A 57671-nucleotide genomic window follows, 5' to 3' on the forward strand; every position below is an offset into this window, starting at 1 on the left:
ATTGGATTGTAGTGATTTTACCCCGTATTCAGGAGATGTAAACGGTTTGAGGGAAATTCAGGAATAAAGGACCTGAAATACAGGGTTTGGTATGGGAGGAACGAATCGGGTGTTAAGTGAATAGTCCCAGTTTCAGGAATGTCAATTGTGACGAAAATAAGACAAATTGTCTGGGAGAGTAGGTATCATTGCAGCTAACTAACTTGGTACCATAGTCGGTTGTTGTGAGCGGGATGGGGGGAGTTTATACGTGTTTTGGAGGTGAGACAGTGGAACAGCACCAAAAAAGCCATCCAGCGAGCTGGATGGCTTGTGTAACGTTAATCTGGAAATGTAAATGAAAAATGTCAATTTTCCGTAGTTGCCCTAGCTTGGTTTACCGCAATATAGATATCGACCTGAACTTGGGCAGGATCCATACTCCGTTCATCATATAACTCGAAATCACCGGTAAACGTTCGCTCGTTCGGATTGCTCCAGCCCCAAACGACTCCCCATGCTTCACCTACAACTTCTGCCATTGGACCCTTGCGGGAGGTGAATACGGCGTATGTTGCTGGTGGCAACTCGACGGAGTTCATGCCAGCTGGTAACGTTTCATCTGCAGCTACCTCGTGGCCTACGAGGATGGTGTATTCACCGTGTATACCATTGGTATAATCTGTATAGCATCCATATCGGGTTGCTTCCGGTGCAGGGATGTGCCCTGATGAGAAGTACCGGTTCCACAGATCCTGAATGCAGCCTTGGCCGCTCATCTCGATCGCGTTGGTCGTTCTGGCTGATATGCCAGCCAGGCGTTTGCCAGGAAGTGTAACATATCGAACAGGTTGAGTTAAGATGGACTGGTCTTTATCGGTAAAATGAAGTTCGGTGCCATCTGTGGAATTCCTTGCTGCCGATATTGTTTTTCCTTCTGGATTGGAGGGGCTCCATCGTTTCAAAAAGGGAAGCTGATTGCGCAGCATTGCCCACGCTGATTCCTGATCCATACCTTCTTCCATGAGGATCGCGGTGCACATCTCAATCATGCCTTCCATTGTAATGTTGGGCTGTTGGAACATGCCTTCTTTGTAGCAATAGATACAGTAATCACGGGTTGCACTTCCATCTGTTTCCGTTCCGAATTGGGTAGGGGTGGTCAGCGGCATTCCGCAGCTCTGGCATATAGTGACGTTCATTCATCAATTCCTCCTCGTTATGTACAGCTTAAATATAGATGAAGTATAACGAGAGGAACTGGACATCAGTCTGTCAGGTTTGCGGAGGAGCAGCATAATTTTGCACGATTTGTTCTGCAATCCGGCGAATCTCGTCACGTATATGAAGAGGCTCCAATACCTCGGCATCTGCGCCAAAGCCAAGAATGAACCCGTACAGCCAGTTATCTTCCGGAAAAGCCACCTGACTTATATAATATCCCTGGCCGTCTGGGATCACGTTCTCTATGCCAAACCACTCTTCGGCGATATGACGGACACGGGCGTGGAATCTCATCGTCATGGCAACCGTGTTCCCTGGAGTCGCCCATTCCTGCTGCCAGGGCCTGTCCTGCAGGTTGATGGGTTTGCGTTCAAAGCTTCCATGAGCAAGTGTCACGTCCTGCATACGGACCAGTTTGAACATGCGAAACTCATTACGCTCATGACAGAACGCATAGAGGTACCAGGAGTGCTTTTTAAGAACAAGGGTATGAGGATCGACGGTTCTGTGAGTTTTGGCTCCTTCGGCGCTGCAATAGGTAAAGGTGATTGAACGCAGCTGATCCAGTCCCTGTTCAATGATTTGCAGTTTGTCTTGCAGCGCTTCCGGGTGGGTCCACATCGAATAATCCACAATGAAACGATTGGTTTCGGCCTGAAAGTCATCATTTTTGGATTCCGGCACAATGCTGCTTAGTTTCTCCATCAACAACTCCCGCGCTACATTGGTATGCGATGTGGAGACGCTGCGCAGTGCGGTAACAATAGAGGCCAGATCCCGGTCAGTCAATACGTTTCGATCCAGACGATAACCTTCCGCAAGGCCGATGCCACCGCTCATGCCCTGATATGTCACGACAGGAATGCCTGCCTGGCCCAGGGTATCAATGTCACGATAAATGGTGCGGATAGAAACTTCAAACGTGTCTGCCAGATCCTTGGCCTGTACACGGCCACGATTAATTAGTAGTACAACGATGGCTAATAAACGGTCCAATTTCATAAAAAAGGTTTCCTCTCAATGATTTATATGTTGGATTCAGATATGTTATATTGTTGAGCATCACATATAGGAGTGGGATAAGCAATGAAGCGAATTACGATTCTGATTGCGGACGATGAAGTTGAGATCGCTGATCTGGTTGCTTTGCATTTGCAAAAAGAAGGATACCACATCGTCACGGCATACGATGGCAAGTCGGCCCTGCACGCCATTCAGACGCAAGCGATCGATTTGGCAGTCCTGGACATTATGATGCCAGGCATGGACGGCTATGAGGTCACCCGCAAAATCCGGGAACAGCACCACATGCCGATCATTTTCCTGAGTGCCAAAACGTCGGATATGGACAAAATTACGGGTCTCGTGATGGGCGCTGATGATTATATGACCAAGCCGTTCAATCCGATGGAGCTCGTAGCCCGGGTGAACTCCCAGCTTCGTCGTTCCTTGCAATTCAGCCAGTCTGTACCCGTCCAGCGTTCCATTCTGGAGAAGGGCGGACTCGTCATCGCGCCGGATCAGCATAGCGTAACACTCTACGGCAAACCGGTGGAACTAACACCGAAGGAGTTCGACATTCTGTATCTGCTTGCAAGTCACCCCAAGCAGGTGTTCAGCGCGGAAAGCATTTTTGAACAGGTATGGGGAGAGGCCTATTACGAGAGCGGCAATACTGTAATGGTCCATATTCGAACCCTGCGCAAAAAGCTCGGAGAAGATCTGGACAAGAATAAGTTTATCAAAACGATCTGGGGCGTGGGGTATACATTTAATGACTAAACAAAGAAGTTTTCGGACAACCATGATTATGCTGCTGGGTCTGAGCATGCTGGCTTCTGGCGCGATCACCTATGGGATTTACAAGCTTTTGCAGGCTTATTATTCAGGTGTGAGAGCAGAAGATCAGCTTGCCGAATATCGCCATTTTATGAAAAGCATTGGAGATATCTATTTCTTCCTCATTTTATTCATCCCGCTCGCCATTCTGTTTTTCTTCTGGTTTACCAAGCCCTACGTGACCTATTTCAAGGATATTTCCACAGGCATCAGGCATTTGGCAAATGGAGACTTCCAGCATCGAGTCCAGATCTCTTCGAAGGATGAATTGGGTACAATCGCGGAGGATGTGAATTTGGCGAGTGAGAAGCTTAGGGAGGCGGTAGAACGGGGAGATTTTGCCGAAAACAGCAAGGACCAGCTCGTCGTTAATCTGGCACACGATTTGCGAACACCGCTGACTTCTGTGCTTGGGTATTTGGATCTGCTCATGAAGGATGATCAGCTGACAGAGGAACAGGTCAGACACTTTACATCGATTGCCTTTACCAAATCCCAGCGGCTGGAGAAGCTGATTGATAGTTTGTTTGAAATTACCCGGATGAATTATGGCATGCTGCCTATACAGAAAATGCGGCTGGATCTTAGCGAACTGCTGAAACAGATGAATGAAGAATTATATCCTGTATTTGAGAAGAATCGTCTGCTCACCCGATTAACCATCGAGTCGGATTTGACCATCTCCGGTGACGGAGAATTGCTCGCCAGGGTGTTTGAGAACCTGCTGATTAATGCTGCACGCCATGGCAAGGATGGCATCTATGTGGACCTGAAAGGATACCGGGAAGCAGATCAGGTCGTCATCCAGGTTATCAACTATGGAGGGCATATTCACCCGGAGGATTTGCCGCATATTTTCGATATGTATTACACCGGAGATCGTGCACGGACCCCTCAGGAGGGTGGGACAGGCCTCGGCCTGTTTATTGCCCGAAATATTGTGGAACAGCATGACGGGTCCATTTCGGCTCAGAGTGATGTGTTACGGACCTTATTTGAGGTGCGCCTTCCAGCAATGGAATGAGGTTGCCGTCAAATTTAAGAAAAACTTTAAAAATGCCCTGCTTTTTCTTTAACTAGTTTTCTCTATCCTTGATTGTACGAGGCAAAGGAGGAGCAAGGATGAAGAAGTGGGGCTTTTTGATATGCATCATTTTGATCGGATACGTGATGACCAGATCGCCGGCATCTTTTCAGCAGAAGGATGAGATGATCATTGAAATTCAGGATAAGCATGAAAACCATACGGGGTATACGGTATCCATCACCGGTAATATTCAGGATCAAGTACATAAGGGCAACTTGCTGCTTGTTAATACAACCTATCCGGTTCATCCGGAAGGCATAAGAACCGATATTATAAATGTGGCGCAGCAGGACGATCTGGTCCGTGGATACGGATTGTTGGATCAAAACATATTGCTCTCGAGAGAGGTGGCCCAAGCCTTTCAGAAGATGATTGAAGCGGCCGGTGAAGAGGGAGTACGTTATTTTCTCATCAGCAGCGGATATCGGGACTTCGCCAAGCAGGATGAACTTTATCAGGAAAAGGGATCAGACTACGCCCTTCCGGCAGGACACAGTGAGCATAATCTCGGATTATCCATGGATATCGGCTCCACGCTGACCACCATGGATGAAGCGCCAGAGGGTGCCTGGCTCGAGAAAAATGCCTGGAAATATGGATTTATCCTCCGTTATCCGAAGGACAAGGTGAGTCTCACGGGCATTCAATATGAACCCTGGCACTTTCGATATGTGGGACTTCCGCATAGTGCTGTCATGTATAAGAATAACCTGGTGCTGGAAGAGTATCTGGATTTGCTAAAAGAGAAAGATAACATTATGGTTGAAGTGGAGGGTGAGAAGTATCATATCCGCTATTACCGGGCAGCCGGGGATACGACCGTATACATACCTGAGCATGGCCAATATGACATATCGGGAGATAACAGGGATGGAGTCATTGTCACAGTAAAGGAGTAACAAGGCTGCACAAAGGAGGTTCTTCAACATGAGACAGAGAAAAATCAAACATAAAATCCTTTGGATTGCCGCGTTAATCATCTATTTGTATCTGCTAACCAAGCTCATTCTCTTTAAAGGGGGGCCGGTCGACTTTGAAGTTGTCCGGGTCCAGCTTATGGCTTTTCTTCATCAACCGGATTTGATTCATACACGAACCGTCAATCTGACGCCATTTCAGGAGATCTCAAGAGATTGGAACAGCCTGTCACTGCATCGTCCAGGCACTGCAATCCATCTGGTGGGCAATGTGATGGCTTTCATTCCACTGGGGATGTTCATTCCGATGCTGATGGGCAACAAGCTGCTGTCAGGAGCGAACGTATTTCTGTCATCTCTACTTCTAAGTTTAGGCTATGAAGTAACACAGCTGCTCACTGGCATGGGCATATTCGATGTGGACGATCTGATGTTGAATACATTAGGCGGGGTGATTGGATATATTCTGTTTACCATGGCTCTCGGCATGAAACGGTTGTTGATTGGAGGAGAATCCCGAACGGTGAAGAAGGAGTATAATCCTAAAGAGAGTCCTGTGTAAGGAGGGAGATTATGATCCTAGTCACTTTACTATTGATGAGCACCGGTTTGATGTTTCTTGTGTACCCACGAAGTGTAACAGATGGCTCGAGCCGGCAGATCGCGGAACGAGTGATCATGTCGAGATGGGTCGGAGGCTCACTGATCGTTATGTCATGTCTGTTCCTGATCATGGGTACAATCCAGCTGTTGGATGAGGCGTCACATCATATCGGACACTAGGAAGATACTGAGCTTAAGTAAACAGAGCAATCTTACATGCATCATATTAAGCTTTTCATCACGTTCTACTACGGTGGTGGGAAGCTTTTTGTTTTTTGTATTTGACGGATTGTAATATGAAGTGCGACACCCTACTGAAATAAAAAAATGGCTCACAGCCTGATTCGTGTAGAATGAAAGTTACCACACCAGCATTCACACAAGGAGAATCAGTCCATGAGTTATTCACATCTTAGCATAATCGAACGCAGCAAGCTAGAAATCCTCCACAGACAAGGCAAAAGCTCAAGAGCTATTGCAAAAGAACTGGGGAGACATTCGTCCACGATTTGCCGCGAACTAGATCGTGCTAATTCATCGTATCCCTATCAGGCAGAACACGCTCAGAACGCTTATGAGAAGCGTCGTCAATCCTCTGTTTCTTCAGGTAAATGGTCAAGCACCTTAGCTGCTTCACTGGAGGAAAAACTGAAGGCAACGTGGTCTCCGGAACAGATCAATCAACGCTTCCGTACCGAAGGCTTGCCAGCAGTATCCTTCAAAACGATCTATCGCTGGATCTACGCAGGTCGACTGGTTCAAGGCACGTTACAGGTTCTTCGGCACAAAGGAAAGCGTCAGAAACCCGCAGAAACTCGCGGTAAATTTACCATTGGCAGATCCATTTCGGATCGTCCCCAAGAGGTTCGTTCTCGTGAAACGTTTGGGCACTGGGAACTGGATACCGTCGTATCTAGTCGTGGGAAAAGTAAAGGATGCATAGCCACGCTCATTGAACGCAAAAACCGTCTATATACCGCCATTCTCTTGCCTGATCGCACTGCTCTGTCTATGGAAATTGCGCTTGGTGTAGCCATCTCACAGTATCCCACAGGCACTTTCCTCACAGCCACGGCTGACCGGGGAAAGGAGTTTGCATGCTATGCCAATCTGGAAACAAGCCATGACCTGCACGTTTATTTTGCTGATCCATATTCGTCTTGGCAACGCGGTTCCAATGAGAATGCGAATGGATTGCTTCGAGAGTTTTTCCCGAAAGGCACCGATCTCGCTCAGTCGAGGATGAAGATCTTGCCAGTTCACTAGATCTAATAAACCACAGACCACGAAAATGCTTGGGTTGGAGAACCGCTCACGAATCTTTCACAGAGGAACTGTCGCACTTGGTTTGATAATCTGTCGTAAGTATAGTTTAAATTAAATTGTTTATTACATATTTTCAAGCTTTTACTATCGTTATAATAACATATAAGAGAAGTAGTTAATTTACTTCATAAAATTGCAGGGGGATAACAAATGAATGATTTTTTTAGATTTGATACTGATGAAGAACGGCGGGCGTTATTAATCAGAGCAAGGAAAGTCGCTTTATCTGCAATTCGAAAGTATGACGTAGAATGGGATAACATCCAGTTTATTCAACTATCCGGCGATACGATCACGTATAAAATTGAAACCAGTACAGATAACAATTATTTACTTCGCATTCATTCGGACCGATTAAGCAGAGAGGAAATTCGTTCGGAACTCTTACTGTTACAAGCACTGAACAAATCGAAAGATCTAAATGTACCAGAAGGGGTGGCAAATTGTGATGGTATTTATGTATTGGACATCGAAACAGAGACAGGATATAAGCGCCCTTATATAACGATGATGCGATGGATAGAGGGTGAAAAAGCAGCAGGTGAATTTACAGATAGTCAAGCATATAATATGGGTGTATTGATGAGCAGGCTCCATGCAGCAGCAAAGGATTTCAATCCACCTTCTGATTTTGTAAGACCTACTTGGGGAGTAGAAAGTTTTAAACGTGAAATGGCTAAGTTGGAACGTTACTATGAGCGTTTTTTATCCGAAGAGGGATGGAAGCTGTATCAAGATGCAGCTGAGAAGGTTGTATCCCAACTTACCACGATGCATCCAAGTGAACATAACTATGGGCTCATTCATGCTGATTTACATACCGGTAATATGGTTTTTGAGGATAATCAACCCTATCCGATTGATTTTGGAAGATGTGGGTACGGATATTATCTCTACGATATGGCAGGCACCATATTGGAGCTTTGGCCAAAGCATCGATGGATGCTTATCCAAGGTTATGAGAGTATTAGGAAGTTGGAAACCGACTATATTCGGGATCTGGAATGTTTTTTTGTCATGTTCATGATCGAGAACTGCTGCCATCACGCCTCTGATCCAAGAGAAACAACCAGTTTAATCGATGAACAAAAATATGCCCAAGCATACATAAGAGAATATTTAAATGGTAATCCATTTTTATTCGAAGTGATCGAGCCTGTAAATGTGGATTAATACTAACCGATATCGGGCTAAAATAATGATATCTTATGGTGATGATTTACAATAGGTCGCTGTTTAGAGTGTTTGTTCATAACATGCTATGCCAATCTGGAAACAAGCCATGACCTGCACGTTTATTTTGCTGATCCATATTCGTCTTGGCAACGCGGTTCCAATGAGAATGCGAATGGATTGCTTCGAGAGTTTTTCCCGAAAGGCACCGATCTCGCTCAAGTCGAGGATGAAGATCTTGCCAGTTCACTAGATCTAATAAACCACAGACCACGAAAATGCTTGGGTTGGAGAACCGCTCACGAATCTTTCACAGAGGAACTGTCGCACTTGGTTTGACAATCTGTCATTTAAAAGAAAATTCATCAAAAAAAGCTCCCCATCTCGTGCAGAATGCACGTGGCGGGGAGCTTTTCTATGTTAATGCATCAGCTTAATTGTTAATGCAATTAAGCTTTTTTCATCATTTGACGCAATACAGTTTGCAGGATACCACCGTTGTGGTAGTAGTCTACGTCAACCATGCTGTCCAGACGAGCGATAACAGGGAAGTCGAACTTGGTTCCGTCTTCGCGGGTTACCGTAACGGTCAACTCTTGTCCAGGCTTCACATCATTGCTGAGGCCTGTAATGTCATACGTTTCACGTCCGTTCAGACCCAGGCTGGACCAGCCGTGGCCTTCCTGGAATTGCAGTGGCATTACGCCCATGCCCACCAGGTTACTGCGGTGGATACGCTCGAAGCTTTCTGCGATAACGGCTTTAACGCCGAGCAGGAATGTACCTTTAGCCGCCCAGTCACGGGAGCTGCCTGTACCATACTCTTTACCTGCAATAACGATCAGGTTCTGACCTTCGTCTTGATACTTCATGGAAGCATCGTAGATGGACATCTCTTCATCTGTTGGCAGGTACTTCGTAATACCACCTTCCGTACCCGGAGCCACCTGGTTACGAATACGAATGTTGGCAAACGTACCGCGCATCATGACCTCATGGTTACCACGGCGTGAGCCGTAGGAGTTGAAGTCTTTGCGCTCAACGCCATGCTCTTTCAGGTACAATCCGGCTGGACTGGTTGTAGCAATGTTACCCGCTGGAGAGATGTGGTCCGTTGTTACGGAGTCACCAAGCAAGGCCATAACACGTGCAGAGCGGATGTCTGCAATATCAGTCAGCTTATCGCCAAGGTTTTGGAAGAACGGCGGGTTCTGAATGTACGTGGAGTTTGGATCCCACTCATACAGTTCGCCTTCCGGTACAGGAATGTTATTCCAGCGCTCATTGGCTGTAAATACATTCTCGTATTTGTTGCGGAACATCTGAGCATTCAGTGAGCTTGCAATGGCATCCTTGATTTCCTCGGAGCTAGGCCAGAGGTCTTTCAGGAAGACAGGCTCGTTATTCGTATCATAACCGATTGGATCGGTAGCAAAATCAATATTGACCGTTCCCGCGAGAGCGTAAGCTACCACGAGTGGAGGAGAAGCCAAATAGTTGGCTTTTACCTGAGCATGTACACGGCCTTCGAAGTTACGGTTACCGGACAATACAGCCGCTACAGTCATATCGTTTTCGGCAATCGCTTCGCTTACTTCGTCTGGCAGTGGACCGGAGTTACCGATACAAGTTGCACAGCCGTAACCGGCAACGTTAAATCCGAGCTGGTCGAGGTAAACGTTCAGGCCTGATTTTTCGAGATACTCGGTAACAACGAGGGAACCTGGAGTCAAGCTGCTTTTTACGTAGCCTGGTTTGGTCAGACCGCGCTCAACTGCTTTTTTCGCAAGTAGACCCGCTCCGAGCATAACGCTTGGGTTGGATGTGTTGGTGCAGCTAGTGATGGCTGCAATCACAACCGCGCCTGCTTTCAGTTCACTAGTGGAACCGTCAGGGTGCTTCACAGGCACTGTTTCTTCAATCTTCTCATCGCTCAGTCCGTATCCGCCTTTATCGACCGGAGTACGAATGATGCTGTTGAAGCTTTCTTTCATTTGCGTCAGTTCGATGCGGTCCTGTGGACGCTTAGGACCTGCAAGACTCGGTACCACGGAAGCGAGATCCAGCTCAATCACGTCGGTGAATTCTGGATCAACCGTGCTGGAAGTCCGGAACATGCCTTGTGCTTTGTAATAAGCTTCAACCAGATCCACTTGCTCGTCGGAACGTCCTGTACTGCGCATGTAGTTCAATGTCTCGCTATCGACAGGGAAGAAACCAATCGTAGCGCCGTATTCCGGTGCCATGTTGGCAACAGTCGCACGGTCAGCGAGGCTGATGTTGGCAAGGCCTGGACCGTAGAACTCGACAAATTTGCCGACTACGCCTTTTTTACGAAGCATTTGAGTGACAGTGAGTGCCAGATCCGTAGCTGTTGCGCCTTCGCTCAGGCTGCCTGTCAATTTGAAACCGATAACGTCAGGTGTTACAAAATACAGTGGTTGACCAAGCATTCCTGCTTCGGCCTCAATTCCACCAACACCCCAACCAACAACGCCGAGTCCGTTGATCATGGTGGTGTGGGAGTCCGTACCTACGAGGGAATCCGGGAACACGACGGTTTCGCCGTCAACCGTTTTGGTTGCAGCGACAGAAGCCAGGTACTCCAGGTTAACTTGGTGAACGATCCCTGTGGATGGTGGTACAGCACGGAAGTTGTTGAATGCCGTTTGTGCCCAGCGCAGGAAGCGGTAACGCTCTTCGTTACGCTCGAATTCAACCTTGATGTTGTAGTCGAGAGCGTCATTGGTTCCGAATGCGTCAACCATAACGGAGTGGTCGATAACGAGGTCAACCGGCACGAGCGGGTTGATCTGTTTTGGATCGCCGCCAGCCTTTTTCACCGTATCGCGCATCGCAGCAAGATCCACGACAACCGGTACGCCAGTGAAGTCCTGCAGGACGATACGTGCAGGGATAAATGGAATTTCCTTGTTATTGTCACGGCCTTCTGCCCAGCCGGTAAGTTGTTTCACATGTTCTTCGGTAATTGCACGTCCGTCGAACTGACGAACTGCTGCTTCGAGCAGCACTTTAATGGAGAAGGGAAGCTTGGAAAGGTCGCCGTAGCCGCCTTCCTGAAGAGCATCGAGACTGTAGTAGCGGTAAGACTTGCCTCCGACCTCAAGACTGCGGGCTGCGGAGAAATGGTTCTTGGCTGACATACATGTACCTCCTTAAAATGTGTCGGTGAGATGAAGATAAAGTTCATTTAAGTGGAAGAACAGGCCTTCATCGTTCCGTGTCCTTGTTCGTAGTTTCATCAGATGAAACGTAATTTCATAATTGCAACTTTAGTATTAAGTATACCGTTTTCACCTCCGTACGTAAAGGGCTTTTTGCCTGTCCAAACAAGCTTTACGAACAATGAAGGCGTTTTCGTGAATATTGCCTTGTTACGATACTTCCTGCTGCCCAAGTCTCCAATTTTCGGCACTCGAGCCTTGAGCGGAACACATACAACTGGTATACGTCTCATATGAATAGAAGTAGTTTACACAGCTGAATTTTCCAGAGAGAACTTCAAGTGCCAAAGGGGGACACAGGCTTGGAAAGGGAATGGAAGAGTGCCTTATACACCTATGTGAACCAGTACAACCGATGCGAAATCGACTATCGTCCACAGACGAGCGAGCGGATTGTCACGGATTCGGCATTTGTGCTGGAGCGGGGAGAGCGTATGGCCAGACTGGACGATTGGTATCGTAAACGGCGTGCAGTGCCTCTTCGCAGCGAGACCAGTGCCAAGCTTGTGCGAACGGTTACGGAAGGTCCGGAAGAATCGGTGGTGGATATTCAACTTTACAGCAGGCTTTTCTACGAGAAAAGTGGAATCACCCACCGGGAGGATCGGATTGAGAGGGAACGGTTGACCTTTATTAGGCAGGGTGGAACCTGGATGATTGGACGGGTCGAAAGAGAAGTTCCGGAGCGGCGTCCGGCAGGGGAAGGGAGACCCTTTCAGCAAGCGGATTTTGTACAGGCGATTAATCGGCCACTGCTGAACAGGGAAGTGCTTGGCCAGGGAAGAAGTTCAAGGCAGCAATTATACCGGCGGGACCTGGCTGTTGCTTATGCAGATCGGTGGTGGAATGCGGGAAACCCCGCATTTGAGGAATTCGAGGTAGACTGCACCAATTACGTCTCCCAATGTCTCTTTGCAGGGGGAGCACCCATCCACTATACTGGTAGAAGAGAAGCGGGCTGGTGGTACAAAGGTTATGTGAACAGCACTGAAATGTGGAGCTACAGCTGGGCCGTATCCAACAGTCTGGAGCGTTATCTGGGAAGCAGCAGCTGGGGGCTGACAGCAACCGAAGTTGATCGTCCGGAGCAGCTCATGCTCGGAGATGTCATTCTCTACGATTGGGACGGAGACGGCAGGTTTCAGCATAGTACTGTTGTGACTGCCTTCGATGCGGGGGGCATGCCGCTTGTCAATGCACATACGGTCAGCAGTCGCCACCGCTATTGGGATTACCGGGATTCTTACGCTTGGACGGAGCGGACGGTGTACCGGCTTTTTCATATTGCTGATGAGTTCTAATGTAGCAAGATGTACAGGGATTTGGTGACGTGGACATTCAGTTCCATGTAAAATAAGCCCTAGGAATAGAATAAAATTGATGCTGATTATACAGGTATGACGGCATCATGCACAGATAATCGGAGGTTACGCATGAGCATGGATAAATTAACAGTTGGCGTCGTTTACGGCGGAAAATCAGGAGAACACGAAGTATCGCTGCAAACGGCGTTTGCTGTAACGAACGCTTTTGATTATGAAAAATATGAATTGGTTCCTTTCTATATCTCCAAGCAGGGGACATGGAAAAAGGGAGCTGTGATGCACGCGCCATTCGCGCAGATTGAGGATCTGAAGCTGGAGCATGCAGCAGGTGGAACCCAGGAAGCGCTGAACGCGTTGTTTGCACGTCTGTATGGCGGAGAAGATGCACTGGACGTTATGTTCCCGCTGCTGCACGGCACGTTTGGTGAGGATGGTACGATTCAGGGGATGTTCGAGATGGCGGATATGCCTTATGTGGGTGCAGGTGTACTGGCTTCAGCAGGCGGTATGGACAAAGTGGTCATGAAAAAGCTGTTTGCGCAGGCTGGAATCGACCAGTGTGCCTTTACTTATTTTAATGCGACCCAGTGGAAGCAGACCGAGTATGACATGATCCTGCAAGTGGAGGAACAGCTGGGTTACCCGTGCTTCATCAAACCGGCGAACCTCGGCTCCAGCGTAGGGATCTCCAAAGCACGCAACCGGGATGAACTGAAGACAGCCGTCGAATTTGCACTGCGATACGACACGAAGGTTGTTATTGAGGAGTTTGTTGAGGCACGCGAAGTGGAAGTGAGTGTACTTGGCAATGATGAGCCGATGGCCTCGGTGCCAGGAGAAATCGTATCCTCTGGTGAATATTATGACTATGCAGCCAAGTATATTGATGGCCAATCACAGATGCTGATTCCCGCTCCGCTGGATTCCGAAGCCGCTGATCGTATCCGTGAGTCAGCCTTGCAGGCATTCCGTGCGATTGAAGGCAATGGTATTTCCCGGGCAGATTTCTTCATTCGTAAATCGGATGGTGCATTGCTTATTAATGAAGTAAACACAATGCCTGGCTTTACTCCGTACAGCATGTATCCGTTGCTGTGGCGTGAGACGGGTGTATCGTATGCGGAACTGCTGGATCGTATGATTGAGCTGGCATTGGAGCGTTACAACCGCAAGCAAGCGCTGAACTATGAGAACGGCGTGCAGGCTTAAATTTCTAGTGTTCGAATTGTTAGTTACACTTTAACGTAGCAGACTACACAAGGAGGGGTATGGATGGGATTTCAGACTGAATTCAATTCCGTATGCAAATTCAAGAGCGAGCAGGAGCTGTTTGAACTGCTGGAATACGGCCGCGGCAAAATGGTAAAACAGGGCTTTCGGGTCTTTCCGACCGGACAGAAGGTTATTGCCTATACGCCTGATAACGTGGCTGTAGCCATCGTCAAGATCGTTGCTTCCATTGCAGAGATCAACTTCCAAGGACAGGAAGTAACGGAAGTGGAGATGCAGCTTATTCGCAAGTTGAACGAGGAAGAATCCCGTGTTCAGACTGCACTTGCGGACGAAATGTTCTTTGGGGAGCAGGCACAGGGGTAAACCTTACTTCATCTTATGGGACCAATGAACGGAATTGTTAGGCGAGCGATTACGGACTTTCTTTTAGGGTAAAACTTGGTTATATACAGTGACCGGAAAACCTGACGGCAGCAGATGCCAGGCAGGAATTCCGCCCTAATAGAGAGGAAGAACACCATGCTTGTACGTTTTGGTTATGTGGCGATGTCTGTACTGGTCGAGAATGCATCTCCTTCCCGCACGATGACCATGGCCAGCTTCAAGAAAATTGATGACAGGGAGGCAGCCATTCGCAAGCTGGAACGGATTGCAGCCGAGAATTTGCATAATACGTTACGGTTGCTTAGACATAACAAGGGCAGCCATATTCATGTATATCGTTTCTCTTCCAAATTAATTCCGCTGGCGACACATGAGGATCTGATGGATTGGGATCCATTCCCGGCCCTCCAGTCCGATTTTGCTGCCATTGGTGATTTCGTGAAGGAGAACGGAATGCGCGTATCCTTCCATCCCGACCATTTTACCGTTCTAAGTACGCCGCGGGAGGAAGTGCTCCGGAACTCCATGCGTGACCTTCGTCATCATGTGCGGATGCTGGATGCCATGGGACTGAATGCCACTGCCAAAAATAATATACATATTGGTGGTGCATACGGGGACAAGCCTATTGCAGCGCTGCGCTTTGAAGAGAATTTTCTGAAGCTTGATCGGGATATCCAGGAACGGTTGACCCTCGAAAATGATGATAAAACATTCAACGTTTCCGAAACGCTGGCCGTATGTCAGCATCTGGGACTGCCGATGGTGCTGGATATTCATCATCAGTGGGTCAATAATGAAGGCGAACAGCCATGGGATATGTGGTCTGACATATGGAAGACGTGGCAGTCGCCGCTGGCACAGGCGGACTCCCCTGCAGACCGGCCATTACCGCCGAAAATTCACGTATCCAGTCCGAAGAGCGAGAAGGACATCCGCGGACATGCCGATGGCGTTGAAGTAGAGCCTCTGTTATCCTTTTTACGTCATATTGCTGCAGATACGCCGGAACTTGATGTCATGATCGAGGCGAAGCGCAAGGATGAAGCCCTGGTGCAGCTCATGCAGAAGCTGGCCTTCTACCACGAAGAAGGCGTGGAATGGGTGGACGAATCTACAGTCATTATCCATCCCTAGAGCCAAAAGGGGCCTGGGCAGCAAGAAACTTTACAACCGGTGAGGCGTATACTTTTAACAAGTATTTTAACTTTTCGTAGATTGATATAGAAAGTAGAGTGAACGCTTTGAATGAGAAGGAAAAAACACCTTATGTCGTGACGAGCAAAAGCTATACTGCTGTTGCCATTAATGCAGCTTCCAAAGCAGGTGAATGGATCAAGAGCCGTCTCGGAACCATAGGCGAGCCTGGAACCAAATATTCGCCGCAGGATCTTGTTACCGAAGTGGACAAAGGAGCGGAGCAGATGATCCGCCGTCTGATTCTAACCCACTTTCCGGGCCATGCCATTCTCGGTGAAGAGGGTGTTGAACCTGGACCGGAAGCTTCAGCCAAAGCACTGAAAGATGCTCAGGAGGAAGAATTCCTCTGGATCGTGGACCCAGTGGACGGAACAACGAATTTTGTCCATGGATTTCCGTTTTATTCGGTGTCTATCGCCCTGGCTCATCATGGTGAAGTCATTGTAGGGGTCATTTACGATCCTTCCAGAGACGAACTGTTTGTAGCTGAAAAAGGAAAAGGTGCATACGTCCACGGCAACCGAATGGCTGTATCCAATGAACAGAGCCTCGGCCAGAGCCTGGTCGCAGTGGGCTTCCCGGCAGATACTACCTATGCCCTGCCAGTCAACATGGCAGCTGTACAGGCTCTTGCACCGCAAGTACGAAGCCTGCGTGCAGGTGGATCAGCAGCGCTGCATTTGGCATACGTTGCTGCAGGTCGCCTCAGTGCATACACCGAAGTTGGACTGAAACCGTGGGATATCGCTGCAGGTGCCCTGCTCGTTGAGGAATCCGGGGGCAAGGTCACCGATACCATGGGTACACCTTATCAGTTGTCTGTCAGTCATGTGGTTGCCACGAACGGCAAAATTCATGATGCACTGACTGATGTACTCAAGGATGCCAAAGCTACCGGCCTGGAGTGAGTTTATTAATTTCTTAAATGATTTAACAAACTTATATTGTACATGAACGAGGGGCAGAAAAAATCTGGAGAAGCGAAGCGTTCGCCTTTATCCCCGAATTTTTCCCTTTGAAAAGAAAATAAGAAAATTTGGGGATAACAGCGATCGGAAGATTGTTCTGGCCATCGAAGTGTAGTGCAATAGTATTTGCTCGTGCATTATGAACTTAATTAAAGGAGCGATGAACGATGGATGAATCCAAGGAACTGGAACGACGTTTGAGTGAAATGCTGACTGAAGGGGAGATGGAAGAGTCCGGCGACGCGGACAAGCGTGAACGCCAGCTGATTCCTCCCAAATATGAGGTGCGCATTCAGACGGAAACGGACCCAATTGTCCAGGAAACGTTGATGTACCGGAATATGGCACGTGAAGTGGACGATCGCTATGATCGTTATCTGGAACGTTCTGCCGAGAAAAATAACTCCGCAGATACGGAAAAGAAAGACCACTAAACCACCGTTTAAACCACTGCTGTAACAAGCGAAACAAAGCTAGGATCATAGGTTAACAGGCTTCCCGCAGAGGGGAGTCTGTTGTTTTGTGAGCAGGCTGATGTCCGTACGACATCTCTACTTTTTAATGCTAGAATAGAAATATGGTGAACTTCTGCCACCGGAGAAGAATCTGTGTAATAAAGTTCAAGTTATTATCTTATAGATGTGAGAAAAAGGAGTGTTCCCACGAATGAAGCGTACACGTACATGGAATAACACGTCGGCTGCATTGACAGCATGCATGCTGGCTGGATTGCTGTTTGCATCAACGTCATTACCGGCACATGCAGCGGATACAAGCACCAGCACATTACCTGCCGGTACAACAACGGCAGCCGCCAATGTGAAAAAGGATGCTGCAGCTGTAACGAAGGAGTTCAGAATCGTTACTTTGGGAGATTCGATTACGGTAGGATATGAGCCGAATGCTAAGGGCCTCCCTTATGGTTATGTAGAGCGCTTGCAGGAGCAAGGGCTGCTCCATGGCCGTACTCAGGTGGATAACTATGGTATAGCCGGCTTGAAGAGTATTGGATTGAAGAACTTTACTTCTGCAATAAATGAAGGCAAAACATTAACCTCTGAAGCCATTCAGCCGAGTTTGCCAGATCCAAGAGCCGGGCAGATGGGAGCCAACATAGCTGCAATCCGCGAGAGCGTAGCAGGAGCCAATCTCATCGCGATTACCATTGGAGGCAATGATGTATCCGAACTGCTGGGTACAGCGAGTACCCTAAGTGACTCGGAATTGGAAGCTAAGGTGAAGGAGCTGCTGGCAGCGTATACCGCGAATGTCAGCGAGGTAATCAATACAATTCATGTCATTAATCCCGACGCCGAAATTGTCATTGCCGACCAGTACCAGCCTATGCCTGAAGTAGCAGGAAAAGCATTATATGCCAAGCTCATGGAAGCATCCGAAGGTTTTACGGCAACCATTGACGGCATTGCATCCCAATTCACCGCACAGGGGATGGATGTAAAAGTGGCACATGTAGCCAAGGAGTTTGTTGGCGGTGAGGGAACCATGACACATATGATCAAGGATCGTGATTTTCATCCGAATCAGTTTGGTTACGAAGCGATCGCCAAGGTCTTTGCAGAAACGATCTGGGGCGATTATACCAAACTGGCCGTGCCTGCAGCAGGTGAACCGATGAACATCATCGTTAGCGGCAAAACGTTAAACACGCCGTATAAACCCATCATTCGCAATGGGAAAAATTTTGTGGCGATTCAGGACATCGTGAACGCTGTAGGGGCTACCACGGTTTGGGACAATAAAACCTCTACGGCAACCATTACATACGGAGACCGTAAGGTCGCTGTGAAGATTGGTGCAAGTGCGGTTCAGGTAAATGGCGCATCTGTTGCCGTAGATACACCTGCGTTCCTGAACAAGGTGGGCAAGGAGTCCAAAACGTATGTGCCACTGGCCATGATAGCTGAAGGGCTTGGCTTTGATGTGCAATATGTGGCGAAGTTGAAGACTGTATTCGTTAATCCGTAAGCCAATGTGAAGTTATTCTATTCGAGAAGCCGGGTTGATCTAACGATCAATCCGGCTTCTTTTCGAAGTGCCTTTGAATAGGACGCTATATGTTGCATAAATATGACTTGTCATCTGCCCATGGATGTGTAAATATGAAAATAACTTACAGTAGAACGAGACTCTCACACCTGCCTGCACCCTTCGCGGGGCCAAAGGAGCGCTTTGGATGAGAAAAATTAAGAACGCTTTCACATCGCTGCCGATCCATCACAAAACCATTCTTCTCATCGGATTTTTGATGCTGATCAGCTTCACGTTTTATGTTTCTGTCCTAGGATATGTATTCAAAATCTATGATCGTCAAATCTATGAGAAGTCGTCCCAGGTACTGAATATGTCTTCCGTAGGCATCGAGAATCAGCTGCGCGAAATCGCCAACCTTTCCTTCAAGGTCATGTCGGACGAGGCGCTCCAGCAGTATCTTCTGCAGTTGGATAAGGCGGAATCCGGATACGAGAAAAACGGGCTGCTCAAAAAAATAACCAACCGACTTGTCGCATATGCAGGATCAGAGAAGTACATCTATTCCATGATATTTATCGATAATGATCATAATGTTATGGCTGCGGGAAACCGTGAGGGAATATCGGAGTCCATGCAGACGGAACTGATTGCACTCGGACAGCAATATTCAGGATCCAATGCATGGTATACGAGTGGAGATCAGCAAGCCAGGCTGATATCAGTTAGGCAGGTCAAGTCTTTTACAGGTGGGGCCTTTACCTTGGAGAAGCTGGGAACGCTGATTATTCGTGTACGGCTGGATCGTATAGTTCAGGATCAGATGCAGCACCCCGCTGAGGACTCGCAGCTGCTGATTACGGATGGACGAGAGGTGATCTATCCCACGCAGTCATCAGTGACCGATTCCGAGTTGGAATCCGAATTGAAGCGGACCCAGCCTTATGGGATTGCCATGTTTGAACAGGGGAGAAATTTCGTCGCTCGTGCGCATTCGTCCTATACGAATTGGGTGTACCTTTATATGACGCCGTTTGATCAGATGTTTAAGCAAATACAGTTTGTCAAACAATTGGTTACTGTCATTTTCTTTATGATTTTGCTGGTGGCACTTGTGTTTGGAGCCAAGCTGTCACGCAGCATTACACAGCCGATTGCCCAGTTGATCAAGAAGATGCGCAACATTGAAAAGGGGGATCTGGATAAGCTGGAGGAGGCTGCTCTGGGCAATGTTCCGGTATCTTCCCAAAATGAAGTTGGGCTGCTCCATCGTACATTCAAAATGATGCTGCAGCGCATCCGAGAACTGATTGACGAGAATTATGCGAAGCAGCTGGTCATTCGGGAGACAGAGTTGAAAGCGCTTCAGGCACAGATCAATCCTCATTTCCTCTATAACACGCTGGAGTCCATTAACTGGTTGGCCAAAGTGCAGAAGCAGCGGCAAATTTCCGAAATGGTCGAGGCACTCGGATTCCTGCTGCGCAGTTCAGTGAATATGTCGGAGAAGTGGATCACGCTGGAAAGGGAGCTGGATATCGTTCGCAGTTATGTGACCATTCAGCGCACGCGATTTGAGGAAAGGCTTGATTTTGATATGGATATCGCTCCTGAGGTGGGGAGTGCACGACTTCCGAAGCTAACGTTACAGCCTTTGGTGGAGAATGCCATTCACTATGCGCTTGAACCAAGTATACACCCGTGCAAAATTCGGATTCGAGCCAGAGCGGAAGATTACAAGATTATCATCGAAGTAGAGGATGACGGACCGGGCATGACCCCGGAGTTTTTGGAGCAATTGCAGGAAGGGCGCATTCAGACAAGAGGGCAAGGCATAGGTTTATCCAACATCCAGGAACGGATCAGGCTGACCTTCGGTGAGGAGGGCAGCATGGTCATGAGCAGCAATCCCGGTGCCGGGACCGTAGTATCGATCAGAATACCTTGGATCAGAGAGGACGATGACGATGTACAAAGTGATGCTCGTAGATGACGAACGTGTGATTTTGGAGGGGATCTCCCAAGTGGTGGATTGGGCAGCAGCCGGTACTGAATTGGTGGACACCGCCAGGAACGGGATTGAGGCATTGGACAAAATCGGGCATTCCAGACCTGATATTATTATTACCGATATATCCATGCCGGGTTTGGATGGACTGGGACTTATAGAAAAGGCTTCTGAAGCCTACCCTGGGCTCCGGTTTATCATGCTATCCGGGTACAAAGAGTTCGAATATGCCCGCCGGGCCATGCAATATGGCGTGAAGCATTACTTGCTGAAGCCCTGCAATGAAAATCAGATTCATGATGCCCTGTCGGAACTGCTTCAAGAGCATCAGGACGCACAGGTAAAAGAGCATGTGGCTGGGGAAATGAAGCAGCGGCTGCAAAGGGTACTTCCCCATGTAAAAGAACAATTTTTGCTCGAGTTCATGACCAATCGGACATATGGTCCGGTCGACCTGGAGTATTATCAGGAGCTGTTCAATCTGAAACTCGAAGCAAGTCAAGTTCGCTTGTTATTGTTCCATATCTCGGACGAACATGACTACAGTCATTTGTTTGCCATCAAGAACATTGCTAGCGATCTGCTGCCGTATGTCTTGTTAAGCACAACCATTGAAGGAAAGCTGCTGATTCTGCTGGAAGATTCGGCTGATTACGCTGACTTAAGGGAGAGAATTGAGGAAGTTAGAGCGGCTTTTACCAGGCTCTATAAATTACAAGTAACGGCTGCACTTAGCGAAGCGGACCACATGGTCCAGTCACGGCGTCTGTATCGTGAGGCGCTGCAATGTCTGAACCATCGCTTTTTCATTGGAGAAGGCAAATTGATCACGAAGAATGATGTAGCCATTGCCGGGGAATGTGAAGGCGTGCATGCCGAGCAGGATGCCGAACAATTGTGCCAACTGATTAAGTCGGGGAATAGCGAGGAAGCCAGTGCCGAAGTTGATCGCCTGTTTGAGCGCTTAGCCGGACAGCAGCTTGATATTGAGGTCACCCGATCTTATGTTGTTCAGCTCTACTCGGCCATGATTCATGTCTGTCCGCCTGAAGAGGCCACGGAGTTTACACAGCGGATGGCAGAGCTTCCTCACATGGATACCTTGTCCGGACTAAAGTCTTTTATCGCCAACAGCACAGCCAATCTGACATCAGGCTATTATAAAAATCATATAAGCCGCCAGTCTTCTGCCGTGGAAAAGATGATGGATATAGTAGATAAACATTACGGTGAAGCTGATCTTTCACTGAATGGTGTTGCCCATCAAATGCTGTATATGAATCCGGACTACCTGGGCAAAATTTTCAAAAAAGTGACAGGAGAAAACTTCTCCAACTACGTGAATCGCCTGCGCATTGAGCGAGCATGTGAGCACATTCGCCGGGGAGGGGACGTCAAGGTATTCGAGCTTGCGGAGCTGTTTGGCTTCGGAGGCAATTCGCAATATTTCAGTCAGGTGTTCAAAAAGTGGACCGGCATGACACCAACAGAATACCGAAGATCCGGCATATAACAATTAGCTGGCGCTCCTTGATCATTGCAAGAGGAGGACAAACAACACCGTGACGGGTGAATGTGGTCCTCCTCTGTTTTTTGAACCAACAAGACGGATTTGTGTATTCAACTCTGGTCGTACATTTGCGAAAATGACAGTATCAAGTTTGTGAAAGCGTTATCAGAAAGGTGAGGATAACCCGTTCACATAACCATATCCACACAAAAAGGGGAGATTGGCATGGTGAAAAAGGCAATATTCCTGATGATGGCAATGCTGCTGGTATTTACGGCGGCATGCAGCTCAGACGGAGAATCGGGAGGAACATCCGCAGATGGCTCGGTGACGCTGCGTATCGCGTGGTGGGGGTCGGATGCACGTCATGAATACACGCAGAAGGTCATTGACTTGTATAAAGAGAAAAATCCGAACGTCAAAATTGACGTCGAGTATGCCTCGTTTGATGACTACTGGAAGAAGCTCGCTCCACAGGCTGCAGCGAATCAGCTGCCAGACATTGTTCAGATGGATATTTCCTACATCAGCCAATATGCACAAAATGGTCAGCTGGAAGATCTGGCACCATACCTTGGGAATCAGATCAAGGTGGATGATGTATCCGAAAACGTCATCAGTACTGGCGTAATCAACGGCAAGCAGTATGGTGTACCTGCCGGGGTTAACGTATTGGGCTTCCATTATGACCCGGCACTGCTCAAAAAAGCAGGAGTGGATACATTCCCGGAAAATCTGACTTGGGAGTCGTACGAAGCGCTGGGTAAACAAACCGCAGAAAAAGGACTGTACCTGGATGGCGGGGTAGCTCCGGATATTTTCTTCCACTACTTCCTGCGGACCAAAGGCTTGTCACTTTACAATGCTGAAGGTACGGGACTTGGGTATGACGATGATAAACTGTTTGTCGAGTTCTTCGGTTTGATGCGTCGCATGATCGAACAAGGAGCAGCGCCTTCGCCGGACATAGCTAACCAAACGAAGGGGATTATCGAGGAATCCGATCTGGTCAAAGGCAAAGGAATCGGAATCTGGCAATGGTCGAACCAGTTTGTAGCCGTACAGCAAGTTGCTGACCGTCCACTGGAGTTTGCTCCTATGCCTGGACCGGACATGGAGAAGGGTCTCTACATGCAACCAAGTATGTACTGGGCAGTCACTTCGAACTCCAAAGTGAAGGAAGAAGCGGCCAAATTCATCGATTTCTGGGTGAACGACGTGGAAGCCAACAAACTGATCAAGGGCGAGCGCGGTGTGCCGATCTCAGGTGCAATCAAAGATGCCATTGCACCTGAACTGAGTGAGCCAACGAAGCAGGTATTTGACTTTGTAGCGGCCATGGAGCCAAAAGCTTCGCCAATGAGTCCGCCACCGCCAGTGGGTTCCCCTGAAGTCATTGCGTCTCTGGCGGATGCTGTTGAGGAACTGAATTTTGGCAGAATTACACCGGAACAGGCAGCGGAGACATTCCGTAAAAACGCTGAAGCGGTTCTGGCCAACAATAAATAACAGTTGAATGATTGCTTGCTCATCCCACCCGGGATGACGGGGACTGGGGCTGCTCGCTAACCGCGAGGGCCTTTCCCCGTCCCAATTGTGAATACCCCGTTTGTCGGAAGCAGGCAGATCAATAAAGGAGGTTCATTCCGTTGAGGCAGTATTCGTCGTTGCGCAGAAACCTGACCGGGTACGCATTTATAAGTCCGTTTATTATCGGATTTTTGGGCTTTACGCTGATTCCAATGTTTGTGTCCTTATACATGTCGTTTACAAGTTATAACCTGTTCACTTCCCCCCGGTGGATTGGGATGGACAACTACACCAAAATGTTTTTTGAAGACCCCAAGTATTGGAACTCGGTTAAGGTAACCTTCCTGTATGTATTCATTGGTGTTCCACTGAGACTGGTTTTCGCACTCTTTGTCGCCATGATCCTGAATACTGGTTCCCGTATGGTCGGGACTTACCGTACCCTGTATTATCTCCCATCCATTATTGGTGGTAGCGTAGCCGTGTCGATCATGTGGCGTAACCTTTTCAGTAATGAAGGTGTAATTAACAGTGCGCTAACCGCAATCGGAATCGGACCTATCAGCTGGTTCGGTGATCCCAATGCATCCCTGGTGATGCTGATCTCGCTGTCCGTCTGGCAGTTCGGTTCGTCCATGTTGATCTTTCTGGCAGGCCTTAAAAATATCTCCCCCGAGATGTATGAGGCTGCAGGTGTGGATGGTGCTAACCCGGTACGCAAATTCTTTAGCATCACATTGCCACTGCTTAGCCCGATCATCCTGTTCAATCTGATTATGCAAACCATCGGTGCATTCATGACCTTTGTACCTGCATACATCATCTCCAAAGGAGAAGGGGGTCCAATGGATGGTACGATGCTGTACTCACTGTACTTGTTCCGTCAGGCCTTTATGTTTAACAATATGGGTTATGCCTCGGCAATGGCCTGGATCATGCTCATCATGATCGGTATCCTCACCGTAGCTGTGTTCTTAACATCCAAGTTCTGGGTATTCTATGAATCTGAAGGAGGGAAGTAAGGATGGTTTGGAGAAATGTAAAGTGGCCGATTTATCATCTGTTCGTTGCAGCTTTAGCCCTCCTGATGCTGTATCCGGTACTTTGGATGTTGTTCAGTTCATTCAAAGAGAGCCGTACCATCTTCGTTACGGCGGAGTCCCTTTTTCCTGCAGAGTGGATCTGGAGCAACTACGTGGATGGCTGGAAAGGTGCGGGCGGAAGACCGTTTATGGACTACATCACCAATTCACTCGTGATCGTAGTCATCTCCACCATTGGTGCCGTGTTATCCTCGTCGCTTATTGCCTTCGGTTTTGCCAGACTTAACTTCAGAGGCCGCAGCTTCTGGTTCTCCCTGATGATGTTGACTCTGATGCTGCCGCATGACGTGGTATTGGTACCGCAATACATTATCTTTACGAAGCTGGGCTGGTTGAATACGATTCTACCGATTGTAGTACCTACATTCTTCGGAATGCCGTTCTTCATCTTCCTGATGGTGCAGTTCATTCGTACGATTCCAAAAGAGCTGGATGAAGCGGCAACGATTGATGGATGTAACAAATTCAGATTATACATCCAGATTATCATGCCGCTGATTAAGTCCTCGCTGGCGACTGCCGCAATCTTCTCCTTCTACTGGAGATGGGAGGATCTTCTGGGGCCGGTACTGTATCTGAACTCACCGGATAAATATACGGTATCCATGGCGCTCAAAATGTTCCTGGATAGCGAGTCAGCCTCCAACTGGGGAGCGATGTTCGCCATGTCCATCGTCAGTCTGATTCCGGTTGTAGCCGTATTCTTCATTTTCCAGAAACAGATTGTACAGGGCATGAGCACCAGCGGACTGAAAGGATAAACTTGATTCACTGTGGATTATCACTTCATCCAAAAGCTTAAACAGGGAGGTTGTTCCTATTGGATAAAGCTCTGGGTAGTCAAGCCGTTGCCACCGAGGCAGCGGCCCGCAATGAAGAGAAGGTTACGCATTGGAAATTTGACTTCGGTCCAGGTGCGGGCATTGAAGGGTACCAGAAAGTGTCAGCCAATAGTATCTACAGGGATACAATCGGGTACGGATTTGAGCCGAATTCCCGTGTTTATGAGAGACAGCGGTTTGGTGAGACAGAAGATTCAGATGTCGTACAGCAAAATCAGGAGTACTCGGGGCAGGCCAATGTGTCTGCCCGATTGCGTTCAAGCTTCTGTATTCCACTCAAGGCATCGTTTATCGTTGATGTGCCGGACGGCACGTATCAGGTACTGCTCATGGCCGGAGATGAGCTCGCTGAGACGGTCACCAGAGTGAAGGCTGGCGAAGGCAGATTGATGCTTCCAACGATCCATACTCTGCCTGGACAATGTGCCGAGGTTCGATTTTCGGTTGTGGTCAGAGGCGGAAGGCTTCGCCTATCCTTCTCCGGTCCGGCCCCGCGGATCAACGCCTTGGAGATTACGCTTGCCAATCAGACGATGACCGTATTTATGGCAGGAGATTCCACAGTGACGGATCAGCCGGAGAGCGGGTACCCTTACTGTGGCTGGGGACAGATGCTGCCCGCCCAATTCAAGCATGATGTTGCCGTTGACAATCACGCACAGTCGGGACGAAGCTCTCGCAGCTTTATCCATGAAGGTCGGTTGGATGCGATCATGAACCTTATCAAGCCAGAGGACTTCCTGTTTATTCAATTCGGACATAATGATGAGAAACCAGACCCGGAGCGGGGAACAGAACCCTTCACAACCTATAAGGATTATTTGAAAAAGTATATTGATGCAGCACGCGGAGCCGGAGCTCGCCCGGTATTGGTGACGCCCGTGCATCGGCGCTTTTTTGCGGACGATGGCACGCTGAACGACACGCATGGTGATTATATTATTGCCGTGCGGGAGCTGGCACAAGAGGAAGATGTTCCGCTAATTGATCTTGCTGAACGCAGCCGTATTCTGTTTGAGCAGGCGGGGATCGAAGGCACCAAGGACGATTTCATGTGGGTGCTTCCGGGTGAATATTTGAACTTCCCGGCAGGCGTGGAGGACAATACACACTTTCAGGAACGCGGTGGACGGCGACTGGCGGCACAAGTAGCGGAAGCGATCCGCGAGCTTAGACTGCAGCCGCTGCAAATGTATTTACGATAGATAGGGCGGAAATATCATGCATAGAGGAGGACTCCTAATGGCAAGAGAGCATACGGAAGCAGGCCGTTTGGCAAAGCATGAGACAGCAGCGGCTACAGGTCACACTTATTGGGTTATTCCAGACGGATACATACCGCCAGATAGTCGGGGCTCGCTGGAGAGTCATGAGAGCATCTGTGTTCTCAATACGGGTCAGGAGGAGGCAGCACTCGATATAACCATTTTCTTCGAAGACAGGGAACCGATCGAGAACATAGAAGCAAGCGTGCCGGGAAGAAGGACCAAGCACATCCGTACGGCATCTCTTCATTCCGGAGATCAGTCTATTCCTTCAGGTGTGCCGTATGCCATCACCGTTTCCAGTAATGTACCTGTTATCATTCAATACAGTCGTTTGGATACCACACAGCCCGAACTGGCACTGATGAGTGTCATGGCTTTTCCGCTGACTTAAATTTTCATGCCAAGACGACCAGCCACCTTGCAATGACTGCAGGTGGCTGGTCGTTTTTATGTGCATTACTCCGTGTACTTGTATGTGCTGGCATTGAGGATTTTCACATGGACTTTCACTTTTCCAAGTTTGAATCGTTTAATCGGATCCGCTCGGTGCTGAACCTCCTTTTTCCACAATGCGAGGTCATGACGATACAGATGTTCCACAAAACCATACGAGTCGATCTGGCGTGATTTGTTCTTTTCAAATGTAGTACGGATCGCAGACTCGATCTGTTTCTCGGCTGCTTCCTCCATCGTTTGAGGAGACTGGTGAGAGACGTGTTCCTCAATGATGATACCTTTTACTGAAGTAGACAGGTCGAAGGTGACCCCGCTTCCTTCCATCCTGGCTGAAACCTTGGTATGCGGATCAAGGAGCCTAAGAGTCAGATCAGGCAGTTTCCCCCCACTCTTGTATACGTACAACGGGTACTGGTAGACATGATCGTAATTTACAAATCGAGTACCATCTGCGTCTTCACCTGAAACCTTGCCTTGATTTTTGCCGTCTGTAATGACGAAAAATCCATCGGTTTTAACTAGAGGGGGATTCTCATCCCCATTGAACCAGGTATGATTCCTGTTGGTTATAGAAGGTAGTAGAATAACCGAAGCAGGCTCACGAAAACCATCAAGGAGCTGATGAAGGCGGATGGGTTCAAAGGCAGAGAACTGCTTATATAGTTTGATCGGTTCGAATAGCTCAATGGTTTGCGTAGATTGATTTAACAAGGCAGAAGGAGCAAGAACATCGGGTATGCTTTGTTCCGTCCCGTAAATCCAAGGTGTATATCTCAACTCACCGGAATGCAGCAGCGTATTGAAAATATCCTCGAGCCGACCGTTAAGGGCGTTTTTCGATAAAACGATTGCTTTAACATGTGTCCAAAGGGTTTGTTGCTGCGAAGTCTGATAGAGGTCATTAATCGCCATGCTGAGCGTTGTGCCTTCGCCTCGCCCAATCCAGATATCGCTTGCTTGCCGTGAAGTCGGCCCCTCTTGCTTGGCAATGCTGGAGAAATCGATCAGTTGGGCATAAGCGATATACTTGCCATCTTCATAATCGATCCCTATACCCGTAATAAAGTTAATGCTCTGAACCTCTTTGGAATCCCAGCACCCCGTCAGTAAGATCAGACAACTCATAAGCATAAGGCCCATGGAAAACCATCTGTTCAAGGGCGTTTCCTCCGGCGGGTGGAATCCTGAGTATGGAGTGCGGCCGGGCGCTTGGTTCTTTTCATGGTAGGCTGCATGGATACGGCTTGGGTAAAGTCACCGGGAATATAGGGAGAGACGGGAGACAAATAGGAAACGCCATAACACTCCAAGGAAACCAAATGTACCAGTAGGGCGAATAGCCCAAGCATGAAACCGAACAGTCCAAGGAGGGAAGACATCACAAGCATCCCTATTCGAACTTGGGCTGTAGCCCCGCTTAGTACCGTATTGACCAAAATGTAGCTGGAAATGACCGAAATGGCCACAGACACAATGATGGTAGGAGAAGTGATTCCGGCACGAATAGCTGCATCTCCAATGATGAGTCCACCCACCACACTGACAGTCTGGCCCAGTGCACGCGGCAGTCTGCGGCCAGCCTCATTGAATAATTCAAACATAAAGATCATCAAAAAGGCTTCCAGTGTCACTGGTAAGGGCAGGCCCATACGAGTTCCGGCAATGGTCGCCAGAAGGGGTAGAGGGATCTGTTCCACATTAAAACTGGTCAGACCGATATAGAAGGCTGGAAAAAAGGAAGCGATAAGCAAACCTGATATCCTTAAGATTCGTTCAAATGTCACAATAAAAAAAGGTGTACTCTCATCTTCTGGTGACTTCAACTGATTGAACAGCGTGGTTGGTGCAATGATGGCTACGGGCGAGCCCTCGATCAGAACAGCAAAACGTCCATTTAAGAGTGAACTCACGACATAATCAGGACGTTCTGTATTATCGGTGAGCGGGAAGATACTGCGGACGCCTCCCATAATCGAACGTTCCATAACAGAAGTACCGAGAATGCCATCGACTTCAATCTGGTCAAGATTCCGGCGCGCTTCTTTCAGAATCTCCGGATTAATGATGTCTTTTACATACAACAGACCAATGGTAGTCTGTGTACGACCGCCTTTTACGTATTTTTCAAAACACATCGAAGAGGTTTTTATCCGTTTGCGGATGAGTGCGATATTAACGTTCAGCTCCTCGGTGAATCCGTCCCGGGGTCCTTTTACGGAGGACTCAATGGCGGATTCCTCAGGATTGCGCCCAGGTATACTCGCAATATCCAAACTGCACGACTGATCGCCATTACCGAAAATGAGCAGCAGTTGTCCACTGAAAATTAGAAGGTTTATATTCTCTGTATCTGTAAGATCTTCGATCGGATTTAGAGTTAACCCCAATTCTTTGGGATGTGTTTCTTCGATAAGCAGAGAATGCTGTTCCAGCCGGGGAATAATGAACTGGTTAATTTGTTTGGCATCGGTCAAGCCGTCACAATATAGCATAATGACCGACTTATCGGTTTCATCTTTGGCAGGAAAAGTCTGAATAACAACATCCGCACAGGGATCGAATTGTTTTTTCAAAGAGGCAAGCAGTGTTTCATGGGACGTGATGTCAATCGCTTGGTGCTCCATGATGTTTCCTCCTCTGTTGGCGTGAACTGATGAATGCAACGGTGGTTGCAATAATCGCTAGTCCACTTAGATAGATGAGATTGAACGGGAATACGTAGTGGACAAGCATTTTTTCGAATGTCATATCGTCCAGACGGTACACCATGGAGAGGATGAAGAAAACGGCGATTGAAATAAACGTGATGATCCTTCTGGAGGTGTTCTTAATATTCCAAATTTCTACCACAATATACATGGCAAGACTTATTCGGGTAAATGAGCCGGCGAGCCACTGATAGATGGAGAAGAAATCGGTCTGTGCAATGTATTTGCCCAAGGAGGCAATTCTCCATTCCTCAAAAGCAGGATAACGCATTTTGGCAGCCTCAAAAGGATTAAATTCTACGATAGCCCCCACAAGTGGGCCAAGTGTCAATCCAAGAATAATAAAAGCAAGCATAACGTACTGCCATACACGTATCCGCTTCGACAGATGGGGCTGTATATACCAAATGAACAGCAGCTCAAACATGCCTGCGAGGCTGTACACCATGCCGTGAAGAACGGGACGCCAGCCCTGTTCAAGAACGGGGAGCAGACGGCTGTAATCCTTGTATTGAGTATTTACGATTGCGACATAGAAGCCAAGCAGCACAACAAGGGGCAGAACGAGTCCTGCTGTAAATGCGAGCGAACGAATGCCTTTATAGGCCGCATAGGCACAGAGCGACATAAGAGCAATGCTTGTTGCCAATATTGGTGTCTCCGTCAGATAACTGGTTTTAGCCCAGGTGGTGGTATCATGCAGGGTGAAATAGATGACGGACAAGAAAAAGAGGCTGTTTCCGATCCGGAAGAGCAAGCCCAGGGGTTTTCCCAGATGGGAAGTCAGCCATTCATGTAAGGTTTGATGCTGAAGAAAGCGAGAGACGTAGGCAAGCATGAGCGCAAACACCAGATAGGGTCCTGCCGATAACAGGACAGAAATCCAGGCGTCCCTTTTGGCCGCACTTAATAAGGCAGGAATGATCAGGACGTGGCTGATCAGGCCAACAGATAACATGATTAACATCATGGCTTGCAAAAAAGAAGGTTGTCTAGGTTTCATGCTGAGGGGTCCCCTTTTCGCGATAGACTATCCTCAGCAGTGTTAACGTCATTTGTGGTCTTCATACAGACATGCGAGTAGTTAAGTTGATGTATCCCGTGCTGTAGTTCCGGGTTGTTCCTTAACCTTAAAGGTCGAAATAACGAATTCCCATCGCTTCTCGTACTTCCAGCATCGTTTCTCGCGCGACTTTGCGGGCCTGACGGGTGCCGTCGATAAGAATTTCTTTCACCTCATTTTCACGCTGCTCATAATGATTTCGCCGTTCATGAAAGGGTGCAAGCAAATCGTTAATCGCTGTGCCAGCAAAATGCTTGCATTCTCTGCACCCGATGGAGCCCTGGCTGCAGCTGGCATGAATTTCTTCAGCGTGCTCCTTCCGGAATAACTGATGGTATGCAAATACCGGGCAGATATCAGGATGGCCTGGGTCGGTACGATGAACGCGTGCAGGATCGGTCTTGGCCTTGGTCAGTTTGGCATGCACATCTTCCGGACTCGCATTTAAGGAGATGGCGTTGCCCATGCTTTTGCTCATTTTGCCGATGCCATCGAGTCCGCCAAGCCGCTCACCAGTCAATATGCGTGGTTCCGGCAGAACCGGAGCGTAGAGCTCATTAAATCTGCGGACCAGTTTGCGTGCAGTCTCAACATGTGGAATCTGGTCTTCGCCTGCTGGAACGAGTGTCGCTTTGCAGAATGCAATATCAGCGGCCTGACTGACTGGATAGCCCAGGAAACCGTAGTACAGATCCGTATATCCGCGATCACGCGCTTCGGTTTTGATGGTGGGGTTGTGCCGAAGCGTGTTCACGGTGACAAACATGGAGAAGATCACCGTTAATTCCGCAATCTCCGGTATCATGGATTGGATGAACAGCGTGGCTTGGTTCGGGTCAATACCTACGGCGAGATAATCGAGAGTCACTTGATAAACACTGTCTGCAATCAGTCCTGGCTGATTATAGTGTGTGGTCAGCGCCTGCACATCTGCCAGTAAAATATAGGTTTTGTATTCATTCTGCAATTGCACCCGACTGCGCAGGCTGCCCACGTAATGGCCGAGATGAAGCTGCCCTGTGGTCCGGTCTCCAGTCAAAATAACACCTTGTTCATACTCATGGTTCATTCTCCTTTGAATTTGTGATTGTTCGAGCATTATAATCTGCTGACGCCACCAGCCGTCTTCCACGACCATCACCCCCTTTCAGCCTGTACAGTATGCAGATATCAAAAAAAAGCCTCGTCCTTCATCCTGATTCCCGTGAGGGAACAGAACAGAAGGACGAAGCTTATGCTTCGCGGTGCCACCTTAATTGGCCGCTGGTTGCGGCCCGCTTGGAGATACGGATCAAGATTCATGGTCAGGCTGATTGAAAAACCAGACAGGAACCAGCATATCTATTGATCGATATCCTGTCCTTGGATAACGGCTGAACATGCCGCCTTGCCTACTTACCGTCCTGCACCCCGATTACAGGATACAGGCCGTGTTCAGCTCGGAACTCCGAAGCCCATTTCCATACGACCCGTGCACCGGCTTCCACCATCCGCCGGCTCTCTGGAGCACGCTGTCGTATGTACTTCTCTTCATCATCGTTGATAACGTCCGTTTACAATTTTACACATTGTATCATGCTTAGACTTCACTGACCAGCCTGTGTTTTCTGCCACTCATATTGGTTCCGAGCACACCTGCGATAATCAGGATGGCTCCGACAACATGGTATCCGCCAACGGGTTCATGCAAAATCCAGGCGCCACCCGCTATGGAAATCAAGGTAGAGAAGTTGCTGAATACACTCATCTTCGAAGCTTCCAGATGGGTTAACGCATAGCTGGACAGCAGAGTCGAAATCATGGTGGATAGGATGGCCAGATAGGCCAGTGCCCCCAGATAAGATGCATCCCCGAGAGGTTTTACAAAATCGCTTATCGTACCGCTGGATAAATGACGGATGACGGCGGAGACGTTAAAAACAAGACAACCGACGAGCAGGGTAACCCACGTTAATTCCATCGGCTTATACTTCTGGGTAAGCGGTCTGGCAAGCACACCATACCCTGCAAAGCAAACCGTAGAGAGCAGCAGCAGGGCAATTCCCTTGAAATTACCTGAAGTCATTCCGCTGCCTTTCATCAGGAAGATGAAGACCACTCCGGCCACAGAAAGAAGCAGGAATAGCTTTTGCAGCACAGATGTCCGTTCCTTCAAGAATACTGAAGCCAGAATAAGGGTGAAGACAGGGGCCATGGCCTGAATGATTCCGGCCTCGGATGAATTGGACGATACAAGCCCAAAGGCCTGAAAGGCAAAAAACAAAACGGGCGAGAGCAGACCGAGCGGTATGATTCGCCATAGATCCCGCAGTGTGAGCCGGATTTTGATCCATCCCAGGACAACCGGGATGCTGACGACGAGAAGGGATAGGGCGAACCGATGTGCAAGCACATCCATCGGGTGTGCGACATTGACGGTCATTTTGACAAATAGAAAAGATAAACCAATGATAGCCGCATACATTACGGCTGCGGTATAGGCATAAGCCCGGGTACGTGTCGTATTCATATTGTTCCTCCATATAGCCTGATTAACTCGGTTGGACTAGGCAAACACCTTGATTGTTATCACTTGCTGTAAGGTCTTTGCTTTATTCAATATACTGTCAGTTCAGTCGTGGTACAATAAAGAAAAGCATGGATTGTACCGGTACAATTATGTGGGAAGGATAGGTTCTATTTATGAAAAAGTATGAAATAATCGCGGAGTCTCTGCAGCGTTGGATACAGGAACAGCTGCAGCAGCGGGGGCATCAGCAGTGGATTGATAAGGGAATTAAACTCCCGGCGGTACGTGTGCTGGCTGAACATTATCAATGCAGTGTAAGCACGGCAATCCGTGCCTATCAATGGCTTGAGCAGCGACATCTGGTGTATGCCGTCCCTCAGTCGGGATATTACGCTGTGCAGAACGGAGTGGGTGCAGAGGACGTGGACTGGAAAGAACCGCTGGACTTCGCTTCTGCTGCTCCCGATCCCCGTGTATTTCCGTATTCCGATTTTCGCCATTGTGTTGATCAGGCGATGGAGAACAATCAGGCGGAGTTGTTTCTGTATGGTACGGAGCAAGGGTTGCCATCCCTGATCGATTTGTTACAGAGGCAATTTGCCGATTATCAGGTATTTGCCCCTGCGGAACAGTTCTTTATTACGTCCGGCGTGCAGCAGGCGCTTGCTGTGCTGGCCCTGATGGCTTTTCCGAATGGCAAGAGACGGGTTCTGGTTGAGCTTCCAGGCTATCATCTTATGCCATCCCTGCTGGAAGGCCTGAATGTACCTGTTACCGGAGTAAGACGAACGCTGGAAGGTCTTGATTGGGAGTCGCTGGAACGGCAATTTGGTGAAGGCGATATTAAATTCTTTTACGTCATGCCACGCTTTCACAATCCGCTGGGGACATCCATGACCTTAGCCGAGAAGAAGAGATTAATTAAGCTGGCAGAACGATATGATGTATACCTGGTGGAGGACGATTATTTAGCCGATCTGGAGGAAAATACAAAACAGGACCCGCTATTTTCTTACGATACGGTAGGCAGGGTCATCTATTTGAAAAGCTACTCCAAAATTCTGTTTCCCGGCCTGCGCATTGGTGTAGCAGTCCTTCCCGGGGCTCTTGCTCCTTCGTTCGGGGGACACAAAAAAATGCTGGATATCGACACCTCGGTGCTGTCTCAGGCTGCGCTGGAGGTCTATATTCGCAATGGCATGTTTGCACATCACGGGAAAGTCATTCGAAGTCGTTATGCAGCCAGGATGCAGAAGGTTCATGAGCAGCTTGCTGCCGATCCGGAGTTTAGTCCCTTTGCCAATGCTCCGCGAACAGGTGGGGAGCATACCGTGCTGCCATTAGCCGGCAATATGCCGCTTGGCGTGTTGTTATCAAGGCTGGAAGAACGCGGAGTAATAGCAGGTACAACCGAGCGTTACTACCCTGAGGGAACGCAGCAGGATAAAATGCTGAGGCTGAATATATCCAATGTGCCGAAGCAGCGGATTGAGGAGGGCATGCGGATCATTCGTGAAGAGATCGTGAAGCTGCAAAGCCGAAACGTGTAATAATTTTTTAGCGGCCCAAAAATACAAAAGGCGTGCAGCCAAGCTGAATAGTCAGCCTGATTGCACGCCTTATCTGGTTCACTGAAATCTTAGGAACTACTCTTGAGCCATCGCCTTGAAGGAGGCTTCAGCCGCTTCCAGTGTTGCCTGCACGTCCTCATCGGTATGAGCTGTGGTCAGGAACCAGGCTTCGTACTTCGATGGAGCCAGGTTGATACCGCGGTTCAGCATATGCCGGAAGAAGGAGGCAAACCGTTCACCGTCTGTATCTTGAGCCTGATCATAATTCGTTACCGGGTGATCGCAGAAGTGTGTGGAGAAAGCACCACGAATCCGATTAATCGTCAGTGCGATTCCATGACGATCGGCAGAAGCCTGCAGACCTGATGTCAGATCAATGGCGAGTCGTTCCATTTCTTCATACACGCCTTCGCCCTGCAGTACTTCCAGACAAGCGATACCCGCAGAGATGGAGGCAGGATTGCCGGCCATTGTTCCGGCCTGGTAGGCTGGTCCGAGTGGAGCAACCTGTTCCATGACATGCTTGCGTCCACCATAAGCTCCGATGGGCAATCCGCCACCGATGATTTTGCCGAGAGCAGTCAGATCCGGTTCAATCTCGGCATGATTGGCAAGACCGGCATACGTTTGCGTAGAACCATAGTGGAAACGGAAAGCCGTAATGACTTCGTCATAAATCACAAGTGATCCGTTGGCACGTGTCATGGCACACAAACCTTCCAGGAAGCCTGGCTCTGGCATAACCATGCCAAAGTTGCCGACAATGGGCTCCACCATTACTGCTGCAACATCATCACCCCAGCGCTCCAGGGCTTCTTTCAGGCTTTCCAGGTCATTATAAGGAACCGTGATCACTTCATGTGCGATGCTGGTTGGAATTCCTGCACTATCCGGAATCCCGAGGGTGGAAGGGCCGGAACCTGCTGCAACCAGAACCAGGTCGGAGTGACCATGGTAACATCCGGCGAATTTTACGATTTTATTACGTTTGGTGTAGGCGCGGGCCACGCGGATGGTAGTCATCACTGCCTCTGTACCGGAGTTGACAAAACGTACCTTATCCATCGAAGGAATGGCTTCCTTCAGCATTTTGGCAAGCTTGATTTCAAGCTCGGTTGGCGTACCGTACAATACACCGTTCGCTGCTGCTTCACAAATGGCTTGGGTAATATGAGGATGAGCGTGTCCGGTTACAATAGGGCCATATGCTGCCAGATAATCGATGTAGCGGTTGTCGTCAACATCCCAGAAGTGTGCGCCTTGCGCCTTTTTCATAAAAACGGGTGCGCCTCCGCCAACGGCTTTGAATGAGCGGGAAGGACTGTTTACGCCGCCTACAATATGTTCAAGTGCCTCTTTATATAAGATTTCGGATTGAGGACGAGATGAGTTCATGGGTTTATTTCCTTTCGGTTATGAATTTTGCTGCAAATTTTTCGTAACACAACACAGCGAGAGGGCAGCATAATGGCTGCCCTCTACGTGTTTACATTACTGAGCCGGTTGCTCCGACTGTTGGTCTTCACCGCTTGCTGTTTTATCTTCGGTTCCAGTTGTACTGTCTTCCGGTTCAGCAGGCGGATGAATAATATCCTGAATATGCTGCTTCAATTTCTCTTCATTGGTTACCGTCAGGACTTGTGCTCCACCTGCGGTCCGCTCTTCCTTCAGCATGTTCATCGGCGGAATTTGTTCACTGCCGTTCATGCTGCTCTGATATCCAAGTCCACCCAACTTCCACATATCTGAAAGTGTCAGGTTGGTATCCACATAAGGGCTCACCTGTTCCAGAATGGTAGGAAGCTTGGCGATGGTTGTGGTGGATTGCATTTTCGCCGCTACGGCTTTCAGGAATTCACGTTGACGCTCGGAACGAGCGAAGTCGGACATCGCATCATGACGGAAACGCACGTACATAAGCGCTGTTTCACCATCGAGATGCTGATAACCTTTCTTCAGATCAATATCGTATTCGTTATTGTCTGCCTTGCTTGTATAGTGCATGTCCTTCTCTACGTCAAAATCCACACCACCAACGGCATCCACCAATTTGATGAATCCCTGGAAATCGGTATACACATAATACTGGACAGGGATACCCAGCAGGTCGCCAGCTGCTTTCATTGCTGCATTGGGGCCATGGGTAATCGCGGTGTTAATCCGCTCCTTGCCATATCCGTCTATATCGACGTAAGTGTCTCGCAGAATGGAGAACAAGTTAATTTTTTTGGTGAGTGGGTCGAGTGATACGACCATCATGCTGTCCGAACGGGGAATTTCCCCTTCTTTGAGGCCGCGGGCATCCACGCCCATAACCAGTATATTTACGGTTTCAGTGCCTTCCCATTTCGGAGGGTCCGGTGTATTTACTTTTTCGACATTTTCAATACTGGCGAACGGAGATTCGTCGCCTTCCTTCTGCAAGCCATTCAACTGATTGAGAATAGAACCGAAATAAAATGCCGCTGCTCCTCCAACGATCAGCACGAAGGCGGCAAGAGAAATCCAAATGGTTCTCTTCGTCTTTCTGGTCATGCTAGCTCTCCTTTGTATTTGAGATAAAATAAAAAAACGAGTTCGAGTGCCAAAGTAACGTAGCCTGAAGCCTTCCGTGCACGTCTCTTCCAAACTCAATCAGAGGACGCAGCTTAAGCTATTTTAAAAGCTTGCTGAATTTTGACTGATACCATTATAATTTCTTTTTGGGCTACAAGCAATTTCAACAAAATCCAAGTGAGGTATAATCATGCTGGCGATTGATGTCAAAGATTTGCGTAAGTCGTTTAGCGTCCAGAAAAGTCGGGGTGGACTGAAGGGCGCATTTCAGGATCTGTTTAAACGACAATACCAAGAAGTATTGGCTGTGAACGATATTTCGTTTCAGATTCCGCAAGGTGAAATATGCGGATATATTGGAGAGAACGGTGCCGGAAAATCAACAACAATCAAGATGTTGACGGGCATTTTGGTGCCTACTTCAGGGCATATATCGGTTGGTGGATATGTTCCGTATCAGGAACGAGAGAAATTTGTACAGAATATTGGTGTCGTATTTGGTCAGCGGAGCCAGCTATGGTGGGATATTGGTGTCATTGAATCATTCCATCTGCTGCGCAAGGTATACCGTGTGGACGAGTCTGATTTCCGGAAACGGCTGGATGAGCTGGTCGAGCGGCTGCAGCTGCAGGAACTGCTGAATCGTCCGGTGCGCAAGCTCAGCCTCGGACAGCGGATGCGCTGCGAACTGGTGGCCGCATTGCTGCACAATCCCGATATTGTCTTTCTGGATGAGCCGACCATTGGTCTGGATATTGTCGTCAAGTCGGAAATCCGTGAATTCCTGAAAGACATGAATAAGGAACACGGAACAACCATTTTGCTGACGACACACGATCTGCAGGATATCGAAGCCCTGTGTTCAAGAGTGATCATGCTTGATGCCGGGAATATCATCTACGATGGCGGTCTGGATCACTTGAAATCCCAGTGGGGCAAGGAACGGGAAATCCGTTTCAAATTCGGGACGGGCCATAAGGTGGAACAAATGCAGGAATGGACTGCCGCTATGCCCGTACGCTGGACGGTAGAGAACGAGTTGTCCGCATCGGTCTGGATTCCGCTGGAACTCAATGTGTCCGATGTACTTGGCCGTGTGGTAGGACAGGCTGATATTACGGATATTCAGATTATTGAGATTAATACCGATGAGATTGTACGGAGTATCTACCAATCCGGTTCTGCCGAGCGTCCCGAGATTGTGGGAGCAGGGAAAGAAGCGGCGGGTGTATCCTAGATGAATAGTGCATTTTTTGATTTTATGCGAATCCGGTTTCTGACAATGCTGGCGTACCGGGTGAATTATTATTCCGGCATTTTGATATATACGCTGAATATCGGCGTGTATTACTTTACATGGCAAGCCATTTACGGTGGTAGCGGAGAATTGGGTGGGTTTACGGCAGCCCAGATGACCACATATGTGGCGGTATCCTGGATGGCGCGTGCATTTTATTTTAACAATCTGGACCGTGAGATTGCCGCTGATATACGGGATGGATCCATTGCGATTCAATTTATCAGGCCTATTAATTACGTTATGGTCAAAATGATGCAGGGTTTCGGTGAGGGCGTTTTCCGTTTTCTGCTGCTTATGATTCCAGGCATGCTCATTGCAATTCTGCTGTTCCCGGTCGAACTGCCTACTGCGCCTTCGGCGTGGATCGGATTTCTTGTCATGCTGTTCTTCAGTTTCCTCATTAACTCCCAGATTAATGTCATTACGGGACTGGCAGCGTTCTTTGTGGAAAACAATGAAGGTATGATGCGAATGAAACGGGTCGTCGTCGATTTGTTCTCCGGTCTCATCATTCCGATCAGCCTCTATCCGGGCTGGATGTCCGCGATCATGAAGGTACTGCCTTTTCAGGCTATCACGTATCTGCCGGGTTCCGTATTCACTGGAAGAGTGGAAGGTACCGGCATTTGGAGTGTACTTGGAATTCAGGTGCTCTGGTTTGTCATCCTGCTCGTTCCAATGATGCTGATCTGGCGTCAGGCGCGCAAGCGTCTGTTCGTGCAAGGGGGTTAACAGCATGTTCTACTTAGGTCTAATTGGGGAATATTTAAAAAACTACATGAAAACACGGCTTACGTATCGTGCCGATTTCTGGGTCGAGATTATTTCGGATCTGCTGTTCCAGGCGACGAATCTGATCTTTATCTTTGTTGTTTTCCGCCACACGGATAACCTCGGGGGCTGGAGTGAAAGTGAAGTCCTGTTTGTATATGGTTATTTCATGGTGCCCTATGGCATCTTCAGCTGTTTTATCAATCTCTGGGGATTCAGCGAGCGGTATATCGTTAAAGGTGAGATGGACCGCATTCTGACGCGTCCGGCGCATAACCTGTTTCAGATATTGCTCGAAAATGTAGACCCGCCCGCACTAGTGGGTTCGTTTATCGGACTGATTATCATGATCTTCAGTGGAGCGGAGATGGGGCTTGTCCTGGAATGGTGGCACATTCCGGCGTTAATCATTTTGGCGCTTAGTTCCGTGTTAATCTACGCGGGAATTTATACTACACTGACGTCGCTATCTTTTTATTCGGATGCTCCGACAGGTATTCTTCCATTGATGTACAACATTCAGGGTTATGGACGTTATCCGGTAACGATCTACAATCGAGCCATTCAGGTATTGTTAACCTGGGTCATTCCGTTTGCTTTTGTCGGGATCTATCCGGCAGCATTGTTTCTGGATCGATCAGAGATGCATCGCATGGCACTGCTGACTCCGGTGATGGGACTGATCTTCGGGGCAGTCGGACTTACGCTGTGGAACTACGGCGTGAAACGCTACCGTGGTGCTGGTTCGTAGAGAGAAGCCCGATAATAGAGGGTAAGACGAGAAGGAGGAATAGAGATGACGTTAACTGAAGGTAACCTTGCTCCTGATTTTGAACTTCCGTCGAGCACCGGGGAGACAGTGAAGCTCTCCGATTACCGCGGACAGCGGGTGCTGATCTATTTTTATCCCAAGGATATGACTTCGTCCTGTACACAGGAAGCATGCGATTTTCGGGATCGCCATGAGGAGTTTGTGGGGTTAAATACGGTTATATTAGGTATAAGCACAGATCCGATGAGCAGGCACGATAAGTTTATTGCGAAATATGGATTGCCGTTTACCCTTTTATCGGATGAAGAACATCAGGTTGCCGAGCAATATGGGGTGTGGCAGCTTAAGAAATTGTACGGCAAGGAATACATGGGCATTGTCCGTTCCACGTTCCTCATTGATGAAGAGGGAAAGCTGGTTAAGGAATGGTCCAAAGTCAGAGTTAAAGGGCATATTGAAGCAGCTTTGGAGGCTGTGAAATCCCTGTAAAAGCGGAAATTCAACAAAGGCAGTGTTCTCGGGTATCACCGTGGACACTGCCTTTGTTATGAGGTTAAGCGTTTGGCCGATTGTTTCTTTCTCTGGAAGCGAAGCCGATGAACGAGCAGCAGGAAGAGCGGGATGACCAGACTGACGGTCACATTCCAGTCGAGCCATGCGGGCATGACGGTGTTGGTATAGAAGACGATATTGGGACCGATCAGAACGGCTGAAGCAAACATCAGCAAGGCCGAAGGCAGGATCAAGGGCTTATAACCTTTTAACTCGAATAACTGGGCTATTCCCAGAACAAAACCGAACATATACAGTATGCTCTTAAAATAGGTCGAGATCAGCCAAGAGATGGCCATCAATGCTTCGATTCGTTCGAAAAAGTTACCGATATTGATTTTCTGTGCAAGTGAATAGGAGATATAGAACCCATGCTGCGTAAGAATTGGACCGAATACCATGAGAGAAACGAGCTCAAGCATACTAAGCAGAATTCCCCCTCCAAGCGCAGCAAGCAATATATCCCGTTTAAGATGAGATGCCCTTGTCACGTAAGGAAGGAACATGGATAATACGATCAACTCGCCAAATGAAGAGAAAGCACCTCTAATCGTGCTGTGCAATAATTTGATCCATGGTGTTTCAAGAATGGGCTGTAGTTTGGCAGGCTCTACTTGTGGCAGCAGCCCCAGCAGCAGAAGAATCATGAACACAACGACAATGGGAGCGAGAAGTTCACTGCTCAAGCCCATGGTCTTTAGCCCATGTATAATCCCCCATACCATGGGGAATAGGAACAACGTCAGAATGACACGGATGGGGGTTTGAAGATAGATCTGTGTTGTCATAAAGTCTCCCACTTCACGGAGACATATCGCGGCGCCCATGATGAAATAGAACAGGTATCCGGCAGCCAGGATAGAACCAAGCCATGGACCGAGCAATTTTTTGCAAATTTCAACCAGGGACAATTCGGGATGGGTACGATGCAGCTTGAACAGAATCCATACTACCAATAGACCGATTGGTTGGCTGAGCAAGGAGCATATCCAAGCGTCCTGTCTCCCATATGCGGTGACCAATGATGGATAAATGAGAATCATGTCACCGACCAATGTCAGGAAGGTCAGCAAGGTGAATTGTCGCACCGTAAGGCGATCTTTAATCAGCATCGTACTTGTGCTCCTTCAACATGTGATCAGTGGGATATCGATTTTTTTCTTTTCTTGAATACCATGACAAGCATCAGCAGCCCCGGAAGCAGAATTCCAAGAGTGGTATCCCAATCTACCCAATATGGAACGATCGTAATGACAATAAAGGTCAGGTTAGGAGCCACTACATTGGCCATTCCAAACACCAGCATGCATGCTGGCAAAAGGAGAACCCGGTACTGTTTAAGCTTGAATAACTCGGCAACTCCCACCATAAAAGCATATAGATAAATCATGGCTTTGAAATAGGTTGAGATCAGCCAGGAGGTAGCCATAATGGCCTCGATACGTTCAAAGAAACCTCCGATACTGATTTTCTGAGATAAAATAAATGATGCATAGATACTATGCTGAGTCAGAAATGCACCGAGTACTAACAATGATATGGTAACTAGCATCGCCAGCATCAAGTTCCCCAGACCAGCGGCAGCGATCATGTCCCGGGTTCGGTGAGCTTGTCTCGCCGTATAAGGTAAAATCATAAGAAAAGGGATGGTCTCGCCCACCGGATAGATGACGCTTACGAGGATCCCCTGCATGATGGAGACAGTGTCTGTGTCAGTGACGGGTTTCAAGTTACTGATATCCACTTTGGGCAAAAGGCAGAAAGAGAGGACTAGGATAAATACGATTACGATTGGAAGCAGCAGTTCGCTTGTCCGTCCCATGGTCTCCAGGCCTTTAAATGCTCCCCAGCCAATGGTAATGACAAACATTAGAGTAATGATACGGATGGGTGTATATTGAAAGATTTGGCTAGTCATAAAATCCCCGACTTCCCGTGTGTGAGTAGAAGTCCCAATGAGAAAGAAGAATAAGTAAAAGCATGAAATGACGGTTCCTGGCCAGAATCCCAAATGCTTGCGTGCAATCTGAACCAGGTTTTTACCCGGATTCATATTGCCCAGTTTAAGGAACATGGCCATGATCACCATACCGAGCGGAATTCCGATGAGGGCACAAATCCAGGCATCTTGCTTAGCATAGGACGTGATGACGGAGGGATAGATAAGCATCATATCTCCAATAACCATCATGAAAGTCAAGGTTGCCAACTGCCTTGTTCCAAGCCGTCCTTGCTCCAGCATCCGTCTTCCCCCTTTCCTAAGTTCCGGTGATATTGGCTAAAAATTGATTCACAGGTTCATAAATCCACATAATGATATAGAGGGGGCTTGGAAATTCCCATAAGTTTGCTGCGATCACGCTAAAGAAGGTGGCAACAAGCAGCATGCTGCTGTATACTGCGGTTTCTCTCCACTCCTTGCGTCGAATCAGGCCGGGAAGATCGATCCAGCCTACGATGATCCCCACAACAATAACCGTGATCGTGATCATCCCAGGTCCTCACTCCTTCATTTCATTTTTAAATGAATTGTCCAATGTTCCCGTACGTTTAATCTGTACGTTGGCTTCGTATTTTACGTCCAGATTGTCAAAGTACTTGTTCCAGTCGTTCTCCATCTTTTTAAATAGCTTGGGATCGGCGTGGTATACTTCCTGCCCAAATCCAAAAATATCCGCATGGTATTTTCGCCTTACGGAGTTGACCGAAGTCTGCATGAGCTCGATTAGTTTCTCCTCGCTCTCCTCTTCCAGTTTTCTGAGCGTTTCCATCGAACCGATTTTGATGCCACATTCAACGGCAGCGATGGAGGAAACATTCTCAAGCTTGATATGAATAACAGGCTGCCCGTCCACGATTTTGGCTTTCCGTTTCGTCGAGGTGCGCAGTGCTTTGAAGGTTACTGCTCCTCCTCTGCCGCAAGGAAGATGACTTACCGTGGATACCACATTATCCCGGATGTAGTTATATCCTTTGGATTCCTCCTCGGTTAACCAGCCGATTAGCTTGTCCTTTTTAAATACACTAAGTCCGGTCGTGTGAAGACTGGCTGGAGTTCGGATGGAAGAGATATTATCCTTGCTTCCACTTATCTCCTGATTTCCGACGATCTCTACGCCGGTAATTACAGGCTGAATGCCAGGAGTCAGCATATTATCAACCAATTCGTCTCCAGTCACGGTGGTTGTCGGAGACCAGGTTTTGGCGGACACGTCCAGGGAATTAAATAACTTCTCAGCAGGAATGTTTTCCAATGGCGTAAGCAGATCCAACACGTTGGAAGCGGTTGTCTTGCGGGCAACCATGACATAATAATCAGGCCGTGCCGAAGGTTCCCGCATCATGGCTTCCATGACATCGTATATCCCGTCTTTACGGGCATATTCCTCGCCAAAGACGAGTATACGCACATGTGCCATGAAGATGCGACGGGGACTGGTTTCGGTCAGTTTCTGAATGGCTTCAAATAAGGTGTCTGCAGTAGCCTGATATTGGGTTACAGGGGTACCTTTCCCGCCTCCTGATTTGGAGGATACCTCATTGGGAACGACTACTTGGGCGCTAACCTTGACTTTATCTCCGTCCTTATCGACGCCCAGGCCTAGCATAATTCCAAGCTCATTGAGTTCCTTGCGATCCCAGCATCCAGTTAGGAGAGGAATTAGAACTGCAAGGGATAAAACCAGTCGGATGCACTTGTTCATACGGTGTTCTCCTTGCCGCATCAGCGTTTCATTTTTTTGTTGGACTGTCGAGTTTTATTCGGTGTACCCGTACTCAAAGGGCGGGTTTTCATGTGAGACCAGGGTACGCGGAAGATCGTATCCTTAAGATCCTTCTGGACCAATGGTGCAAATGGCGACATATAGGGTACTCCAAACGAGCGAAGGCTGCACAGGTGAGTCACTGTAATGAGCAGAACAACCAGAATGCCATAGAAACCAAAGGCAGCAGCCAGAATCATCAATACGAAACGCAAGATTCGAACCGAGATGGATAATCCGTTCTCCGGAATGACGTAACTGGATATGGCGGTAATCGACACGATGATGACCATTGCAGCAGACACAACCCCCGCATCAACTGCAGCTTGACCAATGACAAGCGTTCCCACGATGGAGACAGCCTGACCGACCGTTTTCGGAATCCGAATGCCGGCTTCCCGCAAGATCTCGTAGGTAAGCTCCATCAAAATGGCTTCAATGAAGGCAGGAAAAGGAACCCCCTCACGCTGAGCGGCCAGACTAATCAGTAGGTTTGTCGGCAGCATTTCCTGATGGAAGGTCGAGATGGCAATATAGAAGGATGGAGCAAGCAAAGCGATAAAAAAGGCCAGGTAACGAATCATTCGAATCAAAGTACTGATGTCCGCACGCTGATAGTAATCTTCTGCAGATTGAAAGAAGTGCACAAACAGTGCCGGCACCAGAAGTACAAATGGGGTACCATCCACGATTATGGCAACGCGCCCTTCGAGGAGTGCAGCAGACACTGTGTCGGGCCGCTCGCTGTTATAAACTGTTGGGAAGATGGTTCCAGTTTTGTCCTGAACCAGTTCTTCAATATAGCCGCCTTCCAAAATGCTGTCGATGTCGATCTCATCAAGCCTGCGCCGGAGCTCCTCCACCACTTCCTTATCCACGATATGTTCAAGATATAGTACGGCTACCTTAGTTTTGGTTACTCGTCCGATTTCTTTCTCTTCAATCCAGAGATGAGGATCACGGATTCGTTTTCGGATCAAAGAGGTATTTGTACGCAAATTTTCATTAAAGCCTTCCATGGGTCCACGTACGACGGTTTGGGATACGGGCTCCGAAACAGCGCGATCTTCCCAGCCGGCCGCTCCGATCTTGAGACCTTTGATTGAGCCTTCGATTAGCAGTACTGCAGAACCGGACAACAAGGCATTAAGTACATCCTGAATATTGTCTACCAGCAGCACATCACTGGCAGCAAGAATGTCATTTTGAAGATAGCTTAGGCGTTCGTCTTCAGCCGAGAACTCTGGAAGATCATGTGTCTGAAGCAGAGATCCCAAAATGGCCTGATTCAGTATCTGAACATCTACTAGCCCATCAATGTACAGCAGAATCGATGGCCATTTATGTAAACATTGGAGAGGGCGGATCATCAGGTCGTTGCTCTGGCCCATCACTTGTTTGCAATATTCCGTATTTTCAATCAGATTCGGAGAGATCAGTTTCTGTTCATGATCGCTCTGCGCTGCAGAACTCATAACCTTCACCCCCATACCTCCCTATATTTGCAAGTTAGTATGACCTGGATGAAATCAACTTATGACAAAAAAAAGAAGTAACATTCGAACGGTGCACATACAAAAGGTGATTGCCAACTTCACATTATTAGAATATTATCTAATTAGATTAATATCTAACTAATGAGTGAGGTATCGTAATGACATTCAGTTTTGGTTTTAAACCCTTGCTGCATGCAGAACCTGATTATATGCAGCTTTTCATGGCGGGATTGGTCAACGGAATTGGAGATCGATTCAGTCAGGTGGCCATGCTGGCCTTGATTCTTGGTACAACCGGTTCAGGTCTTGCCGTAGGTTTGGCGCTCGGGTTGAGGGTGTTTCCTTTTCTTCTTCTGGCTCCGCTAGGGGGTGTATTGACGCTGCATTTCAGCCGGCGAACGATTATGATTGTGACCAATCTTCTAAGGGTACCTGTGGCTTTAAGCTTTTTGTTCGTACATCAAGCAGATGATCTATGGATTCTCTATACAGCGAGTACGCTGCTTGCATGCGCAGAAGCGCTATATGCGCCTGTCCGCAAATCGGGAATCCCCTTGCTTGTACGTTCGGAAAACTTGCACCAGATTAATGGGCTCGAACAAGTCATGAACGGATCCGTTCTCATTGTGGGCGCTTTTGTAGGGGGTATCGTCTCAGCTACATTGGGCCCTCAGGCTGCTTTTGTAACCAATGCACTTGCTTTCCTGATTGCTGCTGCTCTGATACGCAAGATTTCGTTCCCACCACTTGGAACCGAACAAGTAGATGAAACGGTGGGGAAACAACCTGCACATGCTCTAAAGCGTAAAAGCAAAGGGGGTGCCCGTCTGCTGTGGAAGTTCATTTGCTCATCGGTCCCTTTGCAGATTCTTATTGCATTTGAGTTGTGGGTTCCCGTTATTAATGGGATTGATAATGTTCTGATCAGTGTATATGCGATTGAAGTATTCAAACTCGGAGATTGGGGTGTGGGTTTATTTTACGCAGCACTGGGGATTGGACTTGTGCTCAGCAGCTGGGGTTCTCGTTATTTGCAGCAGTGGTTGCTCCCTGGGGTTATTGCATGTCTGTTGATCGAAGGCAGCTTGCTAATGCTGCTAAGTGAGACCAGGTTCGCATCAGTTGCTGTCCTGATGTATATTTTGCTGGCCTTTACGTCAGGTATGGGGAACACGTGTCTCGATACGCTCCTGATGCGGGAAACACCAGAGAAATACCGCGGAGTTGTCTATGGTTTAGTGACGGCATGCAGCAGTACGATGCTTGGGTTATCCATGTTTGGCGCAGGCATACTGCTGGAGGTAATGGAACCGCGTAGACTTGGTTTTTCAGGGGGAATGGGATTCGCATGTATTGCGCTCTTGCTCGCAGCTTACGCATGGATTCGAAGGGATGCTTTTAAAAGGAGTTAATTCAAAAAGAGTCGCACTGGTGGCGACTCCGGGGATATGCTTCATTCTGCATTTTGTTTCTGCCTGATTGGAGAAGACTTGCGGATTGAGCGTCGCCCCCAAGCTTTCCGATAACGGTACAGCACGGCAGCGATCAGTAACAATCCAATGCCTGCGACGATATATGCTGCATATTGATGCGCAAGGTGGAACACCGCGTTCCACTGTGGACCGAATACTTTTCCAATGCCCAGAAATAACACGACCCAGAACAGTGCACCCGTGTATGCATATAGAGCGAATTTCCGAAAAGGAACTGCCGCTATACCTGCGAAGTATCCAGTAAAATGCCGGACACCAGGTATGAAATATCCGATGAAAATCAAAGCATTACCGTATTTGGCAAACCACTTTTGCGTTTTATCCAGCTTGTCCTGTTTGAATAGAAACCATTTTCCGTAACGGACAATGAAGGGCAGACCGGCTTTGGCACCAATGAAGTAAGTTATCGTCATGCCGATGGTTGTTCCGAGAAAGGCAAGGATGGCAAGAATCCCGAAGTCCAATTGACCCTTGTATGATAGGTATCCTGCGTAAGCCATGGTTGTTTCTCCCGGGAAGGGAAGAGCGATAAATTCCAGCAACAAGCCAAAAAACAAAACGCTGTATCCATAGGATCCGAACAGATGTTGGATCTTTTCAAGCAATTCCAATAGATTCACTCTCCTGAAGACAGGGGAATCGGATGACTCTCCATGCTGTCTTGTATACGATCATTGCAGTCCGCCGTCAAATGAAACATTTGCAGTGCTTATCCCCGTAATAGCAGTGATTCCGGTAATAAGGGCCTGTTCATTATGCTACCCAATCCCAAGCCAAGAATCAATCATGAGCTAACCCAAATTGTGAAAAATATAAAACAGAAACGCGTCTTTTTTCGATAAAGCCTCCATATAATTCTAACAAATCTGCTAAAGTCTATCAGCAGAATCACTAGAGACGTTGGAGGATGATTCGTAAATGATGCAGAGACCGGATTTCACAATGGTGGAAAAAGCAGAGCAATCCCTAAAAGCCAAATCCATACATAAGCATGGTTTTCCCGCATGGCCATCGTGTCTGCTTCGTCTTGCGGTAGTAATATGCGTATTTGCTTCTTATGCCTGGACAGCATATCCTTCTTACGCTGCTGGCGCAGAAGCTGCTGCACCTAACAAAGAGAGCAATAAGGAAAAGGTAGTCTATCTGAGTTTTGACGACGGACCAGGCAAGCATACCCGTGAAGTATTGGATATTTTGCGCGAGGAACAGGTAAAGGCTACATTTTTTGTCCTGGGAGAGCAGGCAGAACGTTATCCCGAGTTGATTCAGGCTGCTGTGGAAGAGGGACATGCACTTGGCAATCATACCTATAATCATCATTATGATGAACTGTATAGTGATTTTAAATCGTTCTGGAAACAGGTGAAGCAGACGGAAGACATCGTGAACCGGATTACCGGCTTCCGCCCCAACCTGGTACGTGCACCTGGCGGAACATATGGACATTTTGATCAAAACTATTTCGATCTGCTCGAATTGGGCGGGTATACCGTGATGGACTGGAACGTCGACAGTGGTGATTCGAAGCGCAAAGGTGTGCCAGCCAAAGAAATTTTGCGCAATTCCACCAAGGTGCCTGCCGGTACCGGTTCAGTAATCTTGTTAATGCACGATGGTGGAGCTCATGCGGAGACGGTCAAGGCCCTACCCGGAATAATCAAATACTACCGTGATCACGGATATCGTTTTGACACCATGAGAGCGGAGGATCCACCTGTACAATTCCGTGTTCATCCTGAAGGGAAATACAAATCTCGCAAGGCACCTGGCGCCGAGTGGGTGGCGGAGCATGTGAAATTCAATCGTAACCTGTGGTTATCCGGCAAGGAACTCAAGGTAGAGATTGGTCTTGCTGCGGGGACACTGAAGCCAGGGGAATTCCGTGTGGAAGATCAGCGAATTATGGTGCCATTAAGACCGTTTATGAAAAAGTTCGGCGGCAGCATTCGCTGGGACGTGGAATCCAGAACGGCGACTGCGCTATGGAAGGATAAAGTGATCCAGGCGAACAGCGTCAGCGGTGAACTGAAATCCACTTCAGCGAATCTATCGAATGATAGAACGATAGAGGGGGCAGTGCAGAGTCAAGGGGGGACGATCTGGGTTCCACTGCGAGAACTGCTTGAAATAATGGGGCTGGATGTGTCTTCGCTTCAGTCCAATGAATCCGAGTGGATCGTAAAGGCCAATATGCCTCTTGCGGCAGCGTTAAACTTCTACCTGTACAGAACGATATGAATTAACGCATCCAGACAGGACTAATCTCTCTACTTCCGGGCAACAATGAATCATAGATTACTATGGCTCTGAATGCCCAGAATGGAAGGAGAATGAGGGATGTCGTATATTCGAATGGAACATGAACATGCGGTCGAGCTGCTGAACAGGGTGATCAAGCGGGTCGAGAGTGTAATTATAGGCAAAAAACAAGAGATTCAATATGTCCTTACTGCAATGCTAGGTGGGGGTCACGTGCTTCTGGAAGATGTACCGGGGACAGGGAAAACAATGCTGGTTCGGGCTGTCGCCTCATCATTGAGTTGTTCCATGGGTCGTATTCAATTCACCTCCGATGTCATGCCTGCAGATGTTACTGGGACATCCATGTATCACCCCCACACGAGTGAATTCACATTCCGGCCAGGCCCTGTCATGTCCAACATTGTACTGGCTGACGAGATTAATCGGGCATCGCCCCGGACCCAGTCAGCCCTGCTGGAAGCAATGGAAGAACGACGTATTACAGTGGATGGTACGACACATGCCTTGCCAAGGCCATTCTTTTTGCTGGCAACGCAAAATCCGCTGCAGTTCGAGGGCACGTATCGGTTACCCGAAGCGCAGCTGGATCGTTTCCTAATGCGAATAGGACTCGGTTACCCGGAACCGGAACAGGAAGTCGAGCTGCTAACCAGAGGGCAGAGTAGAGAGTTGCTGGATGAACTTCGTCCAGTGGTGCTCGCTGAAGAAGTGAGTGCGATGCAGCGCGAAGTTAGACATGTGCACGTTGATTCCGTAGTCAAGCAGTATCTGGTTGCAGTGGCTATAGCTACGCGTAATCATCCGGCTGTGAGGCTCGGCATCAGTCCACGCGGAACACTGGCCTGGATGGTTGCGACGCAAGCATATGCCTACCTACAGGGGCGAAGCTATGTCATTCCGGATGATGTCAAAGAGGTGGCTCAGCCTGTGCTTGCCCACCGAATCGGGTTGAAAGGGCAGAACAGGACGGAGGCATTTCGGGGTCAGGAACAAGTCATTCAGGATGCACTAGCATCGGTTCCCGTACCGGTACAAATGACAGCTCAGGGAAGGGGCCGGCGATCATGACCGCGCCTGTTCAATGGCTGTTCCATGCGGTCTTGGCAGCAGCTTTTGCTTGTCTTTACCTATGGCATGGAGGCAAGGCGGCGCTGTTTTTGTCCATTACGGTCTCTCTCATCCTGATTAGCGGTCTGGTCATTCATCTGTTGGGGCCGCGCCGAATTCGCATTCGCCGGCAAATGAATTCGGAACGAATAATGGTTGGGGAGATGGTGCGTGTTCAGGTGGAAGTGGAGTTCGAATGCCGAATTCCACTGCTATGGATCATGCTCTGTGAGGATACGCCCGCTGGAGTGCATAGAAAATTACTTTTTCCGGGAATGAGACGCAAGTTTGCTTACCAATATCAAATGTCTGGCTTGCGAAGAGGATTGTATCAGTGGGGCTCAGGTCAACTGTACTGGGGAGATGTATTCGGATGGAACACCGTCTCTGCGGAAACGGTGGGCGGGACATCTCTTGCTGTCGTTCCGTCTGGATCAACATTCGGTGATCGTGAATCTGCAGCATTTGCGGCTGTAGATGAGGGAACTTCGGCAAATACAAAAACCGGTCATGGTAACCGAAGCCCCGAGTTCCGCGAGTATCAACCAGGAGATCCCTTGGGACGCATTCATTGGAAAAGTACGGCCAAAACGGGCAAACTTCAAACCTTTTTGCCTGAAATATCGGAATCAACGTCTTTGGGTATTCTGCTGTATGAAGGAAAGACTGGCTACGAACGACGAATTCAGGGGGCGAAGGAGCATCCGGGGTTTGAACGTGCCATTAACATGGCTGCCCGCTGGGTGTTTACAGCTGTTCGCGATGATGTTCCCTATCAACTCTGGAGGACAGGGGTAGAGGCTGGTCCGGATAAGCAGCCCGGGTGGTTAAGCGATCTGATCCATGCCGAGCATGTAAATCTGTCACTGGACAGCCTCGCCCAGGCAAGCATATCAAGTGCTGACTTATCCGTTTCATTGCTGGCGGATACAACCATACTGGATCAGTGGCCCGCGGGGACACGCATGGTTGTCCTTACTGGCAGATTGGATGCCGTGCTGACGGGATGGGTGCTGGGTGCGGCTGAGTTGGGCCATGAAATAGAAGTGCAGTTAACCGAAACACAGATGGGTGAGGAACAAGCCAAAGGGAATAGGGTTCAGGGAGGGCTTGAGAATCCGGCTGAGCAGTGGACGGAACAGCTTCGGCTTAGCGGGGTAAGAGTCAGCTCAGTCGCAGACCAATCCATGCCTTTCATTGGAAAGGCAGGTGTCTCGGATGTGGGAGCGTAATCGTAGTGATATGGCGGTTGTCCAATCTGCCGAAGAAGTTTCGGTACTTGGTCAGGGATCCAAATCCCAGCGGTCTAAGAGAGAACCCGCCGTGTATAAGATAAGCATTTCTGTTCTTCTGCTGCTTCTCTCCCTGGAATGGATCTATCCGATTACTTCCACGGGACAGCAGGGAAGTGGGCGTTTTCTGACGGTGATGGCCGGACTTACGGGTGCGCTCCTGATTTCAGGATTATTGCGTGCAGGCTGGATGTTGGGGATAGTGCTTCGACTGCTTGTGGCTCTTACTGCTCTATGTCTGATGTATGGAGGCAGTGATCCTGCCGGCTGGGCTCTTGGTTACCCTGGAACATGGATGGAGGATATACGCTCATTCATGGAAAGTGGGCACTTTTATTCCATCAGTACGGAGACAAGAGGTTTGTTGATGATGTGTGGGTGGAGTATGCTTATGGCTTCTGTGCAATCCCTTGTGTTGATGCGGCGGAGTGTGATGCTGTTCGGCAGTGCTACCCTGCTTTATTTGCTGCTCCTGGAAACATTGGCCGGGCTGGATGTTTACGCCTCCGTCGTACGATCCGTTCTATGGATACTGTTGATCCAGACTATTCTCCAACTGCTCCGTCTGTTGGAAGGGGGCACAACACCAACCTTTCACCGATATCCCTATGTTCGTTGGTGTGCGGTGGCTGCTGCTGCGGCTGCGGGGATGGTATTGGTTGCTGCTCTGCCCGGACGTGTTGTCCCGGTCCCTGAGCCGGAACGGATATCGCTTGATCAGATTGGGGAACGCCTTGCCCGCTGGGCGGGCTATACACCACGCGGCAGCATTCCTGCTTCAGCATCTGTCACGGGATACAGCACATCTGATGCGCCGATGGGATCTCCATTGGTACAAGGGAGTGCCGTCTTTTTTACAGCGAAGAGCCCTCAAGTCACGTATTGGCGCGGGGAGACTCGTTCCTACTATAACGGCAGTACATGGAGTGATCCTGCACAAAACTTTCAAAAAGCCAGCCCGGCAGGGCTGTTTCGTGCCGATGGCTGGGAGAACCAAGCCTACTGGACTCGCATTCGTCAAACAGTTACGATGGAGCGTCCGTGGAGGGGACCTAACCCACTCTTTACGGGCGGAGTACCTTTGAACCTGTCCTTTCAGGACAAGAATGAACAGAACGAAGAAAATAGAATGGCCCTGCTCTCCAATGCAGACTCGGCTACGCTCTGGCTTGCCGGATCCAGCAGTCGTGACCCGATCAAAACGTATACAACCGATGTCATGATTCCCACTGCGTCGCCAGAACAGCTTCGTCAATTGGGCGAGGCGCGCAGTTCGAGTCAGGATCCGGCAGCAATTCGCCGAACCTATCTGCAGCTGCCCACCTCTCTGCCTGAGCGGGTACGATCACTTGCAAGTGACATTATTCAGAAGAGCGAAACGCGTTATGATGCAGTCCAGGCAGTGCGGACCTACCTGGCAGAGCATGCCGAATATACACTGGACACACGCATGCCGCCTCGCGGAACGGATTTCGTCGACGACTTTCTGTTTGTCACAGGGGAAGGCTACTGCAATCACTTCTCCACGGCGATGGTTGTATTGCTTCGCTCAGAAGGAATTCCCGCGCGTTGGGTAAAGGGATTCAGTGCAGGTTCACCGGACCCAGAGGTACCGGGCCGGTATGTCGTTACCCAGGGGAATGCACATTCCTGGGTGGAGGTGTATTTCCCCGGCGCAGGCTGGATGCCGTTTGAGGCTACGCCGGGCTTCGCATTGCCGCAAGGCGATGGTACGGACGTCGCAGCAGTCGCCGGGGCGCAGCCCGGCGAGGAGATCCCGCCGCAATCTGGGGGCGGGATCGATAGTGCGGGCGCCTGGCTGCTGGCGCGCGCGCGTGCTCTTGCCGCGGAGCCATGGCTCGCGGCAGCCCTTGCGGCAGCGGCGCTGCTGGCCGCTACCGGGACCTTGCGCATGCGGCGGCTTCGCCCCGCGCTGCGGCTCAGGCTGCTGCTGGCATGGCCGCGCAGCAGCTTCCCGGACCGTGAGCGGCTGCTAAGCGCCGCAGCTCCGGTCTGGGCCGCGCTCGCGCGGCGGTACGGCCCGCGGCCGCCGGGGATGACGCTGCGGGAGTATGCAGCGTCACCCGCCTTGGCCGCAGGCATGGACGCCGCGGACATCGCGCGGTTTGCAGCCGACTGGGAACGGCTGCTGTACGGGCCGGACCGTCCGCTGCGCGCGGACAGTCTTGCATTCCTGCGCCGGGCACTTCGCCTCGCCCGGCGCCTGCAAGTACCATAACATCGCCCAGGGACGTCTTGCTCGCCGAAGTGCGGACAAGGCGTTTTTGGGCGATTTCTTTCCGTTTTGGCTTTCATTATAGTGTCTGTTTTACATAAAGCTTGGCATGAAATATTCATTTGAACATGAAGCGAATGGAACTGGGGAATTTGTAGAAAACTCACAATGAAGGGGTCTTCATATTAAATGTTGCAAACTGCCCACAAAAAGGAGTTTCGTCTTTCCTTGACGGTATGTTTTGTCGTTGCGTATAATTAGTTTCATTAATTGAGGGAGGCACGGTAATGAATAAGCAAAATGAAATTGTGGTTGTCCTTGACTTTGGGGGCCAATACAACCAGTTAATCGCCAGAAGAATCCGGGATCTTGGCGTATACAGCGAGCTTTTGCCGTATAACACACCGGCAGAGAAGATCGCAGAATTGTCACCAAAAGGTATTGTATTTTCCGGAGGTCCGTCCAGCGTGTACGCTGAGAACGCTCCGCATGTAGATCCGGGTGTGTATGATCTGGGACTTCCAATCTTCGGGATTTGCTACGGTATGCAGCTTATGGCACAGCAGCTTGAAGGTAAAGTAGAACGTTCCGAGAAACGTGAGTACGGAAAGGCAGACCTTGAGTTTGCCGCGGGATCTGCCCTGGCACAAGGCATTGAAGGCGAACATACGGTATGGATGAGTCATGGTGACCATGTAGTTACGTTGCCTCCGGGCTTCAAACTGGATGCAGGCACGGAAAGTGCGCCGATCGCTGCGATGAGTAACGATGAGCGCAAATTGTATGCTGTTCAGTTCCACCCGGAAGTACGTCACTCTGTTCGTGGTAACGATATGATTAGCAACTTCCTGTTTAACATCTGTGGCTGCGAAGGCAACTGGACGATGGAAACATTTATTGACGACACGATCAAGGATATTCGTGAAAAAGTGGGCGACGGTAAAGTACTGTGTGCACTTAGCGGTGGTGTGGATTCTTCCGTTGTGGCTGCATTGCTTCACAAAGCGATCGGTGACCAACTGACATGTATGTTCATTGACCACGGCCTGCTGCGTAAAGGCGAAGCTGAAAGCGTAATGGAGACGTTTGTTGGCAAATTTGACATGAAAGTTGTCAAAATCGATGCACAGGAGCGCTTCATGTCCAAGCTGGCTGGTGTGGATGATCCGGAACAAAAACGTAAAATTATCGGTAACGAGTTTATTTACGTATTTGATGAAGAGTCCAAGCAGTTTGATGATTTTGAATTCCTGGCGCAAGGTACACTGTACACGGACATCGTGGAAAGTGGCACAGCGACAGCACAAACGATCAAATCTCACCACAATGTGGGTGGATTGCCTGAAGATATGAACTTTAAGCTGATTGAACCGCTGAGCACCTTGTTTAAGGATGAAGTGCGCAAAGTGGGTACAGAGTGCGGCCTGCCGGACGAAATTGTACACCGTCAGCCTTTCCCGGGTCCGGGTCTTGCGATCCGTGTTCTTGGAGAAGTTACGGAAGAGAAGCTTAAAATCGTTCGTGATTCTGACTACATCCTGCGTGAAGAAATCATTAAAGCAGGTTTGGACCGCGAAATTTGGCAATACTTCACGGCTCTGCCGAACATGAAGAGCGTAGGCGTTATGGGGGATGCCCGTACGTATTCCTACACGGTAGGTATTCGTGCCGTAACATCCATCGATGGTATGACTGCCGACTGGGCACGTATCCCTTGGGATGTACTGGAGAAAATCTCCGTGCGTATCGTAAATGAAGTCGATAACGTGAACCGGATCGTCTATGACGTAACTTCCAAACCACCTGCAACGATTGAGTGGGAATAGGTTAACGAATAAACGATATAAAAACGAAAAGAAACTCCCTTTGATCATGTATTACACATGTCAAAGGGAGTTTTTAGTTATGCCAGTGATGTTGCACCAGTGATGATTAACTCAGAATCGCTAGGCTTACAAGAGCTTAATCATTCAGGCTTTTCAGTTTTGTCGGTGTAGTACAGCCGGAAAATAATGTCTTGATTGTGGTTCCCGAATCCTTGACCGAACAACGTAACACCACCGATGTGCTCTGCATCCTCCTTGACGGCAATGCGAAGTGACCAGTAGCTATTACGGATGCCGATATCATCGATGGTAACATCGGACAATTTTACGCCATCCATAAACGTACCTTCCTTTTTGATAATGAGATGTTTCAGAAGGCCGTACTGATTTACACTCTCAAACCACCAGGGCGGATTCAGTTTGCCTTTCCCTCCAAAGTCACCAGGGCTCGTCCACATTCCAACCTCAACGCCATTAATGATAAACGAAATATCAGAAGGCCAGTTGTTGTTGGTGAGTGGTGCCTCCGAGGAGATCTCCATCGATATCTCCAATTCTTCCGGATTTTCATCTCCCATTAGATAATTCGGTACCTTGTATTCAATATATCCTTGTCCAAACCACAGGATTTTGGCTTTGAGTCGGTCAGGATCAAGGAAATACCGGGGATCATCAAAAATTCCAATGATGGAATCTCTTGTACATATGCCACAAGTCGGCTTGATCTGCAGATCCGTGAAATGTCCTACGGATATTTCGGTTTTGTGAATCTCACGTTGGATGACGTCCTTGGTCGGGAATGCGATTTCAAGAGTGTCCATACGAAGAGAGCAGACCTTTTGAGCCGCTCCACCTTTGCCCGGAGCCATATTGGATTCAATTACACCGGCTTTTTCCAATTTTTTGACATGCATGGTCATAATGGCACTACTAAGTCCAAGCGCTTCGGCCAGTTCTTTTATATTCATAGAGTTTTTAGACAGCAGATGAACGATCTGAATACGTACACTGCTAGAAAGGGCTTCGAAGATATGCAGGTTTTTCTCGTTCAGGTCGATTTTCAATGTAATTCCTCCGAAGAAATGAAATATTAACATTTATATGAATAGTAAACGTAGAATATTATAATATCGAAATTCGAAAATAATCACAATGTTTTTATATAAATAATACCAGAAATACAA

Annotated in this window: 48 protein-coding genes, 2 pseudogenes and 1 other annotated feature; of the genes and pseudogenes, 33 read left to right on the top strand and 17 right to left on the bottom strand. The window is 48.6% G+C overall.

What is annotated here, in order from left to right; translation table 11 throughout:
- Window positions 1-347: 347 nt before the first annotated feature.
- Together MHB82_RS03100 and MHB82_RS03105 are read right to left on the bottom strand one after the other, a co-directional pair.
- On the bottom strand, window positions 348-1181 hold the full coding sequence (locus MHB82_RS03100) for a zinc ribbon domain-containing protein (RefSeq protein ID WP_341173774.1): 834 nt from the start codon (window positions 1179-1181) through the stop codon (window positions 348-350).
- A 73-nt stretch (window positions 1182-1254) separates the two neighbouring features.
- Entirely contained in the window at window positions 1255-2205 is a 951-nt protein-coding gene (locus MHB82_RS03105) for a helix-turn-helix transcriptional regulator (RefSeq protein ID WP_341173775.1), read from the bottom strand.
- An 84-nt stretch (window positions 2206-2289) separates the two neighbouring features.
- Here MHB82_RS03105 and MHB82_RS03110 point away from each other — a divergent pair, with 84 nt between their 5' ends.
- From MHB82_RS03110 to MHB82_RS03145, 8 genes and pseudogenes are all read left to right on the top strand, one after another.
- Entirely contained in the window at window positions 2290-2985 is a 696-nt protein-coding gene (locus MHB82_RS03110; RefSeq protein ID WP_095293200.1) for a response regulator transcription factor, read from the top strand.
- The gene (locus MHB82_RS03115) at window positions 2978-4066 is read left to right on the top strand and encodes a HAMP domain-containing sensor histidine kinase (protein ID WP_341173776.1); all 1089 of its coding nucleotides are present in this window, start codon (window positions 2978-2980) and stop codon (window positions 4064-4066) included. Before MHB82_RS03110 ends, MHB82_RS03115 begins: the two co-directional genes overlap by 8 nt.
- 98 nt (window positions 4067-4164) lie before the next feature.
- Complete coding sequence (locus tag MHB82_RS03120) at window positions 4165-5028, top strand: M15 family metallopeptidase (protein ID WP_341173777.1); 864 nt, start codon at window positions 4165-4167, stop codon at window positions 5026-5028.
- Between the two features lie 28 nt (window positions 5029-5056).
- Complete coding sequence (locus MHB82_RS03125; RefSeq protein WP_095362120.1) at window positions 5057-5608, top strand: VanZ family protein; 552 nt, start codon at window positions 5057-5059, stop codon at window positions 5606-5608.
- An 11-nt stretch (window positions 5609-5619) separates the two neighbouring features.
- Window positions 5620-5829 (top strand): hypothetical protein, encoded by a 210-nt coding sequence (locus MHB82_RS03130; RefSeq protein ID WP_110755419.1) that lies wholly within the window; start codon window positions 5620-5622, stop codon window positions 5827-5829.
- A 216-nt stretch (window positions 5830-6045) separates the two neighbouring features.
- A pseudogene (locus tag MHB82_RS03135) lies at window positions 6046-7001 on the top strand (IS30 family transposase).
- Between the two features lie 124 nt (window positions 7002-7125).
- The gene (locus tag MHB82_RS03140; protein ID WP_341173778.1) at window positions 7126-8148 is read left to right on the top strand and encodes a phosphotransferase enzyme family protein; all 1023 of its coding nucleotides are present in this window, start codon (window positions 7126-7128) and stop codon (window positions 8146-8148) included.
- 81 nt (window positions 8149-8229) lie between these two features.
- Window positions 8230-8487 (top strand): annotated as a pseudogene (locus tag MHB82_RS03145) (IS30 family transposase); the annotation flags it as partial.
- A gap of 110 nt (window positions 8488-8597) precedes the next feature.
- Here MHB82_RS03145 and acnA read toward each other — a convergent pair.
- Entirely contained in the window at window positions 8598-11312 is a 2715-nt protein-coding gene (gene acnA, locus MHB82_RS03150; RefSeq protein WP_095362124.1) for an aconitate hydratase AcnA, read from the bottom strand.
- A 383-nt stretch (window positions 11313-11695) separates the two neighbouring features.
- On the opposite strand from acnA, the gene MHB82_RS03155 reads away from it, so the two are divergent.
- The 14 genes from MHB82_RS03155 (at window position 11696) to MHB82_RS03220 (ending at window position 27144) form a co-directional block, all read left to right on the top strand.
- Window positions 11696-12694, top strand: coding sequence for an amidase domain-containing protein (locus MHB82_RS03155; RefSeq protein WP_095362125.1), 999 nt, complete (start codon window positions 11696-11698; stop codon window positions 12692-12694).
- A 132-nt stretch (window positions 12695-12826) separates the two neighbouring features.
- Window positions 12827-13927: a D-alanine--D-alanine ligase gene (locus MHB82_RS03160; protein ID WP_341173779.1), complete on the top strand. Its 1101-nt coding sequence runs from the start codon at window positions 12827-12829 to the stop codon at window positions 13925-13927.
- Window positions 13928-13990: 63 nt separating this feature from the next.
- Window positions 13991-14314, top strand: a complete 324-nt coding sequence (locus tag MHB82_RS03165) for a hypothetical protein (protein ID WP_095362127.1) — start codon at window positions 13991-13993, stop codon at window positions 14312-14314.
- Between the two features lie 156 nt (window positions 14315-14470).
- On the top strand, window positions 14471-15472 hold the full coding sequence (uvsE, locus tag MHB82_RS03170) for a UV DNA damage repair endonuclease UvsE (RefSeq protein ID WP_341173780.1): 1002 nt from the start codon (window positions 14471-14473) through the stop codon (window positions 15470-15472).
- Between the two features lie 107 nt (window positions 15473-15579).
- Window positions 15580-16443: an inositol monophosphatase family protein gene (locus MHB82_RS03175; RefSeq protein WP_445671249.1), complete on the top strand. Its 864-nt coding sequence runs from the start codon at window positions 15580-15582 to the stop codon at window positions 16441-16443.
- 227 nt (window positions 16444-16670) lie between these two features.
- On the top strand, window positions 16671-16937 hold the full coding sequence (locus tag MHB82_RS03180; RefSeq protein WP_110755431.1) for a hypothetical protein: 267 nt from the start codon (window positions 16671-16673) through the stop codon (window positions 16935-16937).
- A gap of 232 nt (window positions 16938-17169) precedes the next feature.
- Window positions 17170-18489 carry a stalk domain-containing protein gene (locus MHB82_RS03185; RefSeq protein ID WP_341173782.1) on the top strand — a complete coding sequence of 440 codons (1320 nt, stop codon included), beginning with the start codon at window positions 17170-17172 and terminating at the stop codon, window positions 18487-18489.
- Between the two features lie 208 nt (window positions 18490-18697).
- Entirely contained in the window at window positions 18698-20485 is a 1788-nt protein-coding gene (locus tag MHB82_RS03190; RefSeq protein WP_341173783.1) for a sensor histidine kinase, read from the top strand.
- Window positions 20460-22013 (top strand): response regulator transcription factor, encoded by a 1554-nt coding sequence (locus MHB82_RS03195; protein WP_095362132.1) that lies wholly within the window; start codon window positions 20460-20462, stop codon window positions 22011-22013. The genes MHB82_RS03190 and MHB82_RS03195 overlap by 26 nt, the downstream gene beginning before the upstream one ends.
- Window positions 22014-22235: 222 nt before the next feature.
- A complete protein-coding gene (locus tag MHB82_RS03200) occupies window positions 22236-23519 on the top strand; it encodes an ABC transporter substrate-binding protein (RefSeq protein ID WP_095293183.1) in 1284 nt (427 codons plus the stop codon).
- A 140-nt stretch (window positions 23520-23659) separates the two neighbouring features.
- Entirely contained in the window at window positions 23660-24562 is a 903-nt protein-coding gene (locus MHB82_RS03205) for a carbohydrate ABC transporter permease (protein WP_221192845.1), read from the top strand.
- 2 nt (window positions 24563-24564) lie between these two features.
- A complete protein-coding gene (locus MHB82_RS03210) occupies window positions 24565-25404 on the top strand; it encodes a carbohydrate ABC transporter permease (protein ID WP_095362134.1) in 840 nt (279 codons plus the stop codon).
- Window positions 25405-25475: 71 nt separating this feature from the next.
- Window positions 25476-26690 (top strand): rhamnogalacturonan acetylesterase, encoded by a 1215-nt coding sequence (locus tag MHB82_RS03215; protein WP_341176573.1) that lies wholly within the window; start codon window positions 25476-25478, stop codon window positions 26688-26690.
- 37 nt (window positions 26691-26727) lie between these two features.
- On the top strand, window positions 26728-27144 hold the full coding sequence (locus MHB82_RS03220; protein WP_341173784.1) for a sensory rhodopsin transducer: 417 nt from the start codon (window positions 26728-26730) through the stop codon (window positions 27142-27144).
- A 65-nt stretch (window positions 27145-27209) separates the two neighbouring features.
- On the opposite strand, the gene MHB82_RS03225 is transcribed toward MHB82_RS03220, so the two are convergent.
- The 5 genes from MHB82_RS03225 to MHB82_RS03245 all read right to left on the bottom strand — a co-directional run bounded on the left by MHB82_RS03225 (window position 27210) and on the right by MHB82_RS03245 (window position 33489).
- Window positions 27210-28367: a Ger(x)C family spore germination protein gene (locus MHB82_RS03225; protein ID WP_341173785.1), complete on the bottom strand. Its 1158-nt coding sequence runs from the start codon at window positions 28365-28367 to the stop codon at window positions 27210-27212.
- Window positions 28364-29833 (bottom strand): spore germination protein, encoded by a 1470-nt coding sequence (locus tag MHB82_RS03230; RefSeq protein WP_341173786.1) that lies wholly within the window; start codon window positions 29831-29833, stop codon window positions 28364-28366. Before MHB82_RS03230 ends, MHB82_RS03225 begins: the two co-directional genes overlap by 4 nt.
- Complete coding sequence (locus MHB82_RS03235; RefSeq protein ID WP_341173787.1) at window positions 29814-30920, bottom strand: GerAB/ArcD/ProY family transporter; 1107 nt, start codon at window positions 30918-30920, stop codon at window positions 29814-29816. The genes MHB82_RS03230 and MHB82_RS03235 overlap by 20 nt, the downstream gene beginning before the upstream one ends.
- Window positions 30921-31047: 127 nt before the next feature.
- Window positions 31048-32112 (bottom strand): tryptophan--tRNA ligase, encoded by a 1065-nt coding sequence (trpS, locus tag MHB82_RS03240; protein WP_341173788.1) that lies wholly within the window; start codon window positions 32110-32112, stop codon window positions 31048-31050.
- 86 nt (window positions 32113-32198) lie between these two features.
- Window positions 32199-32526: a binding site (T-box leader), on the bottom strand.
- A gap of 33 nt (window positions 32527-32559) precedes the next feature.
- Window positions 32560-33489 (bottom strand): DMT family transporter, encoded by a 930-nt coding sequence (locus MHB82_RS03245; protein WP_341173789.1) that lies wholly within the window; start codon window positions 33487-33489, stop codon window positions 32560-32562.
- Between the two features lie 173 nt (window positions 33490-33662).
- On the opposite strand from MHB82_RS03245, the gene MHB82_RS03250 reads away from it, so the two are divergent.
- Window positions 33663-35039 (top strand): aminotransferase-like domain-containing protein, encoded by a 1377-nt coding sequence (locus MHB82_RS03250; protein WP_341173790.1) that lies wholly within the window; start codon window positions 33663-33665, stop codon window positions 35037-35039.
- A gap of 96 nt (window positions 35040-35135) precedes the next feature.
- On the opposite strand, the gene MHB82_RS03255 is transcribed toward MHB82_RS03250, so the two are convergent.
- Entirely contained in the window at window positions 35136-36455 is a 1320-nt protein-coding gene (locus tag MHB82_RS03255) for a glutamate-1-semialdehyde 2,1-aminomutase (RefSeq protein WP_341173791.1), read from the bottom strand.
- Between the two features lie 96 nt (window positions 36456-36551).
- Window positions 36552-37595 carry an LCP family protein gene (locus MHB82_RS03260; RefSeq protein ID WP_095362144.1) on the bottom strand — a complete coding sequence of 348 codons (1044 nt, stop codon included), beginning with the start codon at window positions 37593-37595 and terminating at the stop codon, window positions 36552-36554.
- Between the two features lie 211 nt (window positions 37596-37806).
- On the opposite strand from MHB82_RS03260, the gene MHB82_RS03265 reads away from it, so the two are divergent.
- From MHB82_RS03265 to bcp, 4 genes are read left to right on the top strand one after another with little or no spacing between them, the layout of a single operon-like run.
- Entirely contained in the window at window positions 37807-38853 is a 1047-nt protein-coding gene (locus MHB82_RS03265; RefSeq protein ID WP_095362145.1) for an ABC transporter ATP-binding protein, read from the top strand.
- Entirely contained in the window at window positions 38854-39648 is a 795-nt protein-coding gene (locus tag MHB82_RS03270) for an ABC transporter permease (protein ID WP_341173792.1), read from the top strand. It begins immediately after the preceding gene.
- A 4-nt stretch (window positions 39649-39652) separates the two neighbouring features.
- Window positions 39653-40438, top strand: coding sequence for an ABC transporter permease (locus MHB82_RS03275; protein ID WP_095362147.1), 786 nt, complete (start codon window positions 39653-39655; stop codon window positions 40436-40438).
- A 45-nt stretch (window positions 40439-40483) separates the two neighbouring features.
- Window positions 40484-40948, top strand: coding sequence for a thioredoxin-dependent thiol peroxidase (gene bcp / locus MHB82_RS03280; protein ID WP_341173793.1), 465 nt, complete (start codon window positions 40484-40486; stop codon window positions 40946-40948).
- A 56-nt stretch (window positions 40949-41004) separates the two neighbouring features.
- On the opposite strand, the gene MHB82_RS03285 is transcribed toward bcp, so the two are convergent.
- From MHB82_RS03285 to MHB82_RS03305, 5 genes are read right to left on the bottom strand one after another with little or no spacing between them, the layout of a single operon-like run.
- Complete coding sequence (locus tag MHB82_RS03285; RefSeq protein ID WP_341173794.1) at window positions 41005-42123, bottom strand: GerAB/ArcD/ProY family transporter; 1119 nt, start codon at window positions 42121-42123, stop codon at window positions 41005-41007.
- A 26-nt stretch (window positions 42124-42149) separates the two neighbouring features.
- Entirely contained in the window at window positions 42150-43253 is a 1104-nt protein-coding gene (locus MHB82_RS03290; protein WP_341173795.1) for a GerAB/ArcD/ProY family transporter, read from the bottom strand.
- A 16-nt stretch (window positions 43254-43269) separates the two neighbouring features.
- The gene (locus tag MHB82_RS03295; RefSeq protein ID WP_341173796.1) at window positions 43270-43503 is read right to left on the bottom strand and encodes a hypothetical protein; all 234 of its coding nucleotides are present in this window, start codon (window positions 43501-43503) and stop codon (window positions 43270-43272) included.
- Window positions 43504-43512: 9 nt separating this feature from the next.
- Window positions 43513-44715 carry a Ger(x)C family spore germination protein gene (locus MHB82_RS03300; RefSeq protein ID WP_341173797.1) on the bottom strand — a complete coding sequence of 401 codons (1203 nt, stop codon included), beginning with the start codon at window positions 44713-44715 and terminating at the stop codon, window positions 43513-43515.
- Window positions 44716-44735: 20 nt separating this feature from the next.
- Window positions 44736-46250, bottom strand: coding sequence for a spore germination protein (locus tag MHB82_RS03305; RefSeq protein WP_095362166.1), 1515 nt, complete (start codon window positions 46248-46250; stop codon window positions 44736-44738).
- Window positions 46251-46429: 179 nt separating this feature from the next.
- Between MHB82_RS03305 and MHB82_RS03310 the strand changes: the two genes are divergently transcribed.
- Window positions 46430-47683: an MFS transporter gene (locus tag MHB82_RS03310; RefSeq protein WP_341173798.1), complete on the top strand. Its 1254-nt coding sequence runs from the start codon at window positions 46430-46432 to the stop codon at window positions 47681-47683.
- Window positions 47684-47724: 41 nt separating this feature from the next.
- Here the strand turns inward: MHB82_RS03310 and MHB82_RS03315 are convergent, their stop codons facing one another.
- Window positions 47725-48375, bottom strand: coding sequence for a DedA family protein (locus MHB82_RS03315; RefSeq protein WP_341173799.1), 651 nt, complete (start codon window positions 48373-48375; stop codon window positions 47725-47727).
- A gap of 307 nt (window positions 48376-48682) precedes the next feature.
- Between MHB82_RS03315 and MHB82_RS03320 the strand changes: the two genes are divergently transcribed.
- The 5 genes from MHB82_RS03320 to guaA all read left to right on the top strand — a co-directional run bounded on the left by MHB82_RS03320 (window position 48683) and on the right by guaA (window position 56487).
- Window positions 48683-50002 carry a polysaccharide deacetylase gene (locus MHB82_RS03320; RefSeq protein ID WP_341173800.1) on the top strand — a complete coding sequence of 440 codons (1320 nt, stop codon included), beginning with the start codon at window positions 48683-48685 and terminating at the stop codon, window positions 50000-50002.
- Between the two features lie 99 nt (window positions 50003-50101).
- A complete protein-coding gene (locus MHB82_RS03325) occupies window positions 50102-51094 on the top strand; it encodes an AAA family ATPase (RefSeq protein WP_095362156.1) in 993 nt (330 codons plus the stop codon).
- Complete coding sequence (locus MHB82_RS03330) at window positions 51091-52365, top strand: DUF58 domain-containing protein (RefSeq protein WP_341173801.1); 1275 nt, start codon at window positions 51091-51093, stop codon at window positions 52363-52365. The genes MHB82_RS03325 and MHB82_RS03330 overlap by 4 nt, the downstream gene beginning before the upstream one ends.
- Before the next feature lie 10 nt (window positions 52366-52375).
- Window positions 52376-54664 carry a DUF4129 domain-containing transglutaminase family protein gene (locus MHB82_RS03335; RefSeq protein WP_341173802.1) on the top strand — a complete coding sequence of 763 codons (2289 nt, stop codon included), beginning with the start codon at window positions 52376-52378 and terminating at the stop codon, window positions 54662-54664.
- 284 nt (window positions 54665-54948) lie between these two features.
- Window positions 54949-56487, top strand: a complete 1539-nt coding sequence (guaA, locus tag MHB82_RS03340; protein ID WP_095362159.1) for a glutamine-hydrolyzing GMP synthase — start codon at window positions 54949-54951, stop codon at window positions 56485-56487.
- A gap of 140 nt (window positions 56488-56627) precedes the next feature.
- On the opposite strand, the gene MHB82_RS03345 is transcribed toward guaA, so the two are convergent.
- Entirely contained in the window at window positions 56628-57551 is a 924-nt protein-coding gene (locus MHB82_RS03345; RefSeq protein WP_110755474.1) for an ArsR/SmtB family transcription factor, read from the bottom strand.
- Window positions 57552-57671 lie beyond the last annotated feature (120 nt).

Source organism: Paenibacillus sp. FSL K6-2862 (assembly GCF_038005125.1).
GTDB classification, from domain to species: Bacteria; Bacillota; Bacilli; order Paenibacillales; family Paenibacillaceae; genus Paenibacillus; species Paenibacillus illinoisensis_A.

What these genes read in the sequence shown, in the direction of transcription:
- MHB82_RS03220 (WP_341173784.1), top strand. Translation starts at nt 26,728, where the DNA reads ATGGCAAGAGAGCATACGGAAGCAGGCCGTTTGGCAAAGCATGAGACA.
- MHB82_RS03115 (WP_341173776.1), top strand. Translation starts at nt 2,978, where the DNA reads ATGACTAAACAAAGAAGTTTTCGGACAACCATGATTATGCTGCTGGGT.
- uvsE (WP_341173780.1), top strand. Translation starts at nt 14,471, where the DNA reads ATGCTTGTACGTTTTGGTTATGTGGCGATGTCTGTACTGGTCGAGAAT.
- MHB82_RS03125 (WP_095362120.1), top strand. Translation starts at nt 5,057, where the DNA reads ATGAGACAGAGAAAAATCAAACATAAAATCCTTTGGATTGCCGCGTTA.
- MHB82_RS03310 (WP_341173798.1), top strand. Translation starts at nt 46,430, where the DNA reads ATGACATTCAGTTTTGGTTTTAAACCCTTGCTGCATGCAGAACCTGAT.
- MHB82_RS03195 (WP_095362132.1), top strand. Translation starts at nt 20,460, where the DNA reads ATGTACAAAGTGATGCTCGTAGATGACGAACGTGTGATTTTGGAGGGG.
- MHB82_RS03335 (WP_341173802.1), top strand. Translation starts at nt 52,376, where the DNA reads ATGGCGGTTGTCCAATCTGCCGAAGAAGTTTCGGTACTTGGTCAGGGA.
- MHB82_RS03210 (WP_095362134.1), top strand. Translation starts at nt 24,565, where the DNA reads ATGGTTTGGAGAAATGTAAAGTGGCCGATTTATCATCTGTTCGTTGCA.
- MHB82_RS03305 (WP_095362166.1), bottom strand. Translation starts at nt 46,250, where the DNA reads ATGAGTTCTGCAGCGCAGAGCGATCATGAACAGAAACTGATCTCTCCG.
- MHB82_RS03260 (WP_095362144.1), bottom strand. Translation starts at nt 37,595, where the DNA reads ATGACCAGAAAGACGAAGAGAACCATTTGGATTTCTCTTGCCGCCTTC.
- MHB82_RS03265 (WP_095362145.1), top strand. Translation starts at nt 37,807, where the DNA reads ATGCTGGCGATTGATGTCAAAGATTTGCGTAAGTCGTTTAGCGTCCAG.
- MHB82_RS03325 (WP_095362156.1), top strand. Translation starts at nt 50,102, where the DNA reads ATGTCGTATATTCGAATGGAACATGAACATGCGGTCGAGCTGCTGAAC.
- MHB82_RS03285 (WP_341173794.1), bottom strand. Translation starts at nt 42,123, where the DNA reads ATGCTGATTAAAGATCGCCTTACGGTGCGACAATTCACCTTGCTGACC.
- MHB82_RS03295 (WP_341173796.1), bottom strand. Translation starts at nt 43,503, where the DNA reads ATGATCACGATCACGGTTATTGTTGTGGGGATCATCGTAGGCTGGATC.
- MHB82_RS03130 (WP_110755419.1), top strand. Translation starts at nt 5,620, where the DNA reads ATGATCCTAGTCACTTTACTATTGATGAGCACCGGTTTGATGTTTCTT.
- MHB82_RS03165 (WP_095362127.1), top strand. Translation starts at nt 13,991, where the DNA reads ATGGGATTTCAGACTGAATTCAATTCCGTATGCAAATTCAAGAGCGAG.
- MHB82_RS03180 (WP_110755431.1), top strand. Translation starts at nt 16,671, where the DNA reads ATGGATGAATCCAAGGAACTGGAACGACGTTTGAGTGAAATGCTGACT.
- MHB82_RS03235 (WP_341173787.1), bottom strand. Translation starts at nt 30,920, where the DNA reads ATGAAACCTAGACAACCTTCTTTTTTGCAAGCCATGATGTTAATCATG.
- MHB82_RS03100 (WP_341173774.1), bottom strand. Translation starts at nt 1,181, where the DNA reads ATGAACGTCACTATATGCCAGAGCTGCGGAATGCCGCTGACCACCCCT.
- MHB82_RS03250 (WP_341173790.1), top strand. Translation starts at nt 33,663, where the DNA reads ATGAAAAAGTATGAAATAATCGCGGAGTCTCTGCAGCGTTGGATACAG.
- MHB82_RS03120 (WP_341173777.1), top strand. Translation starts at nt 4,165, where the DNA reads ATGAAGAAGTGGGGCTTTTTGATATGCATCATTTTGATCGGATACGTG.
- MHB82_RS03270 (WP_341173792.1), top strand. Translation starts at nt 38,854, where the DNA reads ATGAATAGTGCATTTTTTGATTTTATGCGAATCCGGTTTCTGACAATG.
- MHB82_RS03110 (WP_095293200.1), top strand. Translation starts at nt 2,290, where the DNA reads ATGAAGCGAATTACGATTCTGATTGCGGACGATGAAGTTGAGATCGCT.
- MHB82_RS03160 (WP_341173779.1), top strand. Translation starts at nt 12,827, where the DNA reads ATGAGCATGGATAAATTAACAGTTGGCGTCGTTTACGGCGGAAAATCA.
- MHB82_RS03105 (WP_341173775.1), bottom strand. Translation starts at nt 2,205, where the DNA reads ATGAAATTGGACCGTTTATTAGCCATCGTTGTACTACTAATTAATCGT.
- MHB82_RS03300 (WP_341173797.1), bottom strand. Translation starts at nt 44,715, where the DNA reads ATGAACAAGTGCATCCGACTGGTTTTATCCCTTGCAGTTCTAATTCCT.
- MHB82_RS03330 (WP_341173801.1), top strand. Translation starts at nt 51,091, where the DNA reads ATGACCGCGCCTGTTCAATGGCTGTTCCATGCGGTCTTGGCAGCAGCT.
- MHB82_RS03200 (WP_095293183.1), top strand. Translation starts at nt 22,236, where the DNA reads ATGGTGAAAAAGGCAATATTCCTGATGATGGCAATGCTGCTGGTATTT.
- MHB82_RS03275 (WP_095362147.1), top strand. Translation starts at nt 39,653, where the DNA reads ATGTTCTACTTAGGTCTAATTGGGGAATATTTAAAAAACTACATGAAA.
- MHB82_RS03255 (WP_341173791.1), bottom strand. Translation starts at nt 36,455, where the DNA reads ATGAACTCATCTCGTCCTCAATCCGAAATCTTATATAAAGAGGCACTT.
- MHB82_RS03185 (WP_341173782.1), top strand. Translation starts at nt 17,170, where the DNA reads ATGAAGCGTACACGTACATGGAATAACACGTCGGCTGCATTGACAGCA.
- MHB82_RS03290 (WP_341173795.1), bottom strand. Translation starts at nt 43,253, where the DNA reads ATGCTGGAGCAAGGACGGCTTGGAACAAGGCAGTTGGCAACCTTGACT.
- guaA (WP_095362159.1), top strand. Translation starts at nt 54,949, where the DNA reads ATGAATAAGCAAAATGAAATTGTGGTTGTCCTTGACTTTGGGGGCCAA.
- MHB82_RS03140 (WP_341173778.1), top strand. Translation starts at nt 7,126, where the DNA reads ATGAATGATTTTTTTAGATTTGATACTGATGAAGAACGGCGGGCGTTA.
- MHB82_RS03245 (WP_341173789.1), bottom strand. Translation starts at nt 33,489, where the DNA reads ATGAATACGACACGTACCCGGGCTTATGCCTATACCGCAGCCGTAATG.
- MHB82_RS03230 (WP_341173786.1), bottom strand. Translation starts at nt 29,833, where the DNA reads ATGGAGCACCAAGCGATTGACATCACGTCCCATGAAACACTGCTTGCC.
- bcp (WP_341173793.1), top strand. Translation starts at nt 40,484, where the DNA reads ATGACGTTAACTGAAGGTAACCTTGCTCCTGATTTTGAACTTCCGTCG.
- MHB82_RS03190 (WP_341173783.1), top strand. Translation starts at nt 18,698, where the DNA reads ATGAGAAAAATTAAGAACGCTTTCACATCGCTGCCGATCCATCACAAA.
- acnA (WP_095362124.1), bottom strand. Translation starts at nt 11,312, where the DNA reads ATGTCAGCCAAGAACCATTTCTCCGCAGCCCGCAGTCTTGAGGTCGGA.
- MHB82_RS03320 (WP_341173800.1), top strand. Translation starts at nt 48,683, where the DNA reads ATGATGCAGAGACCGGATTTCACAATGGTGGAAAAAGCAGAGCAATCC.